Here is a 57,671-nt window from a genome sequence, read left to right as displayed (position 1 = left end):
GTGGCCGCGTCAGGTACACCTTTCAGGGGTAACACGGCCAGATAAGCAATATTTGCCAAGGCATAGATCGTGGTGACAAGCAGGGTACCAAAGAATAAACTCAGCGGAATATTCCGGCGTGGGTTTTTGATCTCACCCGCAATGAAGGTCACGTTATTCCAGGCGTCGGCCGAGAAAAGCGAACCGATCATCGACACGCCAAAAGCCAGCAATAGGGCTGTGCCAACCAATGGGGTAATGCTCACGGCATTGGTAACGGGATCAACGACGGTTTTGGTTGCCGTCCACATATCCTGAAAATTGGCCGTCAACGAACCGTTTGACAGGCCGAAGCCAATACCCAGCAGGATCAACCCAAACAGCGCAACGAGCTTGGCCGACGTAAACACGTTCTGAATCAGTTTACCGCTTTGCACCCCTCGACTATTAAGCCAGGTCAATAGAATAATGCTGCCGATGGCATACAATTTACCCAGCGAAAAAGACACCGGCCCGATAGCAAACCAGGTATTTTCCGGGTTCAGCGCGGGCATAAACACTGCCGAAAACTTGGTGAACGCCACGGCGACCGCCGCGATGGTGCCCGTTTGAATGACTGTAAAGACCGTCCAGCCGTAGACAAAGCCCAGCAATGGGTTATAAGCGCGTTGAATGTACACATATTGACCACCGGCGCGGGGCATCATACCGGCCAGTTCGCCGTAACTGAGCGCAGCGGCGACGGTCAGAATACCGGTCATAACCCAGAGCAGCATAAGCCATCCGGGCGAACCAAGGTTACGGGCCATTGAGGCCGATACAATAAAAATTCCCGATCCAATCATCGACCCCGACACGATCAGGGTGGAATCGAGCAGGCCGAGCGATCGGTTGAAATGATCAGACGTGGTAGACTCTGGCGTTGTTGATGGCGTCATAAAGTGCTTAAGCGGGCAAAACAGGCTAGTTGAGCTTTCTCAGTAGCAAGAACGCCTAAACCTGACAGATAACAAAACAGGAAAGTCATTCACCAATCTCATCTTCAATCCACGTTCTCCCGTACATCGTGGGCGTTGCCTGCTCTCTACTCGTATAGGCTGGGCGGTTTGTTATATGGCCTGGTTTATCTGACTGCACGGCTGGGCCGGGTTCAACGCAGGAAACAAACAGATTGGCTTCTTTCTTATTACTATATGCGTTATGTTCTGCTTCTACTTCTAAGTGTTGCTAGTGGTGAGCCACTCAGTGCTCAGCAAACTACCGAAACCCATCATTATGCCATTGATATTGCCGGAGCCCGAATTGGCACCATGACGGCCTCTCGTCAGCAACTACCTGGTAACGAGATCGTTTACACACAGATCAGCGATGTGCAGGTAAATTTCCTGGTTTACAAGCTGACGATTTATTACAAAGTGATCAGTCGGCTGAAAAACGGTCAGCTTATGCTGTCTACCGTAGAAGCGCACACCAACAAAGGCAATTACAGCTCACGTACCGAGTGGACAGGCACGCACTATGAGATCGTAGCCAATCAGTATAAATACGAACGCAAGGCGACCGAAAACCGGAAAATTGATTTTACCATTTCCATGATGTACTTTAGCGAACCTACTGGCCGTCAGCGTGTCTACGCCGAATATTTTGGTGACTACTTCACAATGACGCCTACATTGCGCCCGAGTTATCAGGCGCGCCTCGCCGACCGCGAAGACGAGTATATTTACGAGAAAGGTCGGTTGGTACGAGTTATCAAAAAGAATGCACTGAAGAATTTTAACATTCGGCTGCTGGATTAAGCCGGACGAGGAGCGCGAACAGAGGGAATGGAGACCAGCAGTGACCGTACCAGCTACAGGCAGGTACGTAGATTGGCAACCCAAACAGCCCCTGGGCTTTCCATACATGAAAATTCTGCTACTGGCCATCACCGTAAGCCTTAGTCTGACTCAATTTTTCCAGGTACAGGCCCAACCGGCCGCCACAGTTGCCCCACCCACTACCGATGATATTCGTTTTTGTGGCGAGAAACTTCCCAGCTACTTGCCTACTGTAGCCCAGCGCTGGCAGAAAACAGTTACCCGCCGAGCCCGTTACACCGACGATCTGTTGGATATCCAGCGCAAAGCGGCAGTTCTGTTTCCCATCATCGAACCCATTCTGGAGCAGAACGCCATTCCTAAAGACCTGAAATACCTGGCCCTGGTAGAAAGCGAATTGAAAAGCCAGAGCATTTCCCGTAAAGGTGCTGCTGGTCTATGGCAACTGATGCCCAAGACAGCCCGCAAACTGGGGCTAACCGTTCGCCGCCGCCACGATGACCGCTACGATGTGCGCAAAGCCACGCAGGCTGCCTGCCGGTATATGTGGGAACTGTACCGGCAAACCGGCTCCTGGATGCTGGCAGCCTCGGCCTATAATGCCGGACCAACCTACATTGCTCAACTGTCGAAACAATTCTCACCCGAACACCCGCTGATGCTGCCTTTCGCAAAAGCAGAAACACAACTCTATGTGTATCAGGCCCTAGCCTATAAGGAACTGCTGACCCGCCCGCAGAATTATAGCGATTTACTGAGCGACAGGGTCATTCTGGCGCTGGCGAAAGGCAATCACGGCATCTCGGCAACCGACCGGCAGGCGATTCTGGCCGTTATTGAAAAGCCACATCCCGAAACGGAAAGCGAGAACGTACCTGATGAAATGGAAGAAGCGTCACTGGCCAATGCAACTGTGGTTGTAGCGGGTCTGGAAACAGCCGAAACGGTACAACTCAGGGATGTGCGGCCTGTTGCGTTGACCGAGGCCAAATCAACACCCGTTTCTCCGGCTGTTGCACGCCACTGGCCATCTGTGCAAACCCGCAGTATCACCAACAATACTCTGACGGAGGGCCAGCTTTTTGTCTTTGAAGTGACCAGCCCGCAAACCATCGATGAAGTTAAGCTGGCCGTTGGCGATATGGTTTACGCTCATGTTGAGATCATTGACAAATCGTCGGGGCGGGTTTATCTACGGGCCGACCGGGTGATGTCGTCGCAGACGCGCGAAACAAAACCACTGCGTCTGGTGGCGGTTGAGAAAAGCCGTCAACCCGGTGTACCGCTGCCTGTTCGGGACGTGTTGGCCACTGGCTGGCAATTGGCCTGGGAGAAAATCTAATCGACAATACTGACTATAGTCGTACATGGCACCAGCCATGTAGTAGCCGAAATCAACCAGTAAAAAGTACATTTGTCAGACTAGTTCACCTGACTACACGGCTGGTGCCGTGTGCCACAACAGCCAATGATTGCACGCCCTGCGTCTGCCGAATATTTGCCAATGGCCAGTACCTATGTTAAACTTGTTCCTGAAGGGCAGAATCCGCTGGAACAGCTTCGGGGACAATCGGCGATACTGAAAGAACTGCTGGTAACCCTGACGGATGAGCAGGCCCTAACACGATATGCACCCGGTAAATGGAGCATCAAGGAGTCGCTGGTGCATATGATCGACACCGAACGCATTTTCGCGTACCGGGCGTTGCGAATTGGACGCGGCGACCAAACACCACTCCCCGGCTTTGATCAGGACACCTACGTACCCAACTCAGGAGCCGATGCACGCCCGCTAACCGACATCTGGCGCGAATACGACACCGTACGGGCGGCTACACTGAGTTTATTCGATTCCTTCACGTCCGACGTCTACGACAAAACAGGCAACGCCAGTGGCCACGCGCTCAGTCTGCGCGCACTGGCCCACATGATTCCCGGCCACGAAGCCCACCATATCAACATCTTCCGCGACCGCTACCTGCCTGCCCTGGTTTAGCCGACAGTGAATACCGGATGTTGGATACCAGTCAATCCAGTATCCAACATCCGGTATTCACTATCCAGCGCCCTGCCGACTCATTTCGGCTCGTCGCCTAATTTTTCGTTGCGGCCCGAGGTATCTGGCTGTCCCGTGAGGGCGCCTTTAGCCATTTCAAAAAGCGTCATCATCTTGCCGCCCGGCCGATCCCAGTATTCCCCGGCGTGGGCATTCACTTTAATAAGGCAAATGCGCGGGTCATCTTTTCCGTTGGGAAACCAGGTCTTGAGAAAATCGCTCCACAGCTCGTCGATCTTCGCCTTATCTTTCACCACATCGGCGTGGCCCGACAGCGAAACATAGGTTTCGGGACCGGGATCAGAGAAACCAAGTGCCACTCGGTTGTTCTGGCCAATCTCACGTACTTTGTTGGAGTCATCGTACGAAAAGAACCACATCGTGCCGTCGGGGTCCATTTCGTGGGTCGACATGGGGCGCGTGTGAAAATCGCCGTCCGACTCCTGCGTGGTCATCATGGTGATGCGAATGTCTTTAATTTTTTCGCGCAGCAGGTCTAGTTCGTGCGCCTGCAATCGGGGGCTTGTTTGGGTTGTCATAGCGTTGATTTTTTCATACACTACCAAAACAGTAGAGTTATAAATCAGGCTACGGTCATCTATCCAGCGGGCCAATTACCAATACCGTCTTATCTTGCCCGCATGATTTGGGTTCTCTGGCTACTAGCGGCTGCCTATGCTTTACTAACAATAGCACTTTGGCGTGCCTGGAACGGGTTACCGGAAAAACGGGAATCTGCCCTTCATCTGCTCGAAAAGCCAACGATCACGGTGATTATCCCGGTTCGAAACGAAGCAGCGAACCTCCCCTTCCTGCTGGCCGACTTGACCGCCCAGACATACCCCCACTTTTCGGTGATCGTCGCCGACGATGCGTCGACCGATACCACGGCTGAACTGGCCAGGGGATACGTACCTGTTGCGCCTTATCCGCTCACCGTTTTTACGCTGGCCGACGACTCTACGGTGGCGTCGCCCAAAAAGCGGGCAATTGCGCAGAGCATCACTCAGGCCACAGGTACGTTGATTGTGACCACCGATGGCGATTGCCGCGTGGGGCCAAATTGGCTCGACGCGCTGGCCCGGTTTTATCAGCAAACCGGCGCTAACCTGATTAGTGGACCGGTGACTTTTACAACCGAACGGACTGTTTTTGGCTCGTTACAAACAGTTGAGTTTGCTTCCCTGATTGGGGCAGGAGCGGCTACACTGGCGATGGGAAAACCGACGATGTGCAACGGCGCGAATCTATGCTACGAAAAAGCGGCCTTTGAGGCAGTCGATGGCTTCGCCGGAGTCGATCACGTGGCATCGGGCGATGACGAACTATTGATGCACAAAATGGCAGCGCGTTTTCCGAAGGGTGTCCATTTCCTCAAAAACAGGGATGCCCTCGTAGAAACGGCGGCGCATCAATCGCTGGGTACGTTCTACCAGCAACGAAAACGGTGGGCGGGCAAATGGCGGGCCTACTCGTCGGTATTTCCCACATTACTGGCCGTTTTTATTTTTCTAAGCAACCTGACGCCGATTGTTGCCCTGGGTTACTGGCTGGCAGGCGGCCTGTCGGGCTCGGCTACATTGGGTATAGTGTTGCTGAAATTGACACCCGAATTTGTTTATTTGCGCAGTGTACTCGTCTTTTTGCGAAAACAGTCGGCCGTGGGCTGGATTCCACTAACGCAGCTCATTTATCCAGTATACGTCCTTTTTTTTGGTCTTGCCGCCCAACAGCCCGGCATTGTCTGGAAAGGTCGAAAGCTCAAATAAAGTCGCGCCACCCAGCTAATTTTTCATTTTAATCAGCTTGTTCCCTTGTCATTTTTTCTCCATAAATCGAATTTTCTGTTCCGAACCGTCTACCCGGATTTCCTGTGGCGACTTGGGGAGAAGCAGGCTGATGAACCAACCATATACCTCACGTTCGACGATGGGCCCATACCCGGCGTAACGGAATTTGTGCTCGACCAACTGGACAAATACGAGGCTCAGGCTACGTTTTTCTGCATCGGCGACAATGTGAGTAAACACCGCGATATGTTTTACAAGGTGATCGAAGCGGGACATGAAATTGGCAACCATACCTTCAACCACCTGAACGGATGGAAAACTCACGATGAGGTGTACTGGGCCAATATTCGGAAATGCCAGCGCCAGATGAGCATCGCCACGAACCTGTTTCGGCCACCCTATGGACGGATCAAAAAAAGCCAGGCGGCGGGGTTGGAGGCCGAGTTCTCGGTCGTGATGTGGGATGTACTGACCGGCGATTTCGACCAGACCCTGACGCCCGAAACGGTGCTGCAAAAAAGCATCAAATACACCAAACCAGGGTCGATCGTGGTCTTTCACGATAGCCTGAAAGCCTGGACGAACCTGCACTACGCCTTGCCGCGGTATCTGGCCCACTTCACCGCCCTGGGCTACCAGTTCAGGGCCGTGCCGCAACCGGTTTATGCCTGAACTGCCCTACGTATCGGTACTGATAGCCGCCCGCAACGAAGAGGCCACCATCAACTCGTGCCTGGCTGCACTGGCTGCACTCGACTACCCAACCAACCGCTACGAGGTACTGACAGGCAACGACGGATCGACCGACAGAACGGCCAGTATCGTTCAGGAATTCATTGCCGACAAGCCAAACTTCGGGCTGTTCCAGATTGCAGAAAACGCGCTACTGAACGGAAAAGCCAATGTGCTGGCGCAATTGGCGCACCGGGCAAAAGGCGATTTTCTGTTTATCACCGATGCCGATGTGCGCGTTCCTCCTTCCTGGTTAACCAGTTTAGTTGCTGACTTCAAACTGGGAACGGGCATCGTCACCGGCACGACCCTCGTTACGGGTTCCGGCCTCTGGTCGCGGCTTCAGGCAGTAGACTGGCTGCTTGCCTTCGGGCTGATTCACCTCGGAACGTACCTGGGGTTACCCCTTACCGGGTCGGGCAATAACATGGCCGTTCGGCGGGAAGCCTACGATGCCGTTGGCGGCTTTGCGGGCATTCCCTTTTCCGTGGTCGAAGATTATACGCTCTTTCAGGCCATTGTGGCGAAAGGGTACGGGTACGCGCACCGACTGAACGCTGATGTGCTGGCCGAAACGCTTCCTGCACCTACGCTGGCAACGTACCTGCAACAACGCAAGCGCTGGATGCGGGGTGCATTTTCACTGCCGTTACCATTGCTCGGTGGTGTACTTTTCCAGTACCTGCTCGTTCCCCTTCTGGTGCTTGTCTGCCTTTTTTCCGTCAAAATCGCGCTGTCGATTTACGCCGTTAAGCTACTGATTCAAAGCCTGTTGCTGGCCTATACCTTGCAACGTACCCAGCAAACGCACCGCTGGTTTGATGCCGTTCTGTACGAACCGTATCAGGTTGTGCTGGGTACGTTATCGGTGCTGTATTACCTGCTTCCGATTCCCATCCGCTGGAAAGGACGTACCTATTAACTGGCGTTTTGGCCGTTTCTTTGCGGCATGTTGACCTTCATTGACACCCACGCTCACATTTACGACGAAAAATACGAAGCCGACCGTCTCATCGACGGGGAACCAGTTGGCACCCGCGACGATATGCTGCAACGGGCTTTTTCGGAAGGCATTTCAACTATCTGGATGCCTAACTGCGCCACCGAGACCATTGCCGGTATGATGGACCTGGCGACGCAATACCCCGACCAATGCCGACCGATGATGGGCCTCCACCCTACCTACGTCAACGAAACAGTCGATACGGAACTGGCCACCGTTGAGCAATGGCTAAACGCCCAACCGTTTATGGCCATAGGCGAAATCGGGCTCGATTTTTACTGGGACATGGCCTTCGTGCCGCAGCAGTTTATGGCGTTTGAACAGCAGTTGCGCTGGGCATCGGACCGGAACCTATTCGTATCGCTGCACACCCGCTCGGGCCACGACCGGAATGCCATGATGGAAGCCGCCGATCTGATGGAGAAACTGGCGCTACCCAATCTAAGGGGCATTTTCCACTGCTTCGTTGGCAATTTGGAGGAAGCCCGCCGCGCTATCGACATGGGCTTTTTGCTGGGCATCGGCGGCGTAGCCACCTACAAAAATGGTGGACTCGACAAGGTAATCCCCCACATCAGCCTCGACCATCTGGTGCTCGAAACGGATGCCCCCTATCTTGCTCCCGTTCCCTTCCGGGGAAAACGCAACGAACCCGCCTACCTCAGGTACGTTGCCGGTCGCCTCGCCGAACTCACCGGTACGTCGGTGGAAGAAGTGGCCGCTATTACCACACGTAACGCTTTATCAATTATTGGTTATTAGTTGCTCCGCTTTAGACCAAGGCGGAGCAACTAATAACCAATTTTCCCACCCCTATGCTTCATCTCAATATAACGCCAAATCCGGCTGGGTCTATCTTAGTCATTTACACCGGCGGAACGCTCGGCATGGTCTACGACCGCTCAGCAGATCCCGCAAAGACGGGGCAGTTGATGCCGTTCGATTTCAGTCAGGTCATTGAAAAAGTGCCCGAAATTGGTCGGCTCGACTTCGACGTATCGCTCATTAATCTGGAACCAATCATCGACTCATCAGATGTGAAGCCAACGGTGTGGGTACGTCTCGCCCAGACGATCGAAACGCATTACGATCAGTTTGATAGCTTCGTGATCCTGCACGGCACCGACACGATGGCCTACACGGCTTCGGCGCTGAGTTTCATGCTCACTAATCTGGGCAAACCCGTTATTCTGACCGGAGCGCAATTACCCATCGGCGTGGCGCGTACCGATGCGCGTGAAAACCTGCTGACGGCGCTCGAAATCGCCGCCGACCGGCAGGATGGCCGGCCGGCCGTGCCCGAAGTGTGTATCTATTTCAATTCGCTGCTGTTGCGCGGAAACCGGGCCAAGAAGCGGGAAAGCGTACATTTCAACGCCTTTCATTCCGAAAATTACCCGCACCTGGCCATGGCCGGCGTGCGGATCGAATACAACCGTCCGTTTATTGCCCGTCAGGATATGGCGTTGCCGTTCAGCATCAGTACGGCCGTTGATGATAACGTAACGATCCTGAAGCTGTTTCCCGGCATCAAACCGGCCGTTATCAATGCAGTGCTGGCTATACCGGGGTTACGGGGCGTGGTGCTCGAAACGTTTGGTGCAGGCAACGTACCTACCGATGCCTGGCTGGCCGAAGCCTTGCGGGCGGCCATTGCCAGGGGTGTCGTGATCGTCAATGTATCGCAGTGCGAAGGGGGGCGCGTCACGCAGGGACAGTACCAGACCAGCACGCGTCTGCAACAGATTGGTGTGGTGAGCGGGGCCGACATGACCACTGAGGCCGCCATCACCAAACTGATGGTGTTGCTGGGGCAGGAAACCGACACAAAGTCGATCGAACGACAGTTTGGCCAGTCAATGCGGGGCGAAATGGGCAATTAAACGCGGTCTGGGCCGTATATTTATCCGACCCAATCCTCACTGGGACAAGCCTGGTGGGGTTTTCGTTTGCGTCAATCAGCATTATGCGGCTCATTTATCTACTTGCTCTTTCGCTCACTGCACTCACTACCTCCCTCTCCGCCCAACAATCGGCACCCGAATTACCACTCGGTTTCGAAGAGTACGATCCGGTTTCTACCCTGAAAGTACCGGAGCATAAACTGACCCGGGCCAAATACCCATTCATTGATGTGCACAATCATCAATGGAACATGGACAACGTAAATCTGCGGCCGCTACTAGCTCAGATGGACAGCCTGAACATGGGCATCATGGTGAATCTGAGTGGTCGTGGTTGGGGTAAAGCCGCCGAAAGTGATAAGTTCTTTTCCGAATCGCTGGCGAACATTAAAAAGACCAACACCCCTCATCTGGTGCTGTTTACCAACGTATTGTTCGATGGCATTGGCAAGCCGGGCTGGACCGATGAAGCCGTAAAACGCCTCGAAGCCGACGTAAAAGCCGGGGCCTGCGGACTGAAGATTTACAAAAGTCTGGGCATGGATACCAAAGATGATAAAGGCCAGCGCGTGGCCGTCGATGATCCGCGCCTCGATCCAATCTGGGCCAAATGCGGGCAGTTGGGCATCCCGGTCATTATTCACACCGCCGATCCTAAGCCGTTCTGGGACCCGATGGACCGGTATAATGAACGCTGGCTGGAACTGAAACTGCACCCCGGCCGGAAACGCTCGGATAAAAACCCTGTTTCCTGGGAACAGTTGCTGACCGAGCAACATAACGTGTTTCGGAAGAATCCAAAAACAACGTTCATTAATGCCCATATGGGCTGGTACCCAAATAACCTCGCCAAATTGGACAGCCTTATGGGCGTTTATCCCAACATGGTGCTCGAAATTGGAGCTGTCATCGCTGAACTCGGTCGGCAACCCCGCGCGGCGAATCGGTTTTTCACGAAGTACCAGGATCGGATCGTGTTCGGAAAAGACAGTTGGGTGCCCAGCGAATACGCCACCTATTTCCGCGTGCTCGAAACCGACGATGAGTACTTTCCCTACCACAAAAAATACCATGCCTTCTGGCGCATGTACGGGATGGCTCTTCCCGATGAGGTGCTGAAAAAAGTGTATTACAAAAACGCCCTCCGTATTATCCCCGGCCTGGATAAAAGCCTATTTCCGAAGTAAGCTGTGGAAGGCTGCGCCAAGCGTCAGGTGGGGTTCTGGTTGACCAGCCTCACTGAAAAGAGGCTCTAAATGCAAGCGGTGACTGGTTCGTTTTTGTCTTGAACAGCTTACTAAACGATTGCAGATGTTCAAATCCTAATTCGTACGCAATTTCACTGACGGTTAACTCGGTGGTCGACAACCTTTCTTTCGCTTTTTCGATCAGCTTTTCGTGAATGTGTTGCTGGGTATTTTGTCCGGTCAGGACTTTTAATGAACTGCTTAAATACTTGGGGGAGATATTCAGCGATTGGGCGATATGCCCAACCGTCGGCAGCCCTTTTGAGACCAGGTCATCATTGCCAAAATAGTCGTTCAACAGGTTCTCCAACCGTTCCAGTAGCTGATGGCTCGATTTCTCTCTGGTAATGAACTGCCGATGATAAAACCTGTCGGCATAGTTGAGCAGGGTAACAAGGTGCGAAATGATGATGGGTTTACTAAACGTATCGATCGTTGACTGGCCTTCCTGCTGAATAGTTTTGATGATATCAATCAGCAAAGCCTCTTCTTTTCCAGATAGAAACAAGGCTTCATTCACCGAATAATCCCAAAAATCGTACTGCTTGATTGTTGTGGCCAATGGTGTATTCCACAGAAAATCAGGATGGATGAGCAACATCCATCCTGATTGGTTGAGTTGGGTAGCCTGCTTATTAACCGAGAGGCTTAGCACCTGGTTGGGCGATATACAGGACATAATTCCCTCATCATAGTCATACGTTTGCTGCCCGTACTTCAATTTAATTTCGTTGTAATTGGCCACCCGTTTAAGGCCAATGCAATAGAAATCACAAACCCATGTCGCCGACTCGCTCAGTGTTATACCAGCAACGGATTCCAGTTCAAACACACTAATCAACGGGTGCGCTGGTTTGGGCAGTTGCCTGAACTGCAGAAATTCGCTGATGGTTTTAAACCGCTTCATCGGGTTAGTTTTCCTTTCTTATTTCAAGAACGATTTTGCCGCGCACGTGTTTGGTTTCGCTCTGGCGATGGGCATCAGCCACCTGTTGCAGCGGGTATACATTGCTCACCACCGCTTTTACTTTCCCCTCGTTGATCAGTTGGGTGGTCCCACTCAAAGAGGATGTATAGGTGGTTACACTACCTCCGCCCACCAGGGTTCCGGTGGCGTTCTTTCGGGTCAGTGCATTCAGAAAATCGGCCGAAAAGGGCTGATCCAGGTGCGTACACACAAACAGGCCTCCCTCCTTTAGTACGTCAACCGACCTCAACCGGATGCTCTCGTCGCGCCCAGGCGTAGCGTTGAATACGAGATCTATATCGCGCAGCAGCTCGTCGAAACGCTCGGTATTGTAATCAATTACTTCGTCGGCACCCAGTTCGTTCAAAAAGTCAACGTTGTGAGCGGAAGCCGTTCCTATGACGTACCCACCCTTTGCTTTGGCAATCTGCACCGCCAGATTGCCCACGCCACCGGCCGCACCGTGAATCAGCACACGCTGTCCTGGTTGGACATTACCTAAATCCACGATTCCGTTCCAGGCAATCAGCGCACAGGAGGGAAGGGCCCCGGCCTCGTTGAAGGTGATATGGTCTGGCATCAACGAAAACTGGCTTGCCTTCGCGGCAATATAGTCAGCATAACTTCCATCGCCGGGGAAATTCGGAACGCCATACACTTTATCCCCTTTTTTAAAGTCAGTTACCTCACCGCCAGTTTCCTCCACAATCCCCGCTACATCCAGACCGAGGCCCAGCGGTAATGTCAGGAAAGAGCGCAACGCCTCATTTCCACCCTGACGGATAACGTAATCGGCCGGATTGACGCTGCTGGCGTATACGGCTACTAATAGCTCATCGGCTGCTGGAACGGGGCGTTCTACCTCTTCCAGTTTCAATACCTCAGGTCCGCCAAATTCATGAATTCTGATCGCTTTCATAGCTCTGTTTTTGTTCATGCAAAGGTCTGCACGCCTGTCAAGACAGAGTTAGCCGAAATGCCTTTTAGCTTAGTCAAAATTCATGTAAGCGTTACTTAGCTGCCATGATACTCAGCGGATCACGTGTTGTCGTATGCCCGCTTCGTTCACATAATACCGTCCAGTAAACATATGATCATTTATAATATTAACTAGATCAGGTAGCCTACTTTCGTATATACGAATAAACATATGTGCATGCTTGTTCGTGCAAAATATAGTATCCAGTCAGGAGATAGTCTGTTTTTCTACCGCTGGTAGTAGGCAAAAAGTACACAAAATTCAGTCTTGCATTTCTTAATAGTTTACCAATCAACAATAAACGCTCACGTATGATTATTTCTACTTTATCCTCCTGTATCCTCACACCCTTGCCATCCAACAGGTGGTTAGCCGTAAGGAACATAATGACCAGTGGCATTATAGTGCTCATCATGGCCATACTGCCTTTTTCATTAAAGGCGCAGATTTCAGGCTTCACAACGGCTCAGATTGAGGAAGGAACGGGTTGCGACTGGCCTTTCAGCTCGCTGGCAGCCAGACCATCAGATGGTAAAATATTCGGATTCTGGCGCAAAGGATCCGGGCAGACAGCCATTTACAAACTGATCGGTTTTGATGGCACTAACTGGACAACCGTCAGTACGTTCGCTCCAACAGGCAACAGCAACTCGCCGATCAACATACCCAATTTCGATTCGGCCTCAGACGACGTAGATATCGCCATTGATGCACTGGGCCGGTTTCACGTTGTTTTCAGAGGGTCACGGGGAGAATCATTAACCAGCACCCGGGGGGTATGGTACGGTGTGAGCACCAATGGCACCAGTTGGACTTTTACCGAAATCCAGACGTTCTCCGATCCCAGTGGTTTCAAAGGCACCGATGATCCAGTGATCGAGGTGGATGCTGCCAATCAGCCCCATATTGGCTTTCGCATTTCTGATGTAAACAGCCCCCGGACGTACGGGATCCGTTATTACCGCTACACGGGCACAGAGTGGGTTGGCGAGACAGCCCTGAGCATAAGCGGTGGCGTACCAGCCAATGAAATAAACAATTTCGATATGGCCATTGATGGCGCCGGCAAAGCGCACATGGCCATTCAGCGGGAAACAGACAACCAGGGCCGCAACGGAGGTTTAGTGTATACGACCAATAGCTCGGGTAGCTGGGCAACGCCCACAGTAATAGCCGAGGGCGCTCAGGACCAGACCCAGGGTAATACGCTGGGTATTGATACCGACGCAGCCAACAAAGTACACATCGTCTATTCCGGGTACCCCGGCCAGATCAATTACACCAACAACATCGGGGGTGCTTTTGCGGCAGGCCAACAGATCAATGGCAACCTATCGGGCAGCATGATCGACGGCTCGTTTCATATCAACAGCAATGGGAGTAAATCCTTTGGTTATAACTCGAGCGGTTTACGATTTGCGTATCAGCCAGGTGGTACGGGCACCTGGGCAACGGGCCTTGCCTACACCACGCCAACCGGAGCGAGTGCCTTCAACTACCCATCTGCTATTCTGTCGTCCAGCGGCCGGATCGTTATCCTGTTCGATAACCTGACTACGGGTAACGGCGCATGTAGTGCGCAAAATACCCGTAAGCTCTGGTATGCCACGGCAACGGCTCAAGCACCAACAACGCCAGTGCCCAGTTTCACGCAAAACCCGGCGTCGACCGCCGTTTGTACCGGTAATACAGTCACGTTTACCGCCACCGCTACGGGGGCGACGAGTTTTCAGTGGCAACGCGATAACAGCGCGGCCTTCAGTTCACCGACAACGATTAACTCCGCAGGTATCTATTCTATTTCGACCTCCGGCACCACCAGTACGCTGACCATCAGCGCTAATGCATCGGTAAACGGGCAGTATTTCCGGGCCGTAGCTACCAACAGCACAGGCTCAACCAACTCAAGCGGGGCCTTGCTCACGGTCAACACACTCCCTACAGTGTCGATCACAGGCCTGGCCAGTGCCTATTGTAAGGACGCTACGGCCGTGACCCTGGCGGGAACGCCGACAGGCGGCAGCTTTACCGTTGACGGAACGCCAGCAAGCAGTTTCAACCCGTCGGCGCTGACAACTGGTTCGCACACGGTGGTTTACCGCTATACCAATGGCAATGGTTGTACCAATACGGCCACCCAGAACGTAACGGTGAACCCCTTGCCGACAGTCTCAATTACGGGGCTGGCCAGTGCTTATTGCAAAGATGCCTCAGCTATTACGCTGACAGGCTCACCCACGGGCGGCAGCTTTACTATTGATGGTACAACAGCGACCAGCTTCAACCCCAGTGCGTTGGCTTCGGGTTCGCATGCAGTGGTTTACCGCTATACGAATGGCAACGGTTGTACCAATACGGCCACCCAGAACGTAACCATCAACGCTCTGCCTGTTATCTCGATCACGAATCTGGCCAACGCCTACTGTAAAGATGCCACTGCGGTTACACTGACGGGTACCCCTACAGGCGGCAGCTTCACCGTGGATGGCACACCAGCCACCAGTTTCAACCCAGCCAGCCTGACTACGGGATCACACATGGTAGTCTACCGCTACACCAACGGCAACGGCTGTAGCAATTCGACTACTCAAACTGTAACGGTTAACCCCCTACCGGTCGTTTCGATTACAGGTCTGGCCAGTGCCTACTGTAAAGATGCCCCGGCCGTGACCCTGACGGGAACGCCAACGGGTGGCAGCTTCACCATCGATGGCAGTGGCACGGCCGTTACCCAGTTCACCCCCGCTTCGCTTGCCGATGGTTCGCACACGGTGCGCTACGCCTACACCGATGGCAATGGCTGTAGCAATTCGACCGTCCAAAACGTGACGGTCAATCCCCTGCCGGTTGTAACTATTACAGGGCTGGCCAACGCCTATTGCCAGGACGCAGCAGTGGTTCCCCTGACAGCAACCCCGGCGGGCGGCAGCTTCACCATCGACGGAACAGCAGCTACCCAGTTCAATCCGGCCAAACTGCTGGCGGGAAACCGTACGGTGGGCTACACTTATACGGATGCCAACGGCTGCGTGGGAACCACCACCCAGACGGTGACGGTCAACGCGCTACCGGTCGTCTCGATCACGGGTCTGGCCAGCGCTTACTGCCGCGATGCGGCCCCCGTCACCCTGACAGGAACGCCTGCCGGCGGCAGTTTTACCATCGATAACGTAGCGGCCACCCAGTTTGTATCGGGCACGCTGGCGATCGGCGCACACTCGGTACGCTTTGTCTATACTGATACCAACGGGTGCACCAACAGTACCACCCAGAGCGTGACAGTCAATCCCCTGCCTTTCCTCTCGATCACGGGACTGGCCGGCGAGTACTGTAAAGATGCTCCGGCCGTGACCCTGACCGCTACACCCGCAGGCGGCAGCTTCGCCATCGACGGCACGCCCGCTACCCAATTCAACCCCGCTAACCTGGCCGTGGGCAACCGCACCGTCGACTACCACTACACCGACGGCAATGGCTGCGCGAACACGGCCACCCAGATTGCGCGGGTCAAGGCTGTACCGCCAACGCCCACCCTGCTTACCCAAAGCGGAGGGGCCTACCCCGCCAGCCAGTCGGCCGTAACGGTAGATGTCAACTCGGGTAACGTCAACCTGCTGGTGGGCAACTGTGCAGGCATTATTGCCTGGAGCGGACCCAACAACACCTCGGGCAACGGATCGACCATCGTTGTGCCTACTGATCAGCCAGGTACGTTCACTTACCAGACCAGTTGCCAGGTAGACGGCTGTGTGAGCCAGCTAGCTACGGCTGCGGTCACGGTTGGCGGTCGCCTGACGGTGCTGCACCGGGACGTGGATAACTACGCGGACAACAACGCTATTCAACCCCTGATCGAGTTGCAGAACCAGGGCCTGGGTATGCTGCCCCTGGCCAACCTGACCGTACGTTACTACCTCACGGTCGAAGGAGCCGCCGCGCTGAGCAACCTCTCCATCAACTACGCTCAACTGGGCAACCAGAATGTGCGGCTGCGCTACGTACCCCTCTCACCGGTTCAGACCGGCGCAGCAGGCTACGTCGAGTTCAGCTTCACGGCCGGGGCAGGTTCGCTAGCCTCTGGAGCTAGCACAGGACCCATTCAGGCTTATTTTGCCAAGAGTGACTACTCAGGGCTTAATGAGCTGGACGATTATTCGTATGCTACCGTCCGCAACCAGTTGGCGGGTAACCTGCGTATCACCGCTTACTACAACGGCGTACTCATTGCCGGTGTAGAGCCGGGCAGTGCTACCCAGATCCGGGCGTTGCGGGCCTTGACCGAAAGCAAAAACGGCCCTTCAGCCACCCAGATCAACACCTACCTGGAGATTCGCAACGAGGGCAACGTACCTGTGAATTACAGCGACCTGAAAGTGCGCTACTACTTCACTTCCGATGGCAACGAGCGGTTGCAGGTCGAAGTCGACGAGGGGAACGTGAGCACCCAACTGGTAGCGTTGACCCCCGCCGTGGGTGGAGCTAACTACTACCTGGAAATCCGCTTCAACCAGGCCGGGCAACTGGCACCAGGGGCCAGCACGGGACGGGTACGTTATCGCATCAGTAAGCCCGATGGGGGCCGCTTCGACCAGACCAATGACTACTCCTACCAGGAGCAGCCTGCCGAGTCGAGTGCCAACAGCCGGGTGGTCGTCTACGCGGGTGCCGATCGGGTGTGGGGCCGCGAGCCGGGAGCCGCCTATCGTATAGCGGTAGCCGAACCAACCGCTCAGTTGGAGGTAACGTTGCTGGGCAACCCGGTGCAGGGTGATCTGGTGCGGGTACTGATTAAAGGAGCGGGCACCGAGCCCTTACAATTGCAGTTGGTTAGCGCTCAAGGCCGGGTGATCACCCAGCGGCAGGTAGCTCAGCCGCAGGCTGTGGAACAGCATGAACTGTCGGTGGCTGGTCAGGGGCCGGGCGTGCTGCTCCTGCAGGTGAGTACGCCTACGCAGAGCCGGATTATTAAGGTGCTCAAGACTGACTAGATTACCCCGGGGATACGCCCTGGTTCGTATAAATAACAGTACGCAACAGGTTCAGGTGATGTACACAGTCTAGCGATCAGCCAGGCCGTACATTGTCTGAACCTGTTGCCTGTTGACCCCTATAACCTAGTTATCGTAAATAGACCAAAACCCATAAAGTTTAGGCTATTTTGCAGGAAAGTATTGCTCCAATCAGTCGATGACTATTCGTATGCGTTACCTGCTAGTGCTACTGCTGTTCACAACGTACCCAGCCCTTTCACAAAACAACCGCACGCCCCTGCCCGTCATTTTCGATACGGATATGGGCCCAGATTACGACGATGTTGGTGCCATCACGATGCTTCACAGCTATGCCGATGAAGGTCGAATTAGGATACTGGCCACTATCGCATCGAGTAAATATCCTCGCGTAGTGCCGGTACTAAGTGTCCTTAACACCTATTTCGGGCGACCAACCACTCCTATTGGCGTTCCCAAAGGGTGGGCCGTCACGGATGCCGATTCCCAACATTGGTCCGACACGCTCGTGGCCCGCTATCCGCATGCGCTAAAAACCAATGATGACGCTCCAGATGCAGTATCCGTTTATCGCCAACTACTGGCCCATCAATCCGACAGGAGCGTTACAATCATTACGGTTGGCTTCCTGACCAATCTGGCAAACCTGCTTGATTCTGGTCCCGATCAGTACTCAGAACTACCGGGACACGAGTTAGTGACGCGCAAGGTGAAGCAGTTGGTGAGCATGGCCGGCAAATTTCCGGCGGGCCATGAATACAACGTCCACCGCGACACCACGGCCTCGAAAGTGGTCTACGCCAACTGGCCCACTCCGATGCTACTCAGTGGCTTCGAGATTGGGCAAGCGATCAAAACGGGCGTGCCATTGGTGCAGAACACGACCATCCGCAACAGTCCCGTCAAGGATGTTTTCCGAATTAGCTTACCCCTTTCCGCCGAAGACCGGAACGGCCGAATGAGCTGGGACCAAACCGCCGTGCTGGTAGCTATTGAAGGAACAGAACCCTATTACACCACTAAAACCGGACGGCTCCTTCTTGGCCCCAACGGCAGCAACACCTGGGACGATGCCGGTAAAGGCCATAGGCACCTGGTAGTAAAACGCCCGCCTGCCGAAGTAGAAGCACTGATTAACAAGTTGATGCAGCATCAACCCGGAAACTAATGGCTGGTGTCAGGTGCTTCGCAGATCTATGGGATGATGGGGCTGCCAAGCACTGGCCCTCACCTTCTGTTATCTTCGCCCCCAACCATACTGAGGTAACTGTTGTAGCGGCTTTCGGCAATGTCGCCTTCAATAACAGCGTCTTTGATGGCGCAGCCCGGTTCATTGATATGCAGGCAATTATGGAACCGACACTGATTCAGTCGGTTACGCATTTCGGGAAAGTAATGGGCAATCTCTTCTTTCGACGTTTCAACGAGTCCCAGTTCTTTTATACCAGGCGTATCGATGATGAACGTACCTGGCGTTAGCTCAAACATTTCGGCAAACGTAGTCGTGTGTACGCCTTTGTTGGCAAACGTCGACACTTCGTTTGTGCGTAAATCAAGCGAAGGCGAGATGGCATTGACCAGCGATGATTTCCCTACGCCCGAATGCCCCGACAACAGCGTAATCTTCCCGTCTAGCAGTTTACGAAACGGTTCAACTCCGTCTCCTTCAATAGCCGACGTAGCGAGTGTGTTGTAGCCAATATTTTCATACAGATCCTGCAACTCACGCTGAAACTCAAGCCCCTCTTCGTTTAGGATATCCGTCTTATTAAAGACCACCGTTGTCGGAATTCGGAACGATTCAGCCGCCACCAAAAAACGGTCGATGAAACCGAGCGATGTGCGGGGTAAAGTCAGCGTAGCCAGCAACACCGCCTGATCGAGGTTGGCGGCCAGAATGTGTCCATGCGCCGTTTTATGCACCGACTGCCGGATAATGTAGTTTTCGCGGGGTGCAATGTCGAAGATTACCGCCGTGTTTTCAACTTCATCTTCCACCTCAAACTGCACCCGGTCGCCCACCGCAATGGGGTTAGTGACCTTCAGGTCTTTTATTTTAAATTTTCCTTTCAGCCGGGCGCGGTAAATGTGTCCGTCCGAATTGCGGACGTCGTACCAGGAGCCGGTTGACCGTATAACTAAGCCGTGAGCCAAATGTCGTGTTGTTAGTAGCGTATGGGTAACCTACAAAATGGGCAAAAATGTTTCTCTACTGCCACCGTACCTTTGCCGCATGAAATTTCTGCGTATCCTGCTCCGGGTTCTGCTGGGCCTGCTAGTGTTCATTCTGCTGTTTCTGGCCGTCAGCCTGTCACCCAATGACCACACGCCGTATCAGCAAACCGACTTTTACAAGCAGACAGCCGCCCGGCTCGCCGCTTTGCCGGGGTTGCCTACCCCTAAAACGACGTTACGCGCTGGCTGGGCCAAGGCGAATCTGACGCCCTCTTTCACCACACCAACGGGCGGCTACGGCGTTCGGCGTGGCAAGCACTGGACCACCGTGGCGGATTCGGTCTGGGTACGTGCCATCGTATTCGACAATGGAAACGGCCCTATTGCACTGGTTGCTTCCGATCTGCTCATTACGCCACCTACCGTAAGCGAGCAGTTGCGAAAACGCCTGCCCGAAATTGGACTAACCTGGGAATCAGTTTACTTCGGGGCCATACATAGCCACAATAGCCTGGGCGGCTGGGCACCCGGCATCGTGGGCAATCTATTTTCTGGCCCTTACGATCAACGCGTTGTCGATCATATCACCAATACAATTCTGGCTGCCTTACAAAAAGCAAAGGCTGATCTGCACCCTGTCAGCGTGGCGTATCAGCAGGTAAACGCACCTGAATTCGTCTACAACCGCCTCGACGAGAAAAATCCGGTCGATCCGTTTTTCCGGCTGTTACGCCTGACGCGTTCTGATGGCAAAACAGCTACGCTGATAACGTACCCGGCCCACGCTACCCTGATCAACATTTTCAGTTATCAATACCTGTCGCGCGACTGGCCCGGCCGGGTTGTCGATGGTCTGGAACGCGAAACGGGTGGACTGGCGGTTTTTCTGGCTGGAGCCGTGGGGAGCATGGGGCCGAAAGGACCACCAACCGGCAAAGATTTTCCGTTGGTAAATCAGTACGCCAGCGACATACTAGCCCGCCTGAAACCAGAATTAACCAAATCGCCACCCCGCCCCGACAGCGCAGGCGGCCAGGTTCCGCTTGGCCTGCTCACGCTCCCCCTTTCTCTCCGCGACCCGGCCCCCCGTGTTCTGGGCGACTGGCGCATCCGGCCCTGGCTGTTTCACTCGATATACGGTGATTACCCCTCCGACCTGAAAGCCCTGCGTATCGGCCCGGCCCTGCTCATTGGCGCACCCTGTGATTTCTCCGGCGAGTTATTACCTCCGTTGACACAAGCGGCTAAACAGCAAGGACTTGACCTGCTTGTAACGAGTTTCAATGGTGGATACGTTGGCTACATCACGCCCGACAAGTATTACGAAAAAGATGCCTACGAAACCCGTGTTATGAACTGGTTTGGCCCGCAAAATGGTGCTTACTTTTCCGAAATAATGACGGGTTTGGTCAAGAAGGCCGGCAGGAATAATTTTTAGTGATGCCATATCCTGGCCCTATAGCATCACTAAAAATCACTCCTTCACCAATACATCCAGCCCCCTCCACTGTTCGCGCAGCAACGTACCTAATGCCCGCAGACCCCATTCTTCGGTGCGGCGGTGACCGATGGCAATGACGCCCATACCCGTTTCGTCAACGGCTTTTTGCGTTCCTTTTCGGTACTCGCCGGTCAGGTACAGCGTGACGTTCCGCTCATGGGCTTCATGGATTAATGCCGGGTTCATCGCGCCAACTACGGCAATCCGTTCATGTGTATGTGCTTGCCCACGTTCGGCACGGTCATAACCTACAAACTCTTTTCCGATCTGGTCAAGCCATTCTTCGTAGGTACGTTCAGGTACGTTGCCAATCATCCCAATCGGGCGTTTTGGCAACGTACCTACCAACTCATCTACCGCCTGTTTGTAGCCTAACTCCTCCAGTGATTCCATCGCCAACACGTTGGCCAATAGTTTGTTGTAGCCTGTCGTCAGGTGTTCATCAAAGGGCAAATGGTGCATCAGTATGCCAACGTCAGCCGGAAAAAGGGCAAGGTTTAGTTTCCAGGGGCGATGCAGCCAAAGCGCATCCAGACGCTCGGAACGTACCCAGTTGGCTATATCCGGCCACGGTTCAAGAGCCAGGCCAATGCGTTGAACAGGCCTACCGGAAGGGTTGTACAGGCCACCTCGTTCGCTGATTGGGAAGCGATCGGTAGCGAAAATATCGGCCAGATGGGCCAAGATATCGTTGAGCAGCAACTGGTTGTTCATAAAAGGACAACCTTGTCTGCTGGCAAAGGTTACTGTGCGGCACGCTTCCTGCCCTGTTGAAGCAACGCTTAGTAAGCTTTTAGCAGGTTGACATCCTCTTCGGTTACAGGCTCGATCGGTGAAGAAACTGGCCTGACAACTTCTTCACGATGAAATTTCCCCCAGGCACCCAATGCTTTTAATACGGGTTCGAGGGTCATGCCGTGCCTGGTCAATTCATACTCCGTCACGATGGGTGAAGTTGCGTAAACGGTTCGTTTTACCAGCTTATTCAGTTCCAGCTCGCGCAGTTCTTTACTCAGCATTCTGGACGTAATGCCTTTGACCTGGCGCTGTAGCTCGTTGAAGCGGCGTGGCTGGTCACATAGAGCAAAAATGATGGCAAACCGCCATTTCCCACCAACCACATAGAGGGCATCCTGCACTGCCTGAAGTTCAACCCGATCGTCACTAGTCCCTGTCATAACACTGATTATCAGCGCAGTTCCCTAAAGTATAGTAGTATACTGAAGTATATCAGCACACCATACCTGCCCCGGTAAAGATAGCTTTGTAGCCTCAGTAATCGACAAAGAATAGTATGAAACAACTCATTCGTAAGCAGGATCAGCAGCAGGTTCACCTCTTTGGCGGCAATTTCCACACCAACAAACCCGTGGTCCAGGGTGTCCGGCCGGCGCTGGCTCCCTACTCAAACCTGTTCTACTGGTCGCACGCTATTGCCACAGGCAACTGCGAATTCGGGTTGCATCCACACGAAGGCTGGGAAATAATGACGTTCATCCTGGCAGGTCAGAACACACATTATGACACAGAAAGTCGAACATGGACCGCACTCGAGACAGGTGACTTTCAGGTAATTCAGGCAGGGTCGGGCCTGGAACATGCTGAGAAGATTGTGGCAGGTACCCGGTCGTTCCAAATTTGGTTTGACCCGAATTTTCAGCAGTCGCTACGGCAAAAGCCCACGTACACCGATTACCATGCCGACCAGCTTAAGCCTGTTGAAGAAAACGGGCTTCGGGTAACCTATTATGTTGGCGGAAACGGTCCGGCAGCAGCCCAAACCAACGGATTAATCATTCGGAAACTGCACATGCCAGCCCGGACAAAGCATCGGCTTTCGCTAAATATCGCCAACCATCACGCTTTTTACGTGCTCCACGGCTCCCCAGAGCTTGCCGGTGACCTGCTGGCCGAAAATGATATGCTCCGGGTAAGTGGGGAAGCGGAAATTTCACTGGCCACTGAACTGGATAGTGATGTATTCGTGATTGAAAATCCGCTTCAGCTTCTTTACAAAACAGCCTGGCAATAAAATGGCAACCCAACAGTCAATCGACGCTAAAGAAACGACGCGCGTTGAGGCATTCAGCGATGGGGTGTTTGCCATCGCCGTCACCTTACTGGTACTGGAAGTGAAAGTTCCACACGTACCTGAGCAAGCCCCGGCGAGCCTACTCTGGCGAGAACTAGCCAGACAATGGCCTTCTTACATCGCGCTCATATCAAGCTTTTTCACCGTGCTGATCATGTGGACGAATCACCATTCGATCTTCAAAATGATTGTCAGCACCAACTCGCGATTCATGTTTGCCAATGGTTTCTTGCTACTGATGGTCTCGCTGGTCCCCTTCCCAACCGCACTCATCGCTGAGTACATCCAGGCAGAAAGCGCGTCTGTAGCCTGCGCCGTGTATGCAGGCATGTTCGTCATTATCGCTTTCGCCTACAGTCTGTTATGGGAAGTGGCCCTTCGGAGCAAGCTGGTCAGCAGCACCATTCCGGCGCCGGTCATCCGGGCCACATCGCGCAATGGTGTGGTGGGAATCACCGCTTACGCCGTGGCTACAGCCGCTGCTTTTTTCAGCCCCTATCTGTCACTTGGAATCTGCACCGCGCTCTGGCTATTCTGGGGTTTCACCATGAGTCAGGACTGACACGTTAACGTATCTTTTTATGCATTTCTGGATAATCCGGGCCGTCAGGCTACCGGTGTACGCACTACTACTGGCTTCATTTTCGGCCCCGGCGCAACGACTGGCGCTGAGCCGGGGCGATGATAATTTCGAAAAGCTAAGTCACGATTCGCTCCATCGCGCCACTCAGTTTCCGGGTATAAAGGCGCTCTATCTCGATCAGAACAAGCGTTATTTCATTGGTTTTGGCGGTGAAGTACGCCAGCAACTACAAATGTTCTCGGGCGAAAATTGGGGTGAACTACATGTTGATAACCAAGTCAATACGCAGGCTACCACCAACGACAGGATACCGTTTCTACTCCAACGGTACATGCTCAGTGTCAATCTTCAGCTAGGTAGTCATGTACGGTTTTTTAGCGAACTAAAAAGCGCGGTTGAGCAGGGCCGCCGTACTGGTGCCCGGCCACAGATCGATGAAGATCAACTGGATGTCCATCAGTTATTTATCGATGTAACAGCTAACGCAGCGGCCAAGACAAAACTCACTCTTCGCGCAGGTCGGCAAGAGTTGAATTATGGGGCCAGCCGGGTGATTTCTCTGAACGAAGGGCCAAATACCCGCCTGGCGTTTCAGGGCGCGAAGCTGATGATCACAAACCCTTCCTTTTTCGTACATCTGTTTTATACCAATCCGGTAGCGAACAATCAAGGGGTATTTGACGACAGGCGCGAGACTGGCATAACACTTTGGGGTGGCTATGCCAACTGGCAACTACCAGGACTGGCTCAGTCAGCACTTGATCTGTATGCTTTGAGTTACCAAAACCACGAAGCTATTTACGCAAACGAAGACGGAAAAGAAGATCGGTATACGGTTGGGTTTCGCTGGTTTCGGCTACCGGGCAGTGCAGTTGACGCTGAACTTGAAGCCAACTATCAGACAGGTACGTTCAACAACCGAACGATTCGTGCCTATTCAGTTGTGGGTATTGTGGGGCACGAATTCGAAAAAGCGACCTGGCAGCCATCGATTAAACTGATCGGAAGCCTCTATTCCGGCGATCAGGGCAATGGCCACTCTCTGGGTACGTTCAACCCGCTCTTTCCCCGGGTATATCTGGGGTTAGGCGTGCCACTATTCCCGTCTAACCTAATTAATATCTCGCCAGTAGCTGAAATACACCCGGCTAAACGGTTTTCATTGATTGGTGATGTACACGCATTATGGCGACAAAGCACCTCCGATGGTCTCTATGGCGAAGGTCGGCTGATACGTCAGCCATACCTGGTTGGCACTAAAACTAACAGCCAGCAGTCGTTTATTGGCCTGCAGTATGACCTGACAGCCGAATACAACTTTACCAACTATTTCGGGCTGTCTTTTTACGGCACACTCTTTCCTGCCGGAACGTACCTGCGCGATTCAGGAGCAAGCCAGACCATCGCATGGAGTCTGATACAGGCAAAATGGCGATTCTAAAAATACTCATAATCAGTGAGTTTACATTTTTACAAATCAAAAAAGCAACACTATGAAGCAACGTATCCTGACGGTCATGACCGTTATGCTTATCGCTCTATCACCGGCAATGGCCCAACTGACAACCAAAAAAACAGAGCGTTTCACGCCACAGAATAGTGCCATCCTGCTGGTCGATCATCAGCAAATGACAGTCGGATGGATCAACAGTTTACCCAGGGAAGTGATGCTGGCCAACGTACGTATGCTTGCCCGGCTCGGTGCCGAAATGAACATCCCACTCGTAGTCACCACCACCATGGAAGCCAGCGTAGGGGCTACTATTCAGGATGTTCAGACGCTGGCCCCCAAAGCCTACGAAAATCGAGTTAAACGGGGCGGTACTTTAAACTGCTTCCTGGAAAAGCCTTTCGCTGATGCCGTAAAAGCAACAGGCCGCAAGAACCTGATTATTGCTGGTCTAACAACGGACATTTGCCTCATGCACACCGTTGAAGGTGCTTTAGCTGCCGGGTATACCGTTCAGGTTGTAGCCGATGCCTGCGGAAGCATGTCGGTACTGGCCGACCAGTTAACCTACGATCGGCTTCGTAACCTGGGCGTTACCATCACCGTGGGCAACCAGATCCTGACCGAACTATATACCGATTTCGGTACCAGCGACGGCCAGAAAGCTATGAAAATCAATCTGGATGAAGTAGTCAGTAAACTGGCTAAATAACCAGAATAACAGGTATTCTTTTCAGAAGCTCCTAGGAGCAATTTCTGAAGGTGAGAAAAGCAGCAAACAGGTGATCTGTTGCTGCTTTTTTTGCATATACCCAACTGAAACTTGCCACTTGATCAACATTTGTTGGTGTTTCTCAGCTAATTGCCTTACGTTTGCACCGTTAACTGCACCGCGCCTGCGGTCGCCAATGCCGATGATTCTCGCTCAGTAAAGCCCTCCGTGGGCTTCTTTCTGCCAGTATTACCCGCACATCTGCGGTCTGGCCCTCTGTTTTTTTCGCCGATTTTCATCGAAGAGCTTCGATAGCCCTACCGGCTACGGCTTATTCATTCTATCTACAATGACCAGATTTTTCAGGTTGTTCCTGGCTGCTTTGCGCGGTACAGAAACCAATTTCACGTCCGGCAGTATCAACCGGGCTATCTTCATGCTGTCTATTCCCATGATTCTTGAAATGGTAATGGAAGCCCTTTTTGCCATTGTCGACGTATTTTTCGTGGCCAAAATCGGTACGGAAGCCGTTGCCACAGTGGGACTTACGGAGTCGGTACTGACGCTGGTTTACTCCGTTGCCATCGGTCTGAGCACGGCCGCGACAGCGCTGGTATCGCGGCGCATTGGCGAATCGAACACCGATGGTGCCAACAAAGCCGTTGGTCAGGTGCTGTTTGTTTCGCTGGCGTTCGCCTTGCTGCTGGGTATTCCGGGGGTGCTGTTTGCCAGAGAAATGCTTCACCTGATGGGTGGCGATCAGCACCTTATCGACAGTGGCGTTGGCTACACACGGGTCATTTTTGCGTCGGCCCCGGCCATCATTCTGCTCCACACGCTAAGCGGCTCACTCCGTGGTGCAGGTGATGCTTCTATTGCCATGCGGTCGCTTTGGCTGGCCAACGGCATCAACATTGTGTTGTGCCCGGTCTTCATTTTTGGTTTTGGCCCTATTCCCGAAATGGGCGTGATGGGGTCGGCAGTGGCAACTACAGTGGGTCGATCCATGGGAGTATTGTACCAGTTGTATGCCCTTACGATCCGTAACGGCCGGATTTCGATCAACGTGCGCGCCCTTCGCCCAGACTTTCGGGTTATAGGTACGTTGCTCAGTCTGGCAGCAGGTAGTACCGGGCAGTTTCTGATCGGATCGGCCAGTTGGGTATTTCTAACCCGGATCGTGTCGACGTTTGGTAGCGATGTCGTAGCTGGCTATACCATTGCCATTCGCATTTTCGTGTTCTCGATCCTGCCGTCCTGGGGCATGGCCAACGCGGCGGCTACGCTGGTGGGACAAAATCTGGGCGCCCACCAACCCGATCGGGCCGAAACGTCGGCTTGGCGGGCGGCATTGTGTAACCTGATTTTTCTGGTTCCGGTGGGCGGCTTGCTCTACGTTGGTGCCGAAAACGTGGTTGGCTTTTTCAGCCACGACGCAAACGTGCTGGTTATTGGGGTAGAAAGCCTGCGGGTATTCTGCGTAGGGTACGTATTCATGGCCTATGGCATGGTGCTGACCCAGGCGCTCAACGGTGCGGGCGACACCCGGACGCCCATGCTTATCAACATTGTCTGTTTCTGGCTGATCGAAATTCCGTTGGCTTACCTGCTGGCCAATGGGTTACACTGGGGGCCATCAGGCGTGTTCTGGTCGGTAGCCATCTCGGAATCGCTGCTGGCCGCGGTATCTGTCTGGGCATTCAGACAGGGGCGCTGGCGACTGATGCAGGTGTAAAACCGGGTGGAATCCGACCGCTTCCTACCCGAAACTTTTGCCCAAAATGACCCGTTATCTTGTATGAAGGGTCATTAAGTGTCGCCATTGGTTATAGTCACACGACGGGTATTTTCGGTTTTAAACCAGTTACCAGCGAAAAACAGCGATGCTTCTTTACCACGATTTACAGCCCGGCGAATGACGCTGTCGGCTCATGACCTTTTCCCAACTCCAACATATGATCGACAACCATAAGAACCCTGAAACCGCCGTGCTGGTGGCTGTGGCGACCCAAAAGCAGACAGCTTCACAGACGAAAGAATACCTGAACGAGTTGGCTTTTCTGGCTGAAACGTCGGGTATTGTCACCAAAAAAACGTTTACCCAAAAGCTGGAGCGGCCCGATACCCGGACGTTTGTGGGCAAGGGTAAGCTGGAAGAAATAAAAACGTTTATCCAGGCCGAACCGGTCGATACGATCATCTTCGACGATGACCTGTCGCCCGCCCAGGTACGTAACCTCGAAGCTGAGTTTAAAGATGTGAAGGTGCTTGACCGTAGTCTGCTGATCCTGAATATTTTCTCGATGCGGGCGCAAACGGCGCAATCCCGCGTGCAGGTTGAACTGGCTCAGTATCAATACCTGTATCCCCGACTAACCCGCATGTGGACCCACCTTAGCTCCCAGAAAGGGGGCGCCGGGATGCGGGGGCCGGGTGAAAAAGAACTCGAAACAGACCGCCGGATCGTGAAAGACCGGATTGTTTTCCTGAAGGAGAAGCTGGACAAGATCGACAAGCAGAGCATGACCCGCCGCAAAGAACGCGACCGGCTGGTGCGGGTTGCGCTGGTAGGCTACACCAACGTGGGTAAGTCGACGCTGATGCGCACGATTGCCAAAACGGATGTATTCGCCGAGAATAAACTCTTCGCTACCGTCGATTCCACCGTTCGGAAGGTAGTGCTGGGAAACATTCCGTTTCTGCTGACCGATACCGTTGGCTTTATCCGCAAGCTGCCAACTTCACTCATCGAATCGTTTAAATCCACACTCGATGAGGTTCGCGAAGCTGATATTCTGCTCCACGTAGTCGATGTGTCGCACCCGTCGTTCGAGGAACAGATCGAGGTGGTGAACGCCACGATGGCCGAACTTGGCGTAGCCGACAAACCCGTGGTGCTGGTTTTCAACAAGATGGACGCGTTTGTGCCGAAAGAAGAATGGGCGCCTGAATACGGCGAAGAGTCGGAAGGAGCCATTCCGGTGGCAACGCGCCGAAAAACGGCCCTGGCCTATTTGAAACAGACGTACCTGGCCCGCAAGGCTGAACATGTGGTGTTTATTTCCGCTCAGACGAAAGAGAACATCGACGAACTGCGCGAATTGCTCTACGACATGGTGAAACTGCGGCACTTCCAGATTTACCCCAACTGGCTCGACGTGCCCCTGATCGAGTCGGCCACGTTGGGTGGCGATCAAACACCAGAAGAAATCGCCACTGAATTGGGCAATTAGGCATTTTTTACCGATTTTTGCACCTGAAAAGAGACGCACATCTTGCTTGCGTCTCTTTTTTTGGCACTGTAGTTCAACGGATAGAACCGCAGCGGCGGACCGAGACTTTCCTAAACGCTGGATGTGGGATCGGTTAGAAGTAACGAGTACATGGCACTGTAGTTCAACGGATAGAATAGGCGTTTCCTAAACGCTAGATGCGGGTTCGATTCCCGCCGGAGCCACTAGAATAGCCGTTTCCTAAACGCTCAGCGGCAATCGGAGGTCCGCCTGCAATGGCGGACCTCCGATTGCCGCTGAGCCAGTACTAGACCACCCATTAAGGCGAAACGGTCAGGGTGATGTCCTGAAGCAGGTACGTAGCCGTGACAGGATGCTTCTGATAAAGTGCCAGTAACCAGTCTATTCCCTCAAAAGCCCGCAGTGCCGCCTGCCTGCTACTCCTGATCAATTCGGCATCTGCATGAGATGGTAAAATTCGAAAAGACGTACCTGAGGGGGCTACCGTCACCAACACGTTAACCACTAATTGCTTCAGCCCTGCACGGGCGAGATGAGACGGAAAACGGACTTCCTGAGCCAAGAGACCATAAATTTGCTGCGAACTGGCCAGATAGACCGGAGCGCGGTCAACCACTACATACCGTAGACTATCTCCCTCCCAAAGCTGAGCCATCGACGGCGCAGATTCCTTTCGATTTACCAAAAGCAGGGTCTTTTGTGTGTAATCATACACAACCTCCGGTTGCCCCTCCCGGTCGTAGAACGTCCAGATGCCTACGCGCCGATTGGCGGCATACTGCCCTTCTTCCAGAAGTTGGCGTTTCCGAGTCAGCAATTTTTGATACGGTCCTTCCCGCACTGTCGGCTCTGCGACCAGCACCGTAACCTCTTCCCGAAAAAGAGCAGTGCGTTGGGTAATGCATTTTGTAGCTTGGGCGGGTGCCAGCAGTGGCAACAGCAGGAGAAACGGGGCGATGTACTGCATAGGATCAGTTCGATACTTGACTGATCAAAGAACCGGCATATAGATGCCAAAGAAATTGATTTATGTCATTTTCAGCGTGGCACTTCCAGTTCGTCTTTCGAAGGCAGTTTGGGAAAAGGGGCATGGGGCTCGCGCTGATACCAGTAGGCCACCGTGGCTATATCCGATTGCTGTGGGTAGTACCGTCCGCCACTCCGCCAGCCCAGATCCTGAATGTTGATGCGCAGGTCTTTCTCGAACCGCACGGGGTCCATGATATGCCAGCGGTACATACCAAACGCCTGCTGCGACTGGTACAGTCCGTTGGGCCGGATTACCTGATGTAGCCCCGCATAAGCCGTCGAAAATTCCTGGTACTGCCGCGTTTTCTGGTTCTCGAAATTGTAGGATCCGCAGAAATAGTCTTCTGTTCCGGTGCCAGCAATGGTTGGGTACGTGGTGTCGCCATCCAGGAAAAACTTGATTTCGCCCTCACCCCACCAGCCGTTGTTGTTTACGCCAATGGCCATATACGTACCCACATAATGCCCCTTCCCCTGCACTCCATCGAGAATCGTATGCAGTGAGCCCTTCGTTGGGTTCGATCGGCGAAATTGAGCGTGGAAATAGGCCTCATCCTCACCTACCGATGTTAAGGTGTAGTTTATCTGATAATAAAGCCGCATCGACTCGTCTCTATTCAGATTTTCCAGCGTAACCCGGCACCGCTTCCGAAACGGCATTTTCCAGTAACAGTTGAAGGCGCTTCCGGGGTTGACCGTTACGGGCAACGAGTTTAGAGGCGCGTATTCGCCCCAGCCCATACCAAAGAAATCGCCTACCGGCACTTCTACCGATGGTTCTTTCTCATCGTCCCAGTAGAACCGCAGAATCGAGTAACGCCAGTTGCCGGTTGGGGTCATCCATATCTGTTGAATGGCACCGGGGCCTTCCATTTCAGCAATGGTGATGGTCTCCCCTTTTTCAACAATGATGAATGGATTAACTTTCCAGCCACGCCCCAGATCGCGCGCCTGACTAGCAGCATTAGCCACATTTCGCTGGCCTTTCTGCGAAACTGGATCAGACATTCCTCCTTGCCCTTTACCACCGCTAAAATTTTCGGGGCTGATCGAGCGCGTTTTAGCGTCAGACAGGCGCGACAGGTTACCCAGATTCATGCCTAGCCCATCGAAACTCGCTGGCCGCTGCGCCAGGGTGTTCAGGGTAATACAGGTAGCCATCAGGGCAAGCAGCGTGTACCGCATAGTCAGTCCATACTTGTAGAAAGGGAAGAATACAAGGTCATTTATTTACTTAACCTGCGCCTGTCGCCATCCATGTCTAGCTTTCTTTTTTCGACTTCTTCGCTTTCTCCGTATTCGCCACATGCTGCTTACCCGCTTTTGACCCCGCTACTTTCTTGGCGTTAGTCGCCTTCTTTTCGCCATCTGATAGCTTATCCCAGGCCTCTTTGGGCAAATAGCGGGTTGTTCCTCCTTCCCGCTCTGCCGGTTTTCCGTCCGACGTTTTCCAGTCCTGATCGGTCCACTCGCTCAGGTGCTTTTGAGCATCCGTTTTCTTATCTTTTTTGTAGCCACCGCCTTCTTTTTCATACTCGTGCGTAAGCAACTGGGCTTTCCGGGCGCTCCACTGACCAGCTTTTCCGCCCTTGTCGTCGGCTTTGATTTTTTCTTTCAGCCGTTCGCGCAGGTCGGGGTCAGTGTAGTTGTCGGCCTTCTTTTTCGTCGATTTTTCCGCCGCTGCTCCGGCGGGTTTCTTTTCAGGCTTTTCCTTGTCAGATGCCGTTTTTTTCGGGGTAGTTGCCATAACGTTGTGCCGGATAAGTCCTGGTTTGTGAGCTGATTAGTAACTTATTCCGGTCAGAACATAACCCGCATCCGTTATTTTTGTTACGAAGCTATACATATGGTTTTTTGAGTATTAAATTGTACTCAAAACACTTACCTATCCAAAATCATGACACCGGTCACGTCATCAGCTACCTCAATTCAGGAGTTAGTTCCTACTGAATTATTCCTGAAGTGGGAAAAAGCAAAAGCGCAGCAAACGTACCTGCGGCAGCCCGTTGGCGATGCCTTTCTCGACTATACGTGGGCCGAAGTGGGGCAGCAGGCGCGGCGAATGGCAACGTACCTGAACTCACTCGGCCTGCCCGCTGGCAGCAACATTGGGCTGGTCTCAAAAAACTGTGCGCACTGGCTCATCGCCGATCTGGCCATTCTGCTGAGTGGCCACGTGTCGGTTCCTTTTTACCCCACCCTGACCGCCAGTCAGCTTCATCAGGTGATGGAGCACAGTGAATGCGCTGTGTTGTTTGTGGGGAAATTAGACAGTTGGGCGGGTATGAAACCAGGTATTCCCGATGGCGTCACGCTGATTGGCTTTCCCAGCTACGGCCCTGCTAGACAAACAGATCCCGATTTAGTGGCCTGGGACACGATCATGGCCCAGTATGAACCCATGCAGGAGGTTTTTCATCCGCAACCCAGCCACCTGTTTACGATCATTTACACCTCCGGCACCACCGGAAACCCCAAGGGCGTGATGATCGATTACAAAGCCGTAGCCCAGGCTATAGCCGATACGCATGAACAAATGCTACACAGTACGCCCAATGCCCGTTTTTTTTCGTATTTACCCCTTTGCCATATCGCCGAACGCAATATTGTGGAGGCGGTGAGCCTGGCAACGGGCGGCACCGTTTACTTCGCCGAATCGCTCGAAACATTCGCTAAGAATTTAGCCGCAGCAAAACCCACCCATTTTCTGGCTGTGCCCCGCATCTGGACCAAGTTTCAGCAAGGAATTCTAGCCAAAATGCCGCAGAAAAAACTCGACACCCTGTTGCGCATTCCCGTTGTGTCGAATATCGTGAAACGTAAGATCAGGCAGGGCCTAGGCCTGAACGACGCACGGCTCATTCTGACGGGGGCGGCTCCCATGCCCCAATCGCTCATCCGGTGGTTCAGGCTGCTTGGCATTCATATTCAGGAAGCCTACGGCATGACCGAGAACTTGGGTGCAGTCTCGTTGATGCCACTACAGACTATGCGCGACGGAACGGTTGGGCAGCTTTACCCCGGCATGAAGGTAAAAATAGACTCGGTGACTGGCGAGATTTTTACGCGCTCCGGCTGGCTGATGCGCGGTTATTACAAAGAACCAGCTCTGACGGCCAGTGTATTACAGGATGGATGGCTGGCTACCGGCGATGTGGGTACGTTGTCGGCCGACGGATTTCTGACCATTACCGGCCGTGTGAAGGAAATGTACAAAACGGCCAAAGGCGAGTACGTAGCGCCGTCACAGATCGAATTCGGGTTCGCCGACAATGCGTACATCGAACAGATTTGCGTAGCGGGCCAGCAGCTTCCGCAACCCCTGGCCCTGATTGTGCTGTCGGAGATGGGCCGCCACGCCGACCGGATCACGGTGGAACGTAGCCTGGAAGACACCCTCACCGCTCTAAATCCCAAACTACACGCCTACGAGCGGGTACGCAAACTGGTGATCGTGCGCGACGCCTGGACGGTCGACAATAACCTGATGACGCCAACCATGAAAATCAAACGAAACGTCATCGAGGCCCGTTACGACGCCAATCTGCAACCCTGGTATGATAATGACGAAGTAATTATCTGGGAGTAAAAGAGGCCACGAATCAATTGCCTAACTCCTGCCAAACAATTATTTCTTGCGTCTGTTATATACACAAGGCTCAAGGCGGGCCTGCCATTATTCGTAGCGGGTGACCGCTCAACTAACTATCAACGTCATGAACGAGACAACAGCCAGCGGTCTATGGGACCAAATGAAAGGCAAAATCAAACAGGCTTACGCCGACCTGACCGACGACGATCTAACCTACACCGAGGGCAAAGAAGACGAGATGTGGGGCCGGGTGCAGGAAAAAACGGGTAAGACCAAAGACGAAATACACAAAGCTGTTGCCGATATTTAGGCAACAGGCATATAAAAGGCCCGGCTGACCACGCGATCAGCCGGGCCTTTTGCTTACTTACCCATTGTGAAGAATTGTCTTTTTTAGACAATAGGAAGAATCTTCACTTTTCAGACGTTCCACGAATGAGTGTTTATAGGTCCTGGTGTAACGTATAGTGCAGGTTTTGTATGTTACTTCGTGAAACACGTTTGGATATTTCTTCGTATGCCTTGACTCATATAGCCTAAAGAACCAACTTAGGTAGTCCATTGGTATATGTTTCACTTTATAACCGCTTGGATAGTATGCGAGTACAAACTCACGCCGTGCACTTCACGGCCGACCAGACACTTCTGGATTTCATACAGAAGAAACTTAACAAGCTCGACACCTTCCACGATCGAATCGTGAGTGCAGAGGTGTTTCTTAAATTAGACGGAGCCGAAACCGCCAAAGTGAAAGACAAGATCGTCGAGGTTCGGCTCAATATCCCCGGAAAGGAGCTTTTCGTTACCGAACGCAGCAAATCATTCGAAGCAGCTATCGAGCAATTGATGGATGTGATGAAAGATAAGCTCGTTCGCTGCAAAGAAAAACGAACCGACTTCTCCAGCCCGGCCATTACCAAAGCTACATCCCAACAGGAAGAAGAAGCCGTCGAACAAGACGAATATTAATGATCTGGACTGACAGTCCTGACAGTCGTAAAAAGGAGGAGTCCTGAGTCTGGAAAGCCAACGTTTTGTTGCAACTTTCCAGACTCAGGACTCCTCCTTTTTACGACTGTCAGGATTATCGATTACAGTTCGAACGCTGCTTTCACCTGGTCAACGAAATCGAGTTTTTCCCAGGTAAACAGTTCTACTTCCAGTTCCAAGGTGTGTCCGTTACCAGAGAACGTTTTAGTTACCGTCTCGTTCTTGCGGCCCATATGACCATACGCAGCCGTTTCTGCATAGATTGGGTTCCGCAATTTCAACCGTTGCTCGATCGCGTAAGGGCGCATATCGAACAGTTGGGCGATCTTTTCGGCGATGACACCATCGTGCAGATCAGTCTTGGCCGTGCCGTAGGTGTTTACGTACAGACCGCAGGGTTTAGCCACACCAATAGCGTAGGACACCTGCACCAACACCTGATCGCACAACCCGGCTGCCACCATATTTTTGGCAATGTGGCGGGTAGCATAGGCCGCAGAGCGGTCAACTTTCGAGGGATCTTTCCCCGAAAACGCACCACCACCGTGAGCACCCTTACCGCCGTAGGTATCAACGATGATCTTACGGCCAGTCAGGCCAGTATCGCCGTGCGGACCACCGATTACGAACTTGCCTGTTGGGTTGATGTAGTAGGTGATGTCACTCTCGAACAGGCCCTGTAGCTCAGGTTTCAGTTTCGCTTTTACGCGCGGAATCACCAGTTCAATAATGTCTTTGCGGATTTTGGCCAGCATCACCTCATCCGAATCAAAATCATCATGCTGCGTCGAGACTACAATAGTGTCGATCCGAATGGGCTTATCATCGTCTGAATACTCGATCGTCACCTGCGACTTGGCATCGGGCCGGAGGTAACCAATCAGGTCGGGTTCGGTGTTGCGGATCAACGACATTTCGCGCAGGATGGCGTGGGCCAGATCAAGCGGCAGGGGCATGAAGTTGTCGGTTTCGTTGGTGGCGTAACCAAACATCATGCCCTGATCGCCAGCGCCCTGTGCGTTGGCTTTCGTCTCAAAATCGTCGTTTTCGACTTTCCGATCAACACCCTGATTAATATCGGCCGACTGATCGTGCAAGGCTGAGAAGATCCCGCACGAGTTGGCTTCAAACATGTATTCACTTTTGGTGTAGCCAATTTTACGAATTACTTCGCGGGTAATCTTTTGAACGTCCAGGTACGTTTCTGTCTTGATCTCCCCAGCCAGCACTACCTGCCCGGTTGTAACCAGGGTTTCACAGGCAACTTTACTGCTCGGATCAAACGCTAAGAAGTTATCGATGAGGGCGTCGGAGATCTGATCGGCGACTTTGTCGGGGTGTCCTTCAGAAACTGACTCGGACGTAAAAAGATAAGGCATTGCGACTCCGTTATAACTTGGTTTAAGTCGCAAAACTAAACTAAAATCGCGATAGAACGCAGATTGAACAGATTAAGCTGGTACGCGCACAGGCGATCACCAGACACTGAAGCGAAGGTCAGCAATACGTATCACTGATGAATCGGTATAAATCGGCTCAATCTTCCCAATCGGCTTCCTGATTTATCAAAATATCCGCTTGCGCAACACATCGAAGGCACCTACCGTAAATGGCCCCAACGGCACGGTACTCATGATGCGCAGGTCTTCCCAGAGATTGGTGTCTTCGTCGAGGAAGCGGAAAATACGGGCTGGTGGATTACGTTCGTAAAGGCGCGTGAAGATATCGTCGGCAGGATGTCGCTTGTACTGCAGTACATTCAATAACACGCTATCCAGCAAGCCTTTGAAAGGTTTTGTAAACCATGACTTTCGCCGTTCGGGCCGACCGGTAGCAACCAGCATGTTCACCAGTTCGCGCAGGTAATGCTGGGTACGTTGGAACGTGTAGCCCGTTGAGGGTTTGGTATAACCACCCGACGTACCGATGCGCACGATATGCGTAGCCGGATTTTCGGGAGTGGGTTCGTCGGACATCGGGATAACGCCAAACTCGGTTTCGCTGATCTGATACGTACCTGTGTCGAGAAACCGATCGATGTAGGTACGTAGCGATGCTTCATACGCTTCAGGAGCCAGCAGATGATCGTTGAAGATGGTGTATTCGACCATCGCCGTTTTCTCGTTGAAGGGCAGCACATACAGAAACCGGCAATCGCCCTCCTGCGCTACCCGGAAGTCCATCATGCGGGGGCGATCGACGTCGAAACAGGGCTTTTCGGTCGTGATCACCCAGCCTTTGAAATGCTGCAACAGGTTGTGGTTATCCGGGTTTTTGAGGTTGAGCGGGTACGTGCTATCGAAGATCAAACTGGCGATTACCGGCTCATCGTCAACGATCAGGAAGCCGCCATCAGCCGTATCGATAAGCCGATTGATCGTTCCCTGTTTGAACTCCACATTCGGGAAGTTGGCCAGATGCGCCCGCACATGATCGTAAAAGTCTATACCCCGGAGCATCTTGTACTGATAGTCACCAATGTTGAGCGGGCCAGACAGCGTAGTTCCGTAGAAATCCACGGTATCCCATTTTCGGAATAGAATTGGCTCGAAAGGACCGTCGCCGCGCTCCCAGAAGCACCAGGTACGGTCGTTGGTATTTTTTACTTCTTTGTCGATGATGAGCACCGACCGGTCACGCAGTGGCGACAGCGTTAGGTAGTAGGCTAAACTCAGCCCCGACATGCCACCACCCGCAATGACGTAATCGTATTTTTTCATAAATTAGAAATGTCATTCGTAGTCATTAATCGTCATTAGCGGTCATTTGTTGCTAGTAGTAGCAAAAACAACAAATGACCGCTAATGACGATTAATGACTACGAATGACATTTCTTTATACGTTCACGTGCCTTTCGGCATGGTAACTCGACCGGACCAGCGGTCCCGACTCAACGTATTTTATGCCCCGTAGTTCGCCCTGCTCTTTATACATGGCAAACGTGTCGGGATGAATCCATTCGATCACCTCATGGTGCATTTTGGTGGGTTGCAGGTATTGCCCCAACGTCAGCACATCGCAGCCATGTTCAACCAGGTCGTCCATTGCTTTCAGCACTTCATCTTTGGTTTCGCCCAGCCCCAGCATAATACCCGTTTTGGTGCGCTGACCGTAGTCTTTCGTACGCCGGATCTGCTCCAGGCTACGCTCGTAACGCGCCTGCGGACGTACCCGACGGTAGAGCCGCTCCACCGTTTCCATGTTGTGCGACACCACTTCCTGACCGCCTTCGATCATGCGAATGAGAGCATCCCAGTTGCCTTTGGTGTCTGGAATCAACGTTTCGATGGTCGTCGTGGGCGATGCTTCTTTAACGGCCCGCACGGTCTGGTACCAGATTTCGGCACCCCGGTCTTTCAGTTCGTCGCGGTTTACGGAGGTGATAACGGCGTGTTTCACCTTCATCAACACAATGGCTTCGGCCACGCGGCGTGGTTCATCCGTGTCGTATTCGTTGGGCCGACCGGTAGCTACGGCGCAGAACGTGCAGCTACGGGTACAGACGTTACCCAGGATCATGAAGGTGGCGGTTCCTGCCCCCCAGCATTCGCCCATGTTTGGGCAGTTGCCGCTTTCGCAGATCGTGTGCAGTTTATACGTATCGACTAGTTTCCGAACTTTTGCGTATTCCGGTCCGATGGGCAGTTTCACCCGTAGCCAGTCGGGTCTTTTCTTCCGCTGTTGCTCAGAAGCAATAACAGGTAGTTCGATCATGATGGTAAAGCCGCTTATTTCTTGGAAAATGCGTTTCAGCGGGGTAAAGTTCTTTATCAGTGATCAATGAACAATTATCAATGGCTACGCCCAGATACGTTAACCTGCGTAGCCATTGATAATTGTTCATTGATCATTGTCACTACTTCTTGGTTCCGAAGAAGAGCGTCACGTACCCGGAGGTAAAGAAATTACGGTTGCCAAGCGTGCGATCGCCGAGGGCGGTGTTGGTATTCGGTACAATCACGATTTTACTGGGGTAGATTTCGGAGAGGAATCCGATTTCGAGGCCGGTTGTATTGTTGCGAAACGCGCTCAGTTCAAAGCTCAGGGCGGCTTTGGCATGCAGACCTACCGTCAGGCTAGATTCGCCCAGGCCCTGAAAAAATCCACCTGAACCAACAATGAACTCAGCGCGACCACCTGTTGCAGGAGCAGCAACGGCCTGCGCATACGGAATCTGACGAGTGGTGTTGCCCGATGACACTTCTACATAATACGGCTTGATAATGCCAAGGGACGGGCCAGCGGCAAAAATGGCATTCACCGAAATACCTTCGTCGGTGTTGCGGCGGAACAGCGAGATTTCACGGCCATACTGTGGCCGCACCACGAACAGGTAGTTCTCTTTACCCAGCAGGAATGATCCGCCGAAATTATTGCTTCCGGCGGCGTACTCGCGCGGGTGTTTTACGTTCACCAGTTCAACGCTGATGTACCGGTACTGCGTCTTGCCAAACAGTTCGCCGTCGAGCCGTTTCGACTGGCGGAAGACAAAACCACCCAACAGACCGGCGTTGGTGTTGGTGGTTATGCCAAATGTGGTGACGGTGTGGAAATTATCTTCGTCGGACCCGTCAGGCGATTGTGCCCGCGCAGGAATAGCCAGCAGGAATAAGCCAAGCAGCGCACAACAGACCGGTGTATATAGCGATTTCATAAGCGTAACATCAGAGCACGAAAGATACTACTTTTAGGTAAAAACGTTAGGTTTTGCCGGTTGTTTCACGCCTTTTGTTTCACCGGCCTATTTTCTTGGCACCGGTCGCTGGATGTACTAACTTTTACCCATAAAATCGGGCCGGAAGTGCCAGTTATGCCCTATCCTGGAGATAGGGCATAACTGGCACTTCCGGCCCGATTGGTTTAAACTGGCTTAATGACCGCCTTTGCTCACAACTGCTTTATCAAAGTCGATACCCTGTTTACGAAGGATCGCCTGTACCCGGAGGCCAAAGAAAAACAGGTAAGCGAAGCAAACCACCGCCGTAAGGTACGATAACTGAATACCAACGGAGTCGGCAATTTTTCCCTGAACGAGCGGAATAATGGCACCGCCGAGAATCATCATAATCAGGAATGCCGCGCCCTGATTGGTGTATTTGCCCAGTCCGGCTGTTCCGAGTGAGAAAATACTTGGCCACAGAATAGAGCAGAATAAACCGCCGCTGATGAGCGAGAAGAGCGCTACTTTACCCGTAGCAAATACACCGATGATGCTCAGGATAGCACCAACGGCGGTGAAGTATAACAGGATCGTCACCGGCTTTTCACGGCTTGCCAGGTACGTTGCAATCATGACGAAAATGCAAATCACGTACGGATACAGGTCACTGACATCGCCACTATAGAGCGCATTTACGCTTAGAACGATGGCAAAAGCCACAAACGGCACCACAAACACAAGGACGCGCTTCATCGCCGCCGACGGATTAAAGTTGGCAATCGAGGCGGTCCAGCGGCCAATCATCATACTACCCCAGAATAGCGACACATACTTAGACACCTGAGAGGCATCTAATTTCTCTGTCTGCTTCAGGTACTCGCCCAGGTTACTGCCAATGGTTACTTCAACACCAACGTAGACGAAGATAGCGGTCATACCCATCACCAGTTGTGGGTATTTCAGCACGCCGGTACCCACCTCAACGTCTTCATCATTGGTGATGTGTGGTAATTTCGATAGTTTGAAAAAGCCAGCCAGGGCAAGAAAGAGCGCGCCCAGAATAAGATAAGGCACTTTCACCGACTCGATCGTAGCGTTGGCCGCCGCATCGGCTGAAATAGAGCCGAAAATGGCAAACGAGATAATAACCGGTCCGATGGTTCCGCCCAGGTTATTGACCGCACCACCGAGGTTGATCCGCTGTGCACCGGTTTCGGGTGGCCCAAGGGCGATCATAAAGGGCTGGGTAGCGGTTTGTTGCAGCGAAAAACCAAGCCCAACGATGAATAGGCCTGATAGCAATAGGGCGTATGATTTCATTTCGGCAGCCGGATAAAACAGCAACGTACCCAGCGCCGAGATGAGCAGGCCGTAGATGATCCCGTTTTTGTAGCCGATCCGGTTCAGGATATCCGTTTTAATCGACGCCGAAATGAGCAGGTACAGGATAGAACCCACGAAGTAGGCGGCGTAGAACGCAAAATCGACCAACTGTGCCTGCGTTTGCGTTAGTTGAAATTTGTCTTTGAATAACGGAATCAGAATCCCGTTGGAGGCCGCCACAAAGCTCCAGAAGAACCAGACGGTCATGAGGGTGTACAGGGCCGATCGGTTGTCGGTTTGCTGCGTGAGGGGTTGGCCCGAAGAGGAAACGGGTTCGTTTACCATGCGCAAAGGGTTGTTAAGAGACAGATTTGAGGAACTGACGAATCCAGAGAAGGTCGCCTGTCAACAAAACTAACCACAATTTTGCACACTATTCACGCATAATCCGGCGGGTAAAGGGTCTTTGCCTATTTTTGGCGATTCGTTCATGAACCAACCCCAGCATTATGGCTACCATTGCAATCAAGTACCTAGGTGATCTGCGCACCGAAGATCGGCACCTTCAGTCGGGCACTCAGATTCATACCGATGCCCCCACCGACAATCAGGGGCGGGGCGAAGCCTTCTCGCCGACCGATCTGGTCGCCAATGCGCTGGGTACGTGTATTCTGACGACGATGGCCATTTTTGCCCGCCGCGATGGGATCGAACTCGAAGGCAGCGATGCCAGCGTTACCAAAATCATGTCGGCAGAGCCACCGCGCCGGATCGCCCGAATCGAGATTGACATGATGCTACGGGCCACAACCGCTGATGGTAGTGCCCTTACCGATGACCAAAAAGCCAGGCTGGAGCGTGTCGCCCACACCTGCCCCGTAGCTATCAGCCTCCACCCCGACCTGGAGCAGGCTGTTTCCATTAAGTGGGAGTAGAAAGGTAATGCCGAAGTTCCAGCTTAGGGAGTGGCAGAAAGCAGGTGCTCAATCCCTCCCGAAGCAGAAGCTTCGGCATTACACAGCGTTTCCCCTCTACTCTTCCTCCTCTGCCGGGGCGGGCGGGATGACGATACCGGCAAATAGTTTGTCCATCTTTTCGGCGTACTCGGCCGTATCGTCCAGAAAGAACTGGAGATGGGGAACAATCCTGAGTTGATGCCGGACGCGCTCGCCCAGCAACTGCCGGATAGTTTTGTTTTTCTCCTCCATGGTGTCCATCAGGAGTGTTTTGTTTTTTGCAGCCAAAAAACTGAGGTAGACCCGGGCGATGCCCAGATCAGGCGACACCCGCACATTGGTGACGGTTATAAACGCGCCATTGAATGCGTGGGGCAGCTCGCGTTGAAAAATCTCGCCGAGGTCTTTCTGCAATTGCCGGGCTACCTTTTGCTGTCGTTTCGATTCCATAGGGCAAATATCCGTAATTTCGCCAGTTGGCTTAGTGTACTAACCCATATTCGCTCTCGTAAGTTGCTCAGTTTTTTTCGCTCCTTCGCGCCCTACCAGTATTTCAGCCTGCTGGTTGTGCTGCTGTTGATCCGGCTCCCCCTCCTTATTTCGCCCCTGCCCCTGCTGATTCCTGAACTCAACTGGATGCTGGTTGGTGAACAGATGCGGCAGGGACATACGCTCTACAGCGGCATCTGGGATAGTGTGAGTCCTTTTTCGGCGGGCGTCTACTGGCTCATCGATCTGGCCGTCGGGCGGTCGCAGGGGGCCTACTGGACCGTGGCAACCGGCATTTCTATTTTTCAACTCGTGTATTTCAATTACATGATAAATGCCCGCGAAGTGTTCCCGGAGCGGTCATTCTGGCCGGGGCTATTCTACGCGCTTTTCCTGAATCTTTCGTTCGACTGCACCACCCTCTCGCCGGTGCTCATGTCGCTTACCTTTCTGCTGCTGGCTTTTGGCTCGCTTATTCGGCAGCTAGGGCGGCAGGGCGCAACGGATGAGGTATTTGAAGTGGGCATTTACATTGGCGTTGCGGCTCTGTTTTATTTGCCATCCGGCCTCTTCATTCTCTGGGCATCGCTGTCGCTTCTGTTCTTCACCGGGGCCACATTCCGGCAACATTCGCTGACCATTTTCGGCTTTGCCTTCCCCATTCTGCTGGTCGTTTTCTACTATTACTTCACTAACTCACTCGACGATTTCAACCGAAACCTGCTGACGTCAGTGTTCAGGGTACGGCAGTATGACCTCAGCGATTTCAAAACGCTGTTTACCTGTCTTATTGTCCCGCTGACGGTGGGGGTTTTAGGGTTTCTCAGCCTGTTCAACAGTGCTAACAGGTACGTTAACTTTCAGCAGCGCTGCCAGCAGATCATGCTCATCTGGGCTATCACGGCCATACTGACCATTCCGCTCATGCCCTTTCTGGCGCCCATGCTCTTTCTGACGTTTGTGCCGCCAATGGCCTTTTTTGCCGTCGTCTACTTCAGCAATTTCCGCAAAGTATGGCTGCGCGAACTGGCCTTTCTGGGTGTGGTGGTAGCTATTGCGGGCGTTTTGTATCAGGGTGCCACGCGCATTCTACCCGGTGTGGAGGTTGGGCAACTCAGTAATTTGCAGGTGAAACCATCGGCCCTTCCCGACTACATTAGAAACCGGAAAGTGCTGATCATCGATGAAGACCTGAGCGGCTACCGCTACAATAGGCCGGCAACGCCTTACCTGAACTGGGACCTGGCCAAATATGACCTGCGAAATCTCGACAGCTACGAAGCAGTTATTGACATCTACGATAACTTTCGGCAAGACCCGCCCGACTACGTGATCGACCGGCAGCAGGTGGTTCCTAAGCTATTTCAGCGCGTGCCAGCCCTGGCCGCCCTCTACAAACCAACCGAAACGGCGGGCATTTACAAGCGCATTCGGTAGCGGGCCTCACCGGATACAGCCCGGCAAGGCCCGTTCTCTCTCCTTAACGGAAAATTCATGGGCCTGTTTGAACAGCTTTACCCCTAAACTGCGTTATTGTTCTCCGGGTCTGTTCGTACTCGCCCGGAGAACCCGAATTTTCGAGTAACGTCTTATTTCATTCATTCCTACAGCGGTATCTGGCCAACCCTGCCTGACGGGATAGCCTCTACCGGCTGTTCACAGCAAACTTATGGAGACTACCAATCCCCCTTCAACCGCTACCACGCCGCAGCAGGTCAACACAGGCCCCGGCTCAAAAGAAACCACACACCGGTCAGATATACAGAGCACGAGTGAGCTTCAGAAAGAACTGCCCAAACGCGACGAATCCCTGTTGACCCCGGAAGAATTACGGATCAAAGAAGCCTTCCAGGATCGCAACTGGAACGAGATCAAAACATCCGATTCGTGGGTGATTTTCAAAGTGTTAGCCGAATTCGTAGAAGGATTCGACAAGCTGGCCCAGATTGGTCCCTGCGTATCGATTTTCGGATCGGCCCGCACGAAGCCCGAGAATCCGTATTACAAAATGACCGAAGAAATTGCGGCTAAACTGGTGCGTCATGGCTACGGTGTTATTACCGGCGGTGGTCCGGGCATCATGGAAGCGGGTAACAAAGGGGCTTTCGAGCAAGGCGGTAAATCGGTTGGACTGAACATTAAACTCCCGTTCGAACAGCATAGCAACATCTACATCGATCAGGATAAAAACATCAACTTCGATTTCTTTTTCGTTCGTAAAGTCATGTTCGTCAAGTACGCGCAGGGCTTCGTGGTAATGCCCGGCGGCATGGGCACGCTCGACGAATTGTTCGAGGCCATAACGCTGATTCAGACCAAGAAAATCGCTCGTTTCCCCATTGTGCTGGTTGGTAAATCCTATTGGGAAGGGCTGATCAACTGGATCGTGGAGACGATGCTGAACAAGGAACACAACATCAATCCCGAAGACATGAAGCTCATCAGCGTGGTCGATACGCCAACCGAAGCCGTAAAAGTCATCGATGATTTCTACGACAAGTACCTGATGAAGCCCAACTTCTAGTCGGATTCGCGTCTCTTTTTTTGTATAAACGGGTCGTCTTTTCGCGAGATACCCGTTTTTTTTGTTTATCACTTCCTCTATCACTAGTGTATGCGTTTCCTCCTTGCCTTCTTCTGTCTCCTTACAGTCAGCTTTTCGGCAATGGCTCAGCCGGGCATCCGAATGACGGGCGACGGGCTCAATCTGACCAACACCGCCACGGCCTCCGGCCAAATCAGGCAGGTCGACGGCGTGCATGGTTTCGACACCTACAGGAAACAACTGCTGGGGTCACCCTACGAGGATTCTACGTTTCAGGCGGGTAATATCCGGTTTTACAAGCCGTTGCCCGGTAGCAATTCCGACTCGATCATGAACGTACCCATCCGGTATGAATTACAGGCGCATCAGCTCGAAATTCTGGCGGGGCCAAACAGCATCAAGGTTGCCCGGACGCCGCAGGTACGTCAGTTTACGATCAGTAACAAGGCGCTGAATACCATCAGCTACTATGTGAATGTGCGGGAATTTCGGGGTGAAACTGAGCAGTTGGACGGCTTCTTCGACGTCATCACCACGGGTAAAGCCATGTTGCTCCGTTACCCGCTGGTGACCGTGTCGAAGGGCAATTACAACGTGGCACTCAGTGTCGGTTCAAAAGACGACGAACTGGTGGTGAAGCAGGAATGGTACGCCGCTGTGAACAAAAAAGTGGTTGCCTTCACTCCTGGAAAACGGGCAGTACTCGCTCTGTTTCCAGAGAAAGAAGCCGAAATGACCGCCTTTCTAAAGCAAAAAAAGCCCGACCTGAAAACTCGGTCGGGCCTGGCTTCTGTTTTTGACTACTACAATTCGCTGTGAGCGCACCAGCGACCAGATTCTTAGTAAAAAACTTCTGTTTTGTTGGTTTCGAGCGCCTCAATAAGTTGCGCATATGGCCCCGATTTAGCGTCGTTGCTCGTCAGTGGATTACTGCGGATGTAAAACTTCTTCAGGTTTTTCAGGCCAATCAGTGAGGTAGGCAGCGTTTGCAGGTTGTTGTTGCTGATATCGACGGACTCCAACGTACCCAGCCGCAGCAGTACGTCAGGTACGTTGCTGAACTGGTTGTAGCCAATATCCAGGGTACGAAGGGAGGCCAGTTTGGCAAACTGGTCGGGCAGTTGGCTCAGTTTGTTATGGTGTACAAACAGGGTGTTCAGCTTTTTCAGGCGGGCTAGCTGGGCAGGCAGTGCGGTTAGTTTGTTGTTGGCAACGGCCAGTTGTTCCAGTCGCTTCATCCGGCCAATCTGGCGGGGCAATTCGGTCAACTGATTGTAATACAGGTCAAGCACGGTTACGTGTTTCAGCTTCCTAATTTGCCGGGGCAACGCCGTCAGGCCAGCGTTGTACAGGTTCAGGTCGTTGAGTCGGCGCAGACCACGTAAGGGTTTGATGTTCAGCTCAGTCAGGTTATTGTTGCCCATCCAGAGGCTTTCCAGCTTTTTGCAATTTCGTACTGCTGCCGGAATATGAGTCAGCTTGTTTCCCTGAAGCGTCAGCGCGCGCAGGTCCGTCTTCTTGGCAATAAACACGCTGTCGTTGCCGATCTGATTATACAGCAGATTCAGGCGGCGCAGGCTGGGAATGTCGGCGGTGATACGAGCGTCCAGTTTGGTTAGCTTGTTTTTCGACAGATCAAGTTCTTCCAGATTAGGGAATCGATACACTACCTCGGGCACGCTTGCCAGCCCCAACTGGTTGAAATGAAGGTATTTTACGGTGTCGGGGCGCATGGTAGTGCGGGCTATTTCGAGGATACTAACGGTACTGTCGCCCGTACGAACCAGCCGTTTCTCCATAATCAACGGTCGACCGTATGAGGTTCTGTACATCGTCTGAAACGGTTTCGAGACGGCAACGGGAAAGTTGTTTTTGTTGTAAAATGCTGTTAGCCGGCCCATCAATTCCTGAAGCAGCTTGTCAGAAACGATCCCGTTTGTGCTGATGAGCACCCACTCCACAGCCCCGTTGGCCCGGACATACTCGGTGGCTACGTACGAAAAACCGTACCCGGGCAGTGGCCCCTGGCTCTCGATAAACGCATACCGGCTGCGGTCAAACTCACTCCTCACTTTATACATAGCCGCGCGTTGCTCCTCGTTCATTCCGCTGACCAACTGGCTCAATGGCAGGTACGTTGCATCCAGTTGTGCGGGGCTGATACCATACTTGGCCGTATCGGCGCGGAGCAAAACGGTTACCTGCGCGTGGGCAGCCAGGCTAAAAAACAGAGCGATAAGCAGCGAGAGCCGGCGCGTTTGCATGATGTATCTGGAAATGATTAGTTGGGTAGATGCATGACGGCATCGAATTCCACAAACCAGCGCCCGATTTTCTATTGTTTTAACACCTTGAACTGGCTGCGTCGCCCGTCCTGCTCGGCCGTCAGGATGTAGACGCCAGCGGGTTGGCTGCTCAAGTCGATGCGATGCTGAAGCTGCCCCTGCCGAACCGGGCCAACAGACTGCTGCACCAACGTACCTGCGGCATTGTAGAGGTGAACCAGCACGTCGCCCCGGCCCGGTACGTCGCCCTCGAGCAGGAGCCCGCCCGTTGTCGGATTGGGCCAGGTACGTACCAGCAACGGCAACGCCGGTTCGGTTGCCAGCAGTTTAGTCACCGTGACCAGGGCCGTTCCGGTGGCGGTACCCACGCCGCATTGGCTGTCTCGTACCTCCGCAAGTCGGTAGCCAATGGTCGTATCCGGCTTTACAGTCAGGGTAAAAGGTGAGGTGGACGTGGTGTAGGTGCGCGGCCCGAAGAAATCGGTTAGCACAAATTGCCAGGGTGGTGTCCCCGTCAGGGCAACGCTGATGCGCGTAGAATCTCCCTTGAAAATAGACGTATTGCCCGTTAACGTACCTGTAGGCGTATTGCGAATGGAGACAGGGCCAAATGTTTGCCCAGCGTGAACCGGGTTACTGGAGTTGATGCGAAACAGGTACGTTCCGCCAACCGGGGTAGTGGCGGCAATGAGGCCCGTTAGTGATTGAAGCGAGCTGTTTGTGCCAATCGGCTGGAAGTTCTGTCCGTTACCATTCGACATCAGCAGCGTAAAAACGTTATCTGCTCCAAACGAACCGGTAAGCCCTACCTCAGCGGAGACCGCTTTGCCCGTACAAAATGTGCTATAGACGCTAAAGAGCCGGATCGTCACCTGGTTGGCGGGCAGGGCAGAAATGGATACGACACCGGCAACCGTTGCCACGCCGCAACCGTTTGCCGCCCGTATGATCGAGTAACTCGTTGTTTGACTGACGACCAGCGGAATCGATAAGGGACTGCTCTCAATCGGAATAACCTGCCCCGTTGACAGCGTAACTGAATAAGGCATACCACTGGCCGACGTGATAAGCAGGCTAATCTGGTCGCCGATATACGTTGCCTGAGTACGCGGGCTGAGTGCGGCTACTATGGACTGACTCACCATAAATGACAGGTCTTCGCGGGTGAGGGTTAACGAGGGAGCGGCCGTAACGATTTCCACCGAATACGTGCCAGCGGCCAGCCCTGCCGACAGTGTCGCTACTCCCGTTTGACTACTCGTTTGCGCAAGAAGCGTAGCCGCACGGCTTGTGAGGTTACGGGCATAAACCGTGAAGCGGGTATCTGCGGTAAACGCCCCATCGCCAACGGCATATGTGACCGATACCGGCTCGTTTTCACAGATCGCCGGTTTAACCATCAGTTGATTGAGCAGGGTACGTTCCAGTATCCGCACCGTACCACTCGATTTACCATAGCCGCATGCGTTCTGCACCAGCCCCACCGAATACGTACCGGCCGCATACACAGGGATATTTTTCATTGACGTACCGTCTGCGTAGAAATCCGTCTGTCCGGTAGTGAGGTAAAGGCTTGCCCCTCCCAGAAACGGCGTAGCCACCGACAGAGCCAGATTTGCCAGGCCAGCACTCGACAACTGCACCACGCTGCTGCCAGTTGGGCTACTGAGTTTCAGGTCGGGTACGCTCAGGGCCGCTAGTTGAGTGGTGGCGGTTTTGCTCAATAACGTGGTCGTGCCCGCCTGATACGCTAGTCGGTAATACCAGCGTTTAGCAGCCATTGACTTCGGCAGTGTAATTACCAAAGGCGAGGAAGTGCCGGTAGTGGGCAGGTCGGTGAATGTGCGGCTATCCTCCGACACCTGCACGGTGTAGGTTCCCCCCGCTGGCAGCGAACCGATGGCCGTAAATGGCAGCTTGGTTGGCTGATCTACACACGCCTGGCTCAACGTGCCAACGTCCAGCGTATAGGGCGTGACCACCGCAGTCAGGGCGCCAGGTGAAGACACTCGCCGACCACAGGCATCGACCACCGACCGGTAGCCGTACACAGTCGTGCCGGTTGGTGCATAGCGTACAATGGGCGATTCAACGAAACTATACCAAATGCCGCGCTGACCGCTCAGCAGTTCGTATCGAAAGGGGGGCACCCCGGTCATGCTATACGCCAGATCGAGGGGCTGCCCCGCCGTGGTGGTAACCGACCCGACGTTGAACACGGTGGTCTGTCCGTTCTGGATAAGGTTGATATGGGCCGTTGATTCCTGCGAACTCACCCAGGAATCCACCTCATTGCTGCGTAAAATGGGGTCCGTCGATACAACCCGGATCTTATAGCTTCCGGGTTGAGAAGGCAGCGTGATTGAGAAACTGCCCGGCCCGGCCAGCGTAGTACTGGTTGGATTAGCAAAATTGCCTGTTCCATCCGAGAGTTGCACGGAAAAGCGATTAGTAGCACCAAACGTACCTGCCGGGTAAAATGAAGCATCGTATGTTGCCCCGGCACACGACCGGCCCGGAGCCAGTGACCGTCCAAATACATAGATACTGGCGGGCAAACTAGTTGGCGTTTGTACGATCACCGTTGCCGTACCTGACAGGGGCGAAACGCCACATTCATTTTCGGCCGAGACCAGCGAGAAGGTACTGGTTTTTGAGACAAACACATCGGGCAGCAAAAGGCCGCTGTTCGATCCTGTTGGCTCGTAGGGCAGATCAAACCGTTCGCCACTGGCCAGCCTCAGGGTCACCTGCCCACCGCCCGACCAGCCAACGTAGGGCGACCACGCTCCGGGCTGAGGTAACGTACTCGTGACCGAGGCAAAAAAGGCCTGTGGCCTGCTTTTCACCATCAGCGAAACGGCGCCCGTGCCGATGGTTGTGCTGTTGGCGGCATCCACGACTGTCAGGCGGTTGATGGCCGCAGACGGGATTGAGCCTGGCATGGCAACAAACAGTTCGCCCAATCTAGTGGTCGTTGCGTCCAGTGTATAGTACGGGCCAAATTGAACTTTAATGGCCTTTGGCACCGTGTAGCCGGGTGTTGGCGTGTAGAAGATCCTGACCGGAGTGCCAGCGCATAGCTCCGTTGTCGACAGCGAATCGATCAGAAGACCGGGCCGGGGCGTTACACGGATCGTTGAGGTACGTACCTGCACCACATCCGCACAGGCACCTTCAATACTGGCAATGCTGTAGGAAGTGGGGGCCGTTGGGGTAAACCGAACAATCTGCCCGCCTTCGTACCCCGGCAAGTACTGCACACCTGCGCCCAGGCTTAGGCCAATAGACGACATTCCCTGACCAGTCAGGTTGACAGCCAGGGCAAGTTCTGTACCTGGTGCGGGGTCAGGTTGAAAACCAGTCCAGGGTTCCAGCGTTAGAACCGGGCGGTTGGAGATCGTGAAGCTGCTCTCACCGCCAGCGTAAGTTACATAGGCGCTGATGTTGTTCTTTATATCGTACACCCGGATTCGCGTGAACGTTTGCGGAACACCTTCCGGTAGTTGTAGCTGTAGCGGGCTGGCTGTGCCACTGATTGGTAACGCAACCGTCTGATTGGCAGTCAGGGTCATTTCAGCTGCAAAAACTGGTGGCTGAGCGAGGGGTGCGCTGGTCGAATAATAAAGCGGAACCGTTTGAGTTTTGCATAATCGGCCTTGTTCGGCCCGGATCGTAAACCCCACCGAACCAACGTTTACCGCAACCCGGTCGGCCGTAACGGTTCCGTAGCCGCAGGCATTGCGAATGCTGGCAAGCTGATAGGTAGTGGTTTGAGCGGGTGCAACCGGTACGAAAGTCGTGGTTACGTAGGAATTTGAATACGCTGCTACGTAACGGCTGCTATCCTGAAAGGTGAGCGTATAACTGCCAGGCCCCTTGACGCTGACAAGCAAAGAAGCTGTTCTGTAGGGATTCACCGGTACATCTGGAAAATCACTGCCCGTCAGTTGGGCGGTCATCGGCTGAGCAACGATAAAACTTCCCACAGGGGCACTCACGTACTGTGTGCTGGTAGCAGCAAGGCGCAGGTAATAATTGCCCGTTGGCTGAAGCGTAGCAGGGAGGGTGACCGACGCCGGGCTGCTGACGAACGTACCAGGCAGGTCACTATAAGGTCCGTTAAAACTCGTGGCCACCTGTGCTTTAAACGCATTGCCGAGCGGGAACGTACCTGTGGTTGTGAACGTCAGGTTCAGCACTGAATTAACGCAAATGGCCTGCGACGAATTAGTGGTAATAGACAGAGACTGAGACCGGGCCAGGAGGGGTAACTGAAGAGCAAAAAAAAGCCAGTAACGCGCAAGTGTCATGTAAACGACTGATAGGGATGGTGAATAGGAACTGAAAAATAAAGAGTCTTCATGAATGAATCGACATGTATCGGGTGGCTTGATAAAATATAATTCAATCGCGTAATCTTCCCGGCATTATCGGCCTGTTGCGCCTTTCCTCTGTATCTTTGCACCCTCAAAAAATCGACTGCACTACGTAATGACCGCTCCCATTCGCATCGCCCTCCAGAAATCGGGCAGACTCAGCGAAGATTCATATCAACTGTTCAAAGCCTGCGGTATCCGCTTCGACTATGGCACGGGCAAGCTCAAATCTGTTTCGTCCAACTTCCCCGCCGAGTTTCTTTTCCTCCGCGATGATGATATTCCCGGATACGTTGAAGACGGCGTCGCCGACCTGGGTATCGTTGGCGAAAACGTGGCCGTTGAAACCGGTCGGCAAGTGACTACCGTGCACAAACTGGGTTTCTCGAAGTGCCGCCTGTCCATTGCCATTCCACGCGGCACGATCTACAACGGGCTGAGCGATCTGAATGGCAAAAGCATTGCTACCTCCTACCCGAATCTGCTGGGTACGTACCTGGCAGAACAAGGTATCCGCGCTGACATTCACGAAATTAGCGGATCAGTCGAGATTGCGCCGAGTATCGGGCTGGCCGAGGCCGTTTGCGACATCGTATCGTCGGGCAGTACGCTGCTGAGCAATGGCCTGAAAGAGGTGGAAACTATCTTCCGGTCCGAAGCCGTCATGATTGCCCATCCCGGTCTGGCGGCCGAAAAGCAGATCCTGCTCGATCAGTTGCTGTTCCGCATCAACGCTGTGCAGGCGGCCAAAAACAACAAATACATTGTTCTGAACGCCCCCAACGACGCCATACCGGCCATCTCGAAGCTGTTGCCGGGCATGAAAGCGCCCACCGTAACGCCACTGGCCACCGAAGGCTGGAGTTCCGTTCATTCAGTGATCAACGAAAACGATTTCTGGGAAAACATCGAAGCCATTCGCGCCGCTGGTGCCGAAGGCATTCTTGTTGTTCCGATTGAGAAAATGATTAATTGACCCCGTAGAGACGCATCCTTGCGCCTCTACGACCATCAACACCATGCAAATCATTCCCTTTCCCGACCGTGCCGAATGGCCCCGGCTGTTGGCGCGGCCCATGCAGTCGTCGGCGCAAATTGAGTCTGTTGTCGCCCCGATTCTGGCGCAGGTACGTACCCAGGGCGACGTGGCCCTGATCGAACTGGCCCGGCGTTTTGATAACGTCGATCTGTCGGTATCGGGCCTGCATGTGACCGAGGAGGAATTAGATGCCGCTGAAGCCCAGTTGAGCAACGAGTTGAAAGCCGCCATTCGTCAGGCGTACAGCAACATCCGCACTTTTCACGAAGCGCAGAAACAACCCGTCGAGAAGATCGAAACCATGCCCGGCGTCACGTGTTGGCGGCGTAGTGTGGGCATCGATAAAGTAGGCATTTACATTCCCGGCGGCACGGCACCGCTGTTCAGTACGGTGCTCATGCTGGGCGTTCCGGCGCAACTGGCCGGTTGCCGTGAGGTGGTACTTTGCTCACCCAGCAATCACCCGGCCATTTATTTTGCGGCCAAACTGGTCGGCGTTACTAAAGTATTTCGCGTTGGTGGCGCACAGGCAATTGCCGCCATGGCCTATGGCACCGAGAGCGTCCCGCAGGTGTACAAGATATTTGGCCCTGGCAATCAATACGTTACTTCGGCAAAAATGCTGATAGCCAAAGAAGGCACCGCCATTGATATGCCCGCTGGCCCCAGCGAAGTAGCCATTTACGCCGACGATACGGCTGTACCCGCTTTTGTGGCCGCCGACTTGCTTTCGCAGGCCGAACACGGTGCCGATAGCCAGGTGCTGCTCGTTTCAACCAGCAAAAAGCTGCTCTCTTCAGTCAATCTGGTGCTAAGTACGCAAATGGACCGTCTGCCCCGCCGCGATCTGGCGGCTAAAGCCATCGACAACAGCAAGGCCATTCTGGTAGATACCCACGCCGACGCCGTCGACCTGCTGAACCAATACGCCGCCGAACACCTGATTCTGAGCGTGGCCGATGCCGAAGCCGTTGCCGAACAGATCACCAACGCCGGGTCTATCTTTTTGGGTAACTACACCCCCGAATCGGCCGGTGACTATGCCTCGGGCACCAATCACACGCTGCCGACTAACGGGTTTGCCCGTGCCTACAGCGGCGTTTCGCTCGATAGTTTCGTGAAGAAAATCACCGTGCAACACATCACACCCGAAGGCATCCGAAACGTTGGTCCCGTGGTGGAAGCGATGGCCGAAGCCGAATCGCTCGACGCCCACAAACGCGCAGTGAGCATCCGACTGGCCTCACTACAAGGCTAGTTCACAATCGACTGCTTGTTTAAGCGGTCATTGGGCGATGCTGTTATTGCGGCTACGGCACTTGATCATCATCTTCCTGTTCTGACCAATAATGTAGATGACCTCTTAACGATCGACAGCCTGACCGTCATTCCGTTAGGTACTATTCTGGCTGGTAAAACAACCTAAGCTGAGGCAATTCGAGCGAGACAGGGCGATTTTCGCGTTATTTTTGGCGCAACGTACCTGCATCAGCAACCTAGTGCTGAGCCCTCTGCCAATGCCCCATCCTCACGAATCCATCATTGCCAGCCAACTGGCTATTTCGGCCAAATCAGTCGCCAATACCCTTGATCTGCTCACTGGCGGCGCCACAGTGCCCTTCATTGCCCGGTATCGGAAAGAAATGACCAGCGGGCTCGATGAAGTTCAGATTGCCGCCATTCGCGATCTGGCCCAGAAACTCTCCGACCTCGACAAACGCCGAGAGGCCATTCTCGGCACCGTTGCTGAACAGGGCAAATTAACGCCCGAACTGCGTAAGAAAATCGAAGCTGCCGACTCCATGACGGAGTTGGAAGACCTGTATCTGCCCTACAAACAGAAGCGCAAAACCCGCGCCATGCTGGCCATCGAACGCGGCCTGGAACCCCTCGCCGACCGTATTTTCAGCCTCCGCGACCCCAACCCCGAACAAACCGCAAGCCGCCACCTCTCCGATACTGTACCCAGCATTGCCGACGCCTTGCAGGGCGCACGCGACATTATTGCCGAACGGATCAGTGATGACGCCGACGCCCGCCAGCGCATCCGCACACTCTTCGACCGTGAAGCGATCATCCGATCGACGGTGAAGAAGGGCAAGGATGCCGGGGGGGCGAAATACAAAGACTACTTCGACTTTGCCGAGCCGCTCCGAAAGGTGCCTTCTCATCGCTTGCTGGCCCTCCGGCGTGGTGAAGCGGAAGGCATTCTCAACGTAAGCATCGCCCCCGACGAAGAGGCCGCCCTTGAGCGGCTCGACCGGCAATTTGCGGGACGTACCTACGCAGGCGCTACCCGTGCCAGTCAGGAACAGATGGAACTGGCAATCAAAGACAGCTACAAACGGCTCCTGCGCCCGGCGATGGAAAACGAATTCGGCAACCTGTCGAAAGGAAAAGCCGACCAGGAAGCCATTCGTATTTTCGCGGGTAACCTGCGTCAACTGTTGCTGAGTCCGCCGCTAGGTCAGCAGCGCGTTATGGCGATCGACCCCGGCTACCGGACCGGCTGCAAAACCGTTTGTCTGGACGCTCAGGGCAATTTATTGGCCGATACTGTGCTGAATCTGTTTGCGTCTGACGGCGAGAAGCAACGCGCTTCCCAGACCGTACGAAGCCTGCTCGACAAGTATAAAATAGATGCCATTGCTATTGGTAACGGCACCGCTGGGCGCGAAACAGAGGCATTTATTCAGAGCCTCGACCTGGGCAAACCCATTGTGATGGTGAGCGAACAGGGTGCGTCGATTTATTCGGCGTCGGAGGTAGCCCGGCACGAGTTTCCCGACAAAGACGTAACCGTTCGGGGCGCTGTCAGCATTGGCCGCCGGTTGATGGATCCACTGGCCGAACTGGTTAAAATCGACCCCAAATCAATTGGCGTAGGGCAATACCAACACGACGTTGATCAGAACGGCCTGAAAAAGAGCCTCGACGATGTGGTCGAGAGCTGCGTAAACTCGGTTGGCGTTTCGCTCAATACAGCCAGCGCGTACCTGCTCCAGTATGTGTCGGGCCTCGGACCGCAACTGGCGCAAAACATTGTTGCGTATCGGGCGCAGCAAGGGGCGTTTCAAACGCGGGATCAGTTAAAGAAGGTGCCCCGCCTGGGTCCGAAAGCGTTTGAACAGGCAGCCGGTTTTCTTCGGATACCTGACGCCAGCACTGATCCTAAAAAAAATCCACTCGATAATTCGGCGGTTCACCCCGAACGCTACGAACTGGTTGGCCGAATGGCCGCTGATGTTGGCTGCACCGTAGCGGAGTTGTTGAAAAAGCCCGATCTACGCAAGCAGATCAAGCCCGACAGGTACGTATCGGCCACCGTTGGGCTGCCAACACTCACCGATATTCTGGCCGAACTCGACAAGCCCGGCCGCGACCCGCGCCAGGCACTGACGGTCTTCAGCTACGATGAGCGGGTAAAAACGGTGAGCGACCTGCACGAAGGCATGGTACTTCCCGGCGTGGTGACCAACATCACCGCCTTTGGGGCCTTTGTCGACATTGGAGTGAAGCAGGATGGGCTGGTACACGTATCGCAGATGGCCAACCGGTATATCACCGATCCCAACCAGATAGTAAAAGTGCACCAACAAGTCACCGTGAAGGTACTGGAGGTCGATACCACACGGAGACGAATTGCGTTATCCATGAAAATCTAATAGCTTGCAGTAGGCGTTCGGGCCGTCAACGTAGCCCGAACGCTTACCGTAAATCACTCCTCTACCCTTATGCAGCAGACGTTTTCCCGCCTTTCTGCTTTATTCGCCGGGCTAGTCACCGGCCTGTTTCTTTTCACCTCCTGCGCCTCAACGGGCCCACTCCTATCGTCCTCGCCGAGCAGATCGACTGTCAGTAAACGAACAACGTCGACCCGTGCAACAGCCTCGAAATCGGCCAAATCGGCCAGCTCGCTGAAGACTGTAGACTCGAAGACATATGTGAGCCGGTATGCCCGCGAAGTGATCAGTCAGGCACGTACCTACACGGGAACGCCCTACCGATCGGGCGGCAATACCTACGAGGGCATCGACTGTTCGGGGCTGATCTGCTCCGCATTTTCATCCGTTGGCCTGAAGATGCCACGCATTTCCTGGCAGCAGTCGGAGGTGGGTTATGAAGTGGAGGTATCCGACATCAAGCCCGGTGATCTGATCTTTTTTGTTCCCGATCATGGCAAAGCCGGGTACGTTTCCCATGCCGCCATTGTCACGGAAGTACGCGGCGAAAACGACATCCGCTTCATTCACGCTTCATCCTCCCGCGGTGTTCGTGAAGACAATCTGTACTCCAATTACTTCAAAGGGCGATTTGTTAAAGCGTTGCGGCCCTTTTGAGCAGTTCAGTTATGCCGGATCTAAGAAATCCGGCATAACTGAACTGCTCAAAAGGGCCGCAACGCTTTAATACAAAACAAAAAGCCCCAAACGCATCCGTTTGGGGCTTCAGTATAGGAAAAATCCAACTAGTGGAGAATATCGGAGTCGAACCGATGACCTCTTCCATGCCATGGAAGCGCTCTAGCCAGCTGAGCTAATCCCCCATTGCGAGTGCAAAACTAGCGTTTTTACGTTATCCTGTCAAGCTTCGCAGGCAAAAAAAAGTAACGGCACCGCCGGTTACTGCTCAATCATCTCAGCATCAGCGATGATGTAGTTCAATTCGTAAATATTATCGGCGTTCAATTTTAACGTACCCCGGAAAGTGCGGCGTTCGTCGGTCTTGAATTTGCGACCCGGCTTCTTGAATTTCAACGATACGACTGATTCAGGGCCAGCACCGCCGCAGAAGAAGCAGGCCGAATAAGGAAAGGCCGACAGTACATACACGTTCGACTCCAGGTCGACCGGCAGCACATACCCAGTCAGTTCAACGGGCTTGCCGCTCATTTTCTGGATGGCCGCGCCAAACGTTGGGTACAGCATATAAACCGACTCTTCGGCGTACCACTTTTTTTTGAACGTCACGTCCCGAAGCGATTCCCAGGACAGTTTCACCGGATCAACCGCCTTTGGCGTTACCGATACCGGAGCAATCGGGCGAAAACTGACCAACCCAATGCACAGAAAAAGAACAACAACGATGAAGCGAGGCATACTTAAGTAGGTTTTTTGAGGAACTGAAAGGT

At 53.4% G+C, this 57,671-nt stretch carries 49 protein-coding genes and 2 tRNA genes (1 of these 51 only partly in view); 31 read left to right on the top strand and 20 right to left on the bottom strand.

Annotation, left to right across the window (positions count from 1 at the left end; translation table 11 throughout):
* On the bottom strand, positions 1-917 hold the 5' portion of the coding sequence (locus ACFE8Q_RS10020; protein WP_375445251.1) for an APC family permease. It extends 565 nt beyond the left edge of the window; 917 of the gene's 1,482 nt are visible here — the first part of the coding sequence; its start codon is at positions 915-917; its stop codon lies off the left edge, out of view.
* A gap of 255 nt (positions 918-1,172) precedes the next feature.
* Between ACFE8Q_RS10020 and ACFE8Q_RS10015 the strand changes: the two genes are divergently transcribed.
* The 3 genes from ACFE8Q_RS10015 (at position 1,173) to ACFE8Q_RS10005 (ending at position 3,795) form a co-directional block, all read left to right on the top strand.
* On the top strand, positions 1,173-1,778 hold the full coding sequence (locus tag ACFE8Q_RS10015; RefSeq protein WP_375445250.1) for a DUF6134 family protein: 606 nt from the start codon (positions 1,173-1,175) through the stop codon (positions 1,776-1,778).
* A gap of 106 nt (positions 1,779-1,884) precedes the next feature.
* Positions 1,885-3,141: a lytic transglycosylase domain-containing protein gene (locus ACFE8Q_RS10010; protein ID WP_375445249.1), complete on the top strand. Its 1,257-nt coding sequence runs from the start codon at positions 1,885-1,887 to the stop codon at positions 3,139-3,141.
* Between the two features lie 126 nt (positions 3,142-3,267).
* Complete coding sequence (locus ACFE8Q_RS10005) at positions 3,268-3,795, top strand: DinB family protein (RefSeq protein WP_375445248.1); 528 nt, start codon at positions 3,268-3,270, stop codon at positions 3,793-3,795.
* A gap of 80 nt (positions 3,796-3,875) precedes the next feature.
* Here the strand turns inward: ACFE8Q_RS10005 and ACFE8Q_RS10000 are convergent, their stop codons facing one another.
* Complete coding sequence (locus tag ACFE8Q_RS10000; RefSeq protein ID WP_375445247.1) at positions 3,876-4,394, bottom strand: pyridoxamine 5'-phosphate oxidase family protein; 519 nt, start codon at positions 4,392-4,394, stop codon at positions 3,876-3,878.
* A gap of 102 nt (positions 4,395-4,496) precedes the next feature.
* Between ACFE8Q_RS10000 and ACFE8Q_RS09995 the strand changes: the two genes are divergently transcribed.
* The 6 genes from ACFE8Q_RS09995 (at position 4,497) to ACFE8Q_RS09970 (ending at position 10,471) form a co-directional block, all read left to right on the top strand.
* Positions 4,497-5,624: a glycosyltransferase gene (locus ACFE8Q_RS09995; protein WP_375445246.1), complete on the top strand. Its 1,128-nt coding sequence runs from the start codon at positions 4,497-4,499 to the stop codon at positions 5,622-5,624.
* Between the two features lie 45 nt (positions 5,625-5,669).
* Entirely contained in the window at positions 5,670-6,317 is a 648-nt protein-coding gene (locus ACFE8Q_RS09990; RefSeq protein WP_375445245.1) for a polysaccharide deacetylase family protein, read from the top strand.
* Positions 6,310-7,299, top strand: a complete 990-nt coding sequence (locus ACFE8Q_RS09985) for a glycosyltransferase (RefSeq protein ID WP_375445244.1) — start codon at positions 6,310-6,312, stop codon at positions 7,297-7,299. The genes ACFE8Q_RS09990 and ACFE8Q_RS09985 overlap by 8 nt, the downstream gene beginning before the upstream one ends.
* Before the next feature lie 27 nt (positions 7,300-7,326).
* Complete coding sequence (locus tag ACFE8Q_RS09980) at positions 7,327-8,142, top strand: TatD family hydrolase (protein WP_375445243.1); 816 nt, start codon at positions 7,327-7,329, stop codon at positions 8,140-8,142.
* Between the two features lie 53 nt (positions 8,143-8,195).
* The gene (locus ACFE8Q_RS09975) at positions 8,196-9,263 is read left to right on the top strand and encodes an asparaginase (protein WP_375445242.1); all 1,068 of its coding nucleotides are present in this window, start codon (positions 8,196-8,198) and stop codon (positions 9,261-9,263) included.
* Positions 9,264-9,346: 83 nt separating this feature from the next.
* Positions 9,347-10,471, top strand: a complete 1,125-nt coding sequence (locus ACFE8Q_RS09970; protein WP_375445241.1) for an amidohydrolase family protein — start codon at positions 9,347-9,349, stop codon at positions 10,469-10,471.
* Between the two features lie 49 nt (positions 10,472-10,520).
* Here the strand turns inward: ACFE8Q_RS09970 and ACFE8Q_RS09965 are convergent, their stop codons facing one another.
* Both ACFE8Q_RS09965 and ACFE8Q_RS09960 read right to left on the bottom strand, forming a co-directional pair.
* A complete protein-coding gene (locus tag ACFE8Q_RS09965; RefSeq protein WP_375445240.1) occupies positions 10,521-11,438 on the bottom strand; it encodes a helix-turn-helix domain-containing protein in 918 nt (305 codons plus the stop codon).
* Positions 11,439-11,442: 4 nt separating this feature from the next.
* Positions 11,443-12,417 (bottom strand): NADP-dependent oxidoreductase, encoded by a 975-nt coding sequence (locus ACFE8Q_RS09960; protein WP_375445239.1) that lies wholly within the window; start codon positions 12,415-12,417, stop codon positions 11,443-11,445.
* Between the two features lie 446 nt (positions 12,418-12,863).
* Between ACFE8Q_RS09960 and ACFE8Q_RS09955 the strand changes: the two genes are divergently transcribed.
* Both ACFE8Q_RS09955 and ACFE8Q_RS09950 read left to right on the top strand, forming a co-directional pair.
* Complete coding sequence (locus tag ACFE8Q_RS09955) at positions 12,864-17,465, top strand: cellulose binding domain-containing protein (RefSeq protein ID WP_375445238.1); 4,602 nt, start codon at positions 12,864-12,866, stop codon at positions 17,463-17,465.
* Between the two features lie 211 nt (positions 17,466-17,676).
* Positions 17,677-18,654 (top strand): nucleoside hydrolase, encoded by a 978-nt coding sequence (locus tag ACFE8Q_RS09950; protein WP_375445237.1) that lies wholly within the window; start codon positions 17,677-17,679, stop codon positions 18,652-18,654.
* 59 nt (positions 18,655-18,713) lie between these two features.
* On the opposite strand, the gene rsgA is transcribed toward ACFE8Q_RS09950, so the two are convergent.
* Positions 18,714-19,640, bottom strand: a complete 927-nt coding sequence (gene rsgA, locus ACFE8Q_RS09945; RefSeq protein ID WP_375445236.1) for a ribosome small subunit-dependent GTPase A — start codon at positions 19,638-19,640, stop codon at positions 18,714-18,716.
* 79 nt (positions 19,641-19,719) lie between these two features.
* Here rsgA and ACFE8Q_RS09940 point away from each other — a divergent pair, with 79 nt between their 5' ends.
* Positions 19,720-21,099: a hypothetical protein gene (locus tag ACFE8Q_RS09940; protein WP_375445235.1), complete on the top strand. Its 1,380-nt coding sequence runs from the start codon at positions 19,720-19,722 to the stop codon at positions 21,097-21,099.
* A 36-nt stretch (positions 21,100-21,135) separates the two neighbouring features.
* Here the strand turns inward: ACFE8Q_RS09940 and ACFE8Q_RS09935 are convergent, their stop codons facing one another.
* Together ACFE8Q_RS09935 and ACFE8Q_RS09930 are read right to left on the bottom strand one after the other, a co-directional pair.
* Positions 21,136-21,876, bottom strand: coding sequence for a Nif3-like dinuclear metal center hexameric protein (locus ACFE8Q_RS09935; RefSeq protein ID WP_375445234.1), 741 nt, complete (start codon positions 21,874-21,876; stop codon positions 21,136-21,138).
* Positions 21,877-21,944: 68 nt separating this feature from the next.
* A complete protein-coding gene (locus tag ACFE8Q_RS09930) occupies positions 21,945-22,340 on the bottom strand; it encodes a winged helix-turn-helix transcriptional regulator (protein WP_375445233.1) in 396 nt (131 codons plus the stop codon).
* 116 nt (positions 22,341-22,456) lie between these two features.
* Here ACFE8Q_RS09930 and ACFE8Q_RS09925 point away from each other — a divergent pair, with 116 nt between their 5' ends.
* The 7 genes from ACFE8Q_RS09925 (at position 22,457) to ACFE8Q_RS09895 (ending at position 29,456) form a co-directional block, all read left to right on the top strand.
* Entirely contained in the window at positions 22,457-23,194 is a 738-nt protein-coding gene (locus ACFE8Q_RS09925; protein ID WP_375445232.1) for a pirin family protein, read from the top strand.
* Position 23,195: 1 nt separating this feature from the next.
* The gene (locus ACFE8Q_RS09920) at positions 23,196-23,816 is read left to right on the top strand and encodes a TMEM175 family protein (RefSeq protein WP_375445231.1); all 621 of its coding nucleotides are present in this window, start codon (positions 23,196-23,198) and stop codon (positions 23,814-23,816) included.
* A 19-nt stretch (positions 23,817-23,835) separates the two neighbouring features.
* Positions 23,836-25,278, top strand: coding sequence for an alginate export family protein (locus ACFE8Q_RS09915; RefSeq protein WP_375445230.1), 1,443 nt, complete (start codon positions 23,836-23,838; stop codon positions 25,276-25,278).
* 52 nt (positions 25,279-25,330) lie between these two features.
* Positions 25,331-25,999: an isochorismatase family protein gene (locus ACFE8Q_RS09910; protein ID WP_375445229.1), complete on the top strand. Its 669-nt coding sequence runs from the start codon at positions 25,331-25,333 to the stop codon at positions 25,997-25,999.
* A gap of 349 nt (positions 26,000-26,348) precedes the next feature.
* A complete protein-coding gene (locus ACFE8Q_RS09905) occupies positions 26,349-27,734 on the top strand; it encodes an MATE family efflux transporter (RefSeq protein ID WP_375445228.1) in 1,386 nt (461 codons plus the stop codon).
* 220 nt (positions 27,735-27,954) lie between these two features.
* The gene (gene hflX, locus ACFE8Q_RS09900) at positions 27,955-29,232 is read left to right on the top strand and encodes a GTPase HflX (RefSeq protein ID WP_375445227.1); all 1,278 of its coding nucleotides are present in this window, start codon (positions 27,955-27,957) and stop codon (positions 29,230-29,232) included.
* Positions 29,233-29,384: 152 nt separating this feature from the next.
* Positions 29,385-29,456: transfer RNA gene (locus ACFE8Q_RS09895), tRNA-Arg, on the top strand.
* A 95-nt stretch (positions 29,457-29,551) separates the two neighbouring features.
* On the opposite strand, the gene ACFE8Q_RS09890 is transcribed toward ACFE8Q_RS09895, so the two are convergent.
* From ACFE8Q_RS09890 to ACFE8Q_RS09880, 3 genes are all read right to left on the bottom strand, one after another.
* Positions 29,552-30,220, bottom strand: a complete 669-nt coding sequence (locus ACFE8Q_RS09890; protein WP_375445226.1) for a hypothetical protein — start codon at positions 30,218-30,220, stop codon at positions 29,552-29,554.
* 71 nt (positions 30,221-30,291) lie between these two features.
* Positions 30,292-31,467, bottom strand: a complete 1,176-nt coding sequence (locus tag ACFE8Q_RS09885) for a glycoside hydrolase family 172 protein (RefSeq protein WP_375445225.1) — start codon at positions 31,465-31,467, stop codon at positions 30,292-30,294.
* 76 nt (positions 31,468-31,543) lie between these two features.
* Positions 31,544-32,029: a hypothetical protein gene (locus ACFE8Q_RS09880; protein WP_375445224.1), complete on the bottom strand. Its 486-nt coding sequence runs from the start codon at positions 32,027-32,029 to the stop codon at positions 31,544-31,546.
* Positions 32,030-32,179: 150 nt separating this feature from the next.
* Between ACFE8Q_RS09880 and ACFE8Q_RS09875 the strand changes: the two genes are divergently transcribed.
* From ACFE8Q_RS09875 to hpf, 3 genes are all read left to right on the top strand, one after another.
* Positions 32,180-33,871 (top strand): AMP-binding protein, encoded by a 1,692-nt coding sequence (locus tag ACFE8Q_RS09875; protein WP_375445223.1) that lies wholly within the window; start codon positions 32,180-32,182, stop codon positions 33,869-33,871.
* A 127-nt stretch (positions 33,872-33,998) separates the two neighbouring features.
* Positions 33,999-34,184 carry a CsbD family protein gene (locus ACFE8Q_RS09870; RefSeq protein ID WP_375445222.1) on the top strand — a complete coding sequence of 62 codons (186 nt, stop codon included), beginning with the start codon at positions 33,999-34,001 and terminating at the stop codon, positions 34,182-34,184.
* Between the two features lie 287 nt (positions 34,185-34,471).
* On the top strand, positions 34,472-34,843 hold the full coding sequence (gene hpf / locus ACFE8Q_RS09865; RefSeq protein ID WP_375445221.1) for a ribosome hibernation-promoting factor, HPF/YfiA family: 372 nt from the start codon (positions 34,472-34,474) through the stop codon (positions 34,841-34,843).
* 122 nt (positions 34,844-34,965) lie between these two features.
* Here the strand turns inward: hpf and metK are convergent, their stop codons facing one another.
* The 5 genes from metK to ACFE8Q_RS09840 all read right to left on the bottom strand — a co-directional run bounded on the left by metK (position 34,966) and on the right by ACFE8Q_RS09840 (position 41,192).
* Positions 34,966-36,243 (bottom strand): methionine adenosyltransferase, encoded by a 1,278-nt coding sequence (metK, locus tag ACFE8Q_RS09860; protein ID WP_375445220.1) that lies wholly within the window; start codon positions 36,241-36,243, stop codon positions 34,966-34,968.
* 186 nt (positions 36,244-36,429) lie between these two features.
* A complete protein-coding gene (locus ACFE8Q_RS09855) occupies positions 36,430-37,584 on the bottom strand; it encodes a lycopene cyclase family protein (RefSeq protein WP_375445219.1) in 1,155 nt (384 codons plus the stop codon).
* 115 nt (positions 37,585-37,699) lie between these two features.
* Positions 37,700-38,578, bottom strand: a complete 879-nt coding sequence (gene lipA / locus ACFE8Q_RS09850; protein ID WP_375445218.1) for a lipoyl synthase — start codon at positions 38,576-38,578, stop codon at positions 37,700-37,702.
* A 142-nt stretch (positions 38,579-38,720) separates the two neighbouring features.
* The gene (locus ACFE8Q_RS09845; protein ID WP_375445217.1) at positions 38,721-39,518 is read right to left on the bottom strand and encodes a hypothetical protein; all 798 of its coding nucleotides are present in this window, start codon (positions 39,516-39,518) and stop codon (positions 38,721-38,723) included.
* 216 nt (positions 39,519-39,734) lie between these two features.
* Positions 39,735-41,192, bottom strand: a complete 1,458-nt coding sequence (locus ACFE8Q_RS09840; protein WP_375445216.1) for an MFS transporter — start codon at positions 41,190-41,192, stop codon at positions 39,735-39,737.
* Positions 41,193-41,356: 164 nt separating this feature from the next.
* Between ACFE8Q_RS09840 and ACFE8Q_RS09835 the strand changes: the two genes are divergently transcribed.
* Positions 41,357-41,782, top strand: a complete 426-nt coding sequence (locus ACFE8Q_RS09835; RefSeq protein ID WP_375445215.1) for an OsmC family protein — start codon at positions 41,357-41,359, stop codon at positions 41,780-41,782.
* Between the two features lie 96 nt (positions 41,783-41,878).
* Here the strand turns inward: ACFE8Q_RS09835 and rbfA are convergent, their stop codons facing one another.
* The gene (gene rbfA / locus ACFE8Q_RS09830) at positions 41,879-42,253 is read right to left on the bottom strand and encodes a 30S ribosome-binding factor RbfA (protein ID WP_375445214.1); all 375 of its coding nucleotides are present in this window, start codon (positions 42,251-42,253) and stop codon (positions 41,879-41,881) included.
* A 63-nt stretch (positions 42,254-42,316) separates the two neighbouring features.
* Here rbfA and ACFE8Q_RS09825 point away from each other — a divergent pair, with 63 nt between their 5' ends.
* From ACFE8Q_RS09825 to ACFE8Q_RS09815, 3 genes are all read left to right on the top strand, one after another.
* On the top strand, positions 42,317-43,729 hold the full coding sequence (locus ACFE8Q_RS09825) for a hypothetical protein (RefSeq protein WP_375445213.1): 1,413 nt from the start codon (positions 42,317-42,319) through the stop codon (positions 43,727-43,729).
* A 232-nt stretch (positions 43,730-43,961) separates the two neighbouring features.
* Complete coding sequence (locus tag ACFE8Q_RS09820) at positions 43,962-44,816, top strand: TIGR00730 family Rossman fold protein (RefSeq protein ID WP_375445212.1); 855 nt, start codon at positions 43,962-43,964, stop codon at positions 44,814-44,816.
* Positions 44,817-44,906: 90 nt separating this feature from the next.
* Positions 44,907-45,656 carry a hypothetical protein gene (locus ACFE8Q_RS09815; RefSeq protein WP_375445211.1) on the top strand — a complete coding sequence of 250 codons (750 nt, stop codon included), beginning with the start codon at positions 44,907-44,909 and terminating at the stop codon, positions 45,654-45,656.
* Positions 45,657-45,676: 20 nt separating this feature from the next.
* Here ACFE8Q_RS09815 and ACFE8Q_RS09810 read toward each other — a convergent pair whose 3' ends face one another.
* Both ACFE8Q_RS09810 and ACFE8Q_RS09805 read right to left on the bottom strand, forming a co-directional pair.
* The gene (locus ACFE8Q_RS09810; RefSeq protein WP_375445210.1) at positions 45,677-47,101 is read right to left on the bottom strand and encodes a leucine-rich repeat domain-containing protein; all 1,425 of its coding nucleotides are present in this window, start codon (positions 47,099-47,101) and stop codon (positions 45,677-45,679) included.
* A 71-nt stretch (positions 47,102-47,172) separates the two neighbouring features.
* Positions 47,173-51,435, bottom strand: a complete 4,263-nt coding sequence (locus ACFE8Q_RS09805) for a T9SS type A sorting domain-containing protein (protein WP_375445209.1) — start codon at positions 51,433-51,435, stop codon at positions 47,173-47,175.
* Positions 51,436-51,616: 181 nt separating this feature from the next.
* Between ACFE8Q_RS09805 and hisG the strand changes: the two genes are divergently transcribed.
* The 5 genes from hisG (at position 51,617) to ACFE8Q_RS09780 (ending at position 56,880) form a co-directional block, all read left to right on the top strand.
* The gene (gene hisG, locus ACFE8Q_RS09800) at positions 51,617-52,477 is read left to right on the top strand and encodes an ATP phosphoribosyltransferase (protein WP_375445208.1); all 861 of its coding nucleotides are present in this window, start codon (positions 51,617-51,619) and stop codon (positions 52,475-52,477) included.
* A 43-nt stretch (positions 52,478-52,520) separates the two neighbouring features.
* Positions 52,521-53,798, top strand: a complete 1,278-nt coding sequence (gene hisD, locus ACFE8Q_RS09795; RefSeq protein ID WP_375445207.1) for a histidinol dehydrogenase — start codon at positions 52,521-52,523, stop codon at positions 53,796-53,798.
* 15 nt (positions 53,799-53,813) lie between these two features.
* Complete coding sequence (locus ACFE8Q_RS09790) at positions 53,814-53,966, top strand: hypothetical protein (RefSeq protein WP_375445206.1); 153 nt, start codon at positions 53,814-53,816, stop codon at positions 53,964-53,966.
* Between the two features lie 91 nt (positions 53,967-54,057).
* Positions 54,058-56,205 carry a Tex family protein gene (locus ACFE8Q_RS09785; protein WP_375445205.1) on the top strand — a complete coding sequence of 716 codons (2,148 nt, stop codon included), beginning with the start codon at positions 54,058-54,060 and terminating at the stop codon, positions 56,203-56,205.
* A 69-nt stretch (positions 56,206-56,274) separates the two neighbouring features.
* Positions 56,275-56,880, top strand: a complete 606-nt coding sequence (locus ACFE8Q_RS09780) for a C40 family peptidase (protein ID WP_375445204.1) — start codon at positions 56,275-56,277, stop codon at positions 56,878-56,880.
* A gap of 132 nt (positions 56,881-57,012) precedes the next feature.
* On the opposite strand, the gene ACFE8Q_RS09775 is transcribed toward ACFE8Q_RS09780, so the two are convergent.
* Together ACFE8Q_RS09775 and ACFE8Q_RS09770 are read right to left on the bottom strand one after the other, a co-directional pair.
* Positions 57,013-57,086 (bottom strand) — tRNA-Ala (locus tag ACFE8Q_RS09775).
* Between the two features lie 76 nt (positions 57,087-57,162).
* Entirely contained in the window at positions 57,163-57,639 is a 477-nt protein-coding gene (locus ACFE8Q_RS09770) for a DUF3299 domain-containing protein (RefSeq protein ID WP_375445203.1), read from the bottom strand.
* Between the last annotated feature and the right edge of the window lie 32 nt (positions 57,640-57,671).

The sequence above is a fragment of the uncultured Fibrella sp. genome (genome assembly GCF_964250085.1).
Lineage (GTDB): Bacteria > Bacteroidota > Bacteroidia > Cytophagales > Spirosomataceae > Fibrella.
Note: the sequence above shows the minus strand (reverse complement) of the source record. Positions and strands in the feature narration are given on the sequence as shown.

Bases quoted from the DNA above. Each gene is read 5' to 3' on its own strand.
- ACFE8Q_RS09855 (WP_375445219.1), bottom strand. From the start codon at position 37,584: ATGAAAAAATACGATTACGTCATTGCGGGTGGTGGCATGTCGGGGCTG.
- ACFE8Q_RS10010 (WP_375445249.1), top strand. From the start codon at position 1,885: ATGAAAATTCTGCTACTGGCCATCACCGTAAGCCTTAGTCTGACTCAA.
- ACFE8Q_RS09975 (WP_375445242.1), top strand. From the start codon at position 8,196: ATGCTTCATCTCAATATAACGCCAAATCCGGCTGGGTCTATCTTAGTC.
- hisD (WP_375445207.1), top strand. From the start codon at position 52,521: ATGCAAATCATTCCCTTTCCCGACCGTGCCGAATGGCCCCGGCTGTTG.
- ACFE8Q_RS09920 (WP_375445231.1), top strand. From the start codon at position 23,196: ATGGCAACCCAACAGTCAATCGACGCTAAAGAAACGACGCGCGTTGAG.
- ACFE8Q_RS09880 (WP_375445224.1), bottom strand. From the start codon at position 32,029: ATGGCAACTACCCCGAAAAAAACGGCATCTGACAAGGAAAAGCCTGAA.
- metK (WP_375445220.1), bottom strand. From the start codon at position 36,243: ATGCCTTATCTTTTTACGTCCGAGTCAGTTTCTGAAGGACACCCCGAC.
- rbfA (WP_375445214.1), bottom strand. From the start codon at position 42,253: ATGGAATCGAAACGACAGCAAAAGGTAGCCCGGCAATTGCAGAAAGAC.
- ACFE8Q_RS09980 (WP_375445243.1), top strand. From the start codon at position 7,327: ATGTTGACCTTCATTGACACCCACGCTCACATTTACGACGAAAAATAC.
- hflX (WP_375445227.1), top strand. From the start codon at position 27,955: ATGATCGACAACCATAAGAACCCTGAAACCGCCGTGCTGGTGGCTGTG.
- ACFE8Q_RS10015 (WP_375445250.1), top strand. From the start codon at position 1,173: ATGCGTTATGTTCTGCTTCTACTTCTAAGTGTTGCTAGTGGTGAGCCA.
- ACFE8Q_RS09885 (WP_375445225.1), bottom strand. From the start codon at position 31,467: ATGCGGTACACGCTGCTTGCCCTGATGGCTACCTGTATTACCCTGAAC.
- ACFE8Q_RS09820 (WP_375445212.1), top strand. From the start codon at position 43,962: ATGGAGACTACCAATCCCCCTTCAACCGCTACCACGCCGCAGCAGGTC.
- ACFE8Q_RS09970 (WP_375445241.1), top strand. From the start codon at position 9,347: ATGCGGCTCATTTATCTACTTGCTCTTTCGCTCACTGCACTCACTACC.
- ACFE8Q_RS09910 (WP_375445229.1), top strand. From the start codon at position 25,331: ATGAAGCAACGTATCCTGACGGTCATGACCGTTATGCTTATCGCTCTA.
- ACFE8Q_RS09770 (WP_375445203.1), bottom strand. From the start codon at position 57,639: ATGCCTCGCTTCATCGTTGTTGTTCTTTTTCTGTGCATTGGGTTGGTC.
- ACFE8Q_RS09810 (WP_375445210.1), bottom strand. From the start codon at position 47,101: ATGCAAACGCGCCGGCTCTCGCTGCTTATCGCTCTGTTTTTTAGCCTG.
- ACFE8Q_RS10005 (WP_375445248.1), top strand. From the start codon at position 3,268: ATGATTGCACGCCCTGCGTCTGCCGAATATTTGCCAATGGCCAGTACC.
- ACFE8Q_RS09930 (WP_375445233.1), bottom strand. From the start codon at position 22,340: ATGACAGGGACTAGTGACGATCGGGTTGAACTTCAGGCAGTGCAGGAT.
- lipA (WP_375445218.1), bottom strand. From the start codon at position 38,578: ATGATCGAACTACCTGTTATTGCTTCTGAGCAACAGCGGAAGAAAAGA.
- ACFE8Q_RS09995 (WP_375445246.1), top strand. From the start codon at position 4,497: ATGATTTGGGTTCTCTGGCTACTAGCGGCTGCCTATGCTTTACTAACA.
- ACFE8Q_RS09935 (WP_375445234.1), bottom strand. From the start codon at position 21,876: ATGAACAACCAGTTGCTGCTCAACGATATCTTGGCCCATCTGGCCGAT.
- ACFE8Q_RS09835 (WP_375445215.1), top strand. From the start codon at position 41,357: ATGGCTACCATTGCAATCAAGTACCTAGGTGATCTGCGCACCGAAGAT.
- ACFE8Q_RS09840 (WP_375445216.1), bottom strand. From the start codon at position 41,192: ATGGTAAACGAACCCGTTTCCTCTTCGGGCCAACCCCTCACGCAGCAA.
- ACFE8Q_RS09870 (WP_375445222.1), top strand. From the start codon at position 33,999: ATGAACGAGACAACAGCCAGCGGTCTATGGGACCAAATGAAAGGCAAA.
- ACFE8Q_RS09960 (WP_375445239.1), bottom strand. From the start codon at position 12,417: ATGAAAGCGATCAGAATTCATGAATTTGGCGGACCTGAGGTATTGAAA.
- ACFE8Q_RS09985 (WP_375445244.1), top strand. From the start codon at position 6,310: ATGCCTGAACTGCCCTACGTATCGGTACTGATAGCCGCCCGCAACGAA.
- hisG (WP_375445208.1), top strand. From the start codon at position 51,617: ATGACCGCTCCCATTCGCATCGCCCTCCAGAAATCGGGCAGACTCAGC.
- ACFE8Q_RS09925 (WP_375445232.1), top strand. From the start codon at position 22,457: ATGAAACAACTCATTCGTAAGCAGGATCAGCAGCAGGTTCACCTCTTT.
- ACFE8Q_RS09890 (WP_375445226.1), bottom strand. From the start codon at position 30,220: ATGCAGTACATCGCCCCGTTTCTCCTGCTGTTGCCACTGCTGGCACCC.
- ACFE8Q_RS09815 (WP_375445211.1), top strand. From the start codon at position 44,907: ATGCGTTTCCTCCTTGCCTTCTTCTGTCTCCTTACAGTCAGCTTTTCG.
- ACFE8Q_RS09805 (WP_375445209.1), bottom strand. From the start codon at position 51,435: ATGACACTTGCGCGTTACTGGCTTTTTTTTGCTCTTCAGTTACCCCTC.
- ACFE8Q_RS09965 (WP_375445240.1), bottom strand. From the start codon at position 11,438: ATGAAGCGGTTTAAAACCATCAGCGAATTTCTGCAGTTCAGGCAACTG.
- ACFE8Q_RS09940 (WP_375445235.1), top strand. From the start codon at position 19,720: ATGAAATTTCTGCGTATCCTGCTCCGGGTTCTGCTGGGCCTGCTAGTG.
- ACFE8Q_RS09780 (WP_375445204.1), top strand. From the start codon at position 56,275: ATGCAGCAGACGTTTTCCCGCCTTTCTGCTTTATTCGCCGGGCTAGTC.
- ACFE8Q_RS09915 (WP_375445230.1), top strand. From the start codon at position 23,836: ATGCATTTCTGGATAATCCGGGCCGTCAGGCTACCGGTGTACGCACTA.
- ACFE8Q_RS09905 (WP_375445228.1), top strand. From the start codon at position 26,349: ATGACCAGATTTTTCAGGTTGTTCCTGGCTGCTTTGCGCGGTACAGAA.
- hpf (WP_375445221.1), top strand. From the start codon at position 34,472: ATGCGAGTACAAACTCACGCCGTGCACTTCACGGCCGACCAGACACTT.
- ACFE8Q_RS09955 (WP_375445238.1), top strand. From the start codon at position 12,864: ATGACCAGTGGCATTATAGTGCTCATCATGGCCATACTGCCTTTTTCA.
- ACFE8Q_RS09875 (WP_375445223.1), top strand. From the start codon at position 32,180: ATGACACCGGTCACGTCATCAGCTACCTCAATTCAGGAGTTAGTTCCT.
- ACFE8Q_RS09950 (WP_375445237.1), top strand. From the start codon at position 17,677: ATGCGTTACCTGCTAGTGCTACTGCTGTTCACAACGTACCCAGCCCTT.
- ACFE8Q_RS09785 (WP_375445205.1), top strand. From the start codon at position 54,058: ATGCCCCATCCTCACGAATCCATCATTGCCAGCCAACTGGCTATTTCG.
- ACFE8Q_RS10000 (WP_375445247.1), bottom strand. From the start codon at position 4,394: ATGACAACCCAAACAAGCCCCCGATTGCAGGCGCACGAACTAGACCTG.
- ACFE8Q_RS09845 (WP_375445217.1), bottom strand. From the start codon at position 39,518: ATGAAATCGCTATATACACCGGTCTGTTGTGCGCTGCTTGGCTTATTC.